Here is a 57,671-nt window from a genome sequence, read left to right on the forward strand (position 1 = left end):
ACAGCTTGTAATATTCGTCGTTGCTAATCTTTTTCATGACGCAAGATTACGAACCAAACAGAAATCAGAAAATATGGGGTTTATCGGACGGATACCAATATTCTCCTCCATCAAAAGCCAGCAGGTGATGGTAAAGGGGGAACCTACTTTGGAACAACAGGCTGTGGTAAAAGCTACACGATGTTATTTTTGGCTAGGCTGGTCATGAAGAGCTCAAGTTTCTCCTCTCCTACCATTGTCCTGATCACCGACCGTACAGATTTGGATGATCAGTTGTCTGCACAGTTTACCAATTCCAAGGGCTTTATCGGAGACAATGAAGTAGTATCTGTGGAAAGTAGAAATGATCTTAGGGTTAAATTACAAGGAAGAAACAGTGGTGGCGTATTTCTGACGACCATTCATAAGTTTACAGAAGACAGTAAGCTCCTTACTGACAGGGATAATGTGATCTGCATCTCTGACGAGGCACACCGATCCCAAGTCAACTTGGATCAGAAAATAAGAATAACAGACAAAGGTGTCAGCAAGACTTTTGGTTTTGCCAAGTACTTGCACGACTCCCTTCCCAATGCTACTTATGTAGGCTTTACAGGGACACCCATTGATGCTACCTTGGATGTGTTTGGTGATATTGTGGATTCCTACACCATGACCGAGTCTGTCAAAGACGAGATTACTGTTCGGATAGTCTATGAAGGAAGAGCTGCCAAAGTATTGCTCAACAATAGTAAGCTCAAAGATATAGAAGACTACTACAATCAATGTGCTGAAGAAGGCAGCAATGATTATCAAATAGAAAGTAGCAAAAAGGCCATGGCACAGCTGTCCACCATTATAGGCGACCCTGACCGGCTCAAAGCATTGGCTGAGGATTTTGTAAAGCATTACGAGCAGCGCTTTTCAGAAGGTGCCACCGTGGCGGGCAAAGCACTTTTTGTCAGTAGCAGTAGAGAGATTGCCTATCAACTGTATCAATACATTCTTGCACTTAGGCCAGATTGGGGAGAAGTGAGGGCTGCGGATCCTTTGGCAATACTGAGTGAAAAAGATCAAAAAGAAATCCTACCTGCTGCAAAAATCCAAATGGTGATGACGCGAGGCAAGGATGATGATAAAAGTCTATATCAGCTGTTGGGAAACAAAGCTTATAGAAAAGAATTGGACAGGCAGTTTAAGAATATCAAGTCAAACTTCAAGATAGCCATGGTTGTGGACATGTGGCTTACTGGCTTTGATGTCCCATTTTTGGACACCATCTATATAGACAAACCCATTCAGAGGCACAACCTTATACAAACCATATCGAGGGTCAATAGAAAATTTGGAGGCAAGGAAAAGGGGCTGGTGGTAGATTATATCGGAATCAAAAAACAAATGAACTTGGCACTTGCCCAATACAATAAGGTGGATAGTCAGAATTTTGAAGATATTGAACAATCTGTTGTTGTGGTCAGAGATCATTTGGATTTACTTTCTAGGGTGTTTCTAAAATTTGACAGCAGTGGCTATTTCGAAGGCAGCCCAATGCAGCAGTTGAGTACCTTGAACATGGCAGCTGAATTTGTGCAGCTGACCAAAGACTTGGAGAAGCGCTTTATGAACTTGGTCAAAAGGATGAAAGCTGCCTATGACATTTGTTCTGGCTCAGAAGTAATTACTCAGGAGGAGAAAAACCAGATTCATTTTTACATCGCAGTAAGATCCATTGTCTATAAATTACTCAAGGGAGAAGCTCCTGACACCGCTCAGATGAATGCCAAAGTAAGAGACATGATTCAAGCTGCGATAGAAAGTGAGGGCGTGGAAGAGCTATTCAAACTAGGCGATGACAAGCAAAAAGAAGTGGACATCTTTGACGAAGACTATCTCTCCAAAATCGACAAGATCAAGCTACCACATACCAAAATCAAGCTACTTCAAAAACTCCTTGCCAAAGCCATAGATGAATTCAAAAAAGTCAACCGTGCCAAAGGGGTAGATTTCAGCAAAAAGATGCAGGTCTTGGTGGACAAGTACAATGAAAGAAAAGAGGCCGATGTCTTGGTCAGCAATGTGTTGGAAGATTTTACAGATGAAATCATTGATCTTTACCATCAGCTTAGAAAGGAAAAAGACTCTTTCAAGGACCTGGGGATAGATTTTGAAGAGAAGGCCTTTTATGACATTCTCAAAGCTTTGGCGGTGAAGTATGACTTTACGTATCCTGATGACAGGCTACTCACGCTAGCCAAGGAGGTCAAGACTGTGGTCGATGACAAAGCCAAGTACACTGATTGGAGTAAGAGAGATGATATCAAGGCAGAGCTAAAAGTGGATCTGATCATTCTATTGGCGGAGAATGACTATCCGCCTGTAGATCGGGATGAAGTGTACAAGGAAATCTTTGAGCAGGCGGAGAACTTTAAGAAGTATAAAAATAGTGGATCGATGTAGTCATGCCCCTATATAGAAATCTAATCTATATTGATGATAAGGACATCACTTATCGGGTGAAGCACTTCCGGTATGAAGGGGACAAATGCATAGTGGTTTACAACAATGGAAGTAAAGAATATGCTTACAGCCGAGAGCGCGCTAGAATTGTTTCTACCGCCCTAAGTGAAGATAATGCATTTGGAATATTCAAGTATCTGAAAGAGACTGCTGAAGTGGTCGGTCGTGAATTAGACGAAAACAATAATATCCTTGCTCGAAGCTTTGAATCCATTGAACAAATACCGGAAGAGAGTGTCCTTTCTTGTTATCTCAATGGGACATTGCCATCTGAAGATACTGACACCCAAAAAATAGATCTTTTTCCTTTTGGTTTTAATACTAGCCAAAAAGCTGCAGTTAACCTTGCCTTTTCGAGAAAGCTAAGCGTCATAGAAGGCCCTCCAGGAACGGGCAAAACCCAAACGATCCTCAATATTATTGCTAATGCCGTCATGAATGGGCATTCTGTAGCTATAGTTTCAAGCAATAATGCTGCAATCCAAAATGTATATGACAAGCTAGAGAAAAATGGGCTTGAGTTTTTAGCTGCCCTTTTGGGGAAAAGCCAAAACAAAAAAGATTTTATTGAAAACCAAAAAAGCCTTCCCCATCTTTCTGAATTTTACCTCGCTCCAAAAAAATATGACAGGTTACAGGAAAAGGCGATAAAACTTTCCTCCCAACTAACTGATTATCTTGAGAAGAAAAATAAATCAGCGAGGTTGAAAATGGAGCTTGAAAACATTATAACTGAATATCAGCATTTCCAAAAAGTTTATAAAGAGCCAGCTGATTCTTCAATAATTTTCAAGAAGAACTTAAGAGCTTCTTCGATCCTTGAATTTTGGGTCTCAATCGAGAACTTAGCAAGGAGAGGCAAGCGGATTGATTTCATTAAGAGAATCTTATTCTGGTTAAAATTTGGAATCAAAAACAAAGAATTCTTTCTCAAGCCATTAGAAGAAATCATATTCATTTCACAATCAAAATACTATCAAAATAGAATTTCTGAAATTAATCATGATCTCAGGAAGCTTGAAATGGCATTGAATAAATTTTCATTTGACCAGAAAATGGAATCTTACACTGCGATGTCAATGCAATTGTTCAAGGCTGTATTATGTAATAAATATAAGACTAGTAAAAGAAAAGTCTATTCTATTGAAGAGCTCAGATCTAAATCTGCTGATTTTGTTCTTGACTATCCTGTAATCCTGAGCACTACTTATTCATTGAGACTTAGTCTATCAAATCAATTCATATATGATTATGTAATTATTGATGAAGCTTCACAAGCTGATATTGTCACTGGGGCGCTTGCACTATCTTGTGCCAAGCGAGCTGTTATTGTTGGGGATAACAAGCAATTACCTAATGTGATTACTAAAAACACTAAAACCCAAGTTGACCCTATTTTCAAATCCTACCATATAAAGGAATGTTATAGGTACTCAACGCAAAGTTTACTTTCCTCTCTTCAAGCTCTTTTTCCAGAAATCCCTAAGACACTGCTTCAAGAACATTATCGATGTCATCCCAAGATCATCGAGTTTTGTAATCAAAAGTTCTACAACAATGAACTTATCATTCTCACAGAGCATAGTCAAAATGGATCACCATTATTGATTTACAAAACTGTTGCTGGAAATCATGCGAGAGGAAATTTGAATCAAAGGCAGATTGATACGATCAAAGACGAAATCATTCCAAGGGAAAAGCTTTATAGTCTTGATATGGGGATTGTTACCCCCTACCGTGCCCAAACAAATGCATTGCAATTAGCATTTAAAGATACAAACATAAAGGCTGACACAGTTGACAAGTTTCAAGGTAGAGAAAACAAAATCATCATACTCTCAACGGTCGACAACGAGATTTCAGAATTCACAGACAACCCAAATCGGTTGAATGTTGCTGTTTCTCGTGCCATCGATCAGCTAATCATTGTAGTCAATGGAAACGTAGACGATCGAGATAGTAATATTTCAGACCTGATTCAGTATGCCGAATACCAAAACTTCACAGTGGTTCATAGTGAATTGAATTCTGTTTTTGACCTTCTTTACAAAGGCTTTGAAGCTGAACGCAATAAATTCATTTCTAAATCAGGAAGAGTTTCCGAGTTTGAAAGTGAAAACCTTATGTATGGTCTTATAAAGGAAGTATTGTCAAATGAAAAATTCTTGAAATATGATGTCCTCACCCATTTTCCGCTTCGGAATCTTATCCGTGATTTCTCTCTTTTAGAAGAGGAAGAAAGCAATTATGCGAAACATCCCTTTACACACTTAGATTTTTTGATTTACAATAAGTTAGGAAAGGTTCCTGTTTTGGGAATTGAAGTAGATGGGTTTTCTTTTCATCAGAAAGGCAGCTTACAAGCTGAGAGGGATCAGATGAAAGATACTATTTTGAAAAAATTCAAACTCCCAGTATTACGATTCAGCACCACAGGGAGCAATGAAAGGAAGAAATTGGAAAGTAGGTTATTGAGGATACACGATTCTAAGTTGAGAAGTTAAATGACGAGATTTTCTAAATCTGTAAACTTGACTTTTCCTAAAGTTGTATTTGATTCAAAACTCACTTCCATCTCTTCTAGAGCAAAGGCATACCAAAGTAGCACCAAAGCCACATCAAAGTAGTATCAAAGTAAGGGATAGTGCGAGCTTAGCTGTTTAAAAATGGTAAGGTATGATTTATTTACAACTAGAGATCTTTTTTTCCTCACTGAATGATCTTTAATTTTTGTTAAATAAAGAGTTAAGTTCTTAATAGACATTAAGGTAATAGTTTAATTTTGATGGAATTGAGTAAGTTTGGTAAGCTTATTTTGAATCATGGAAACAAAACGAGCTCAATCTGATATTTATTAAGAAAAATCATATTCTATCATTCTAAAGCTTTTTAACATGAAAATTACACTTCTATTTATACTTGGTTATTTTTTTGTTTTGGGTTCTGTTCATGCCGAGAAAAGCATTTCTGATACAGAAAAGCTTGCTGCTACTGCCAAAGTCTGGGGTTTTTTGAAATATTATCACCCGAGTGTTGCCAAGGGTAAGTTTGATTGGGACCAACAGTTGCTGGACATTCTTCCTACTTTAGACAATGCTGAGACAAAGGAGGAGTTATCGGCTATTTTCTTGACTTGGATTGAATCTTTGGGCACTATCAAGTTATGTAAGAAATGTCAGGAGGATTCTGAATCAATTTATTTTGACAAGAACTTTGATTTAGTATGGTTTGATGATGAAGCGCTATTCACCAAATCGCTCAGTGAAAAGCTTCGATTCATAGAACAAAACAGGTATCAGGGAAAACCTTATTATGTCAAAACTGAGGGTAGGAATGCTACTTTAGTAATCAGCAATGAGAAATCCTATGCCGAATTTGACTGGACAAATAAGTCAATGCGGCTCTTGTCCCTGATGAGGTATTGGAATACAATAGCCTATTACTACCCGCACAAATATCAACTGGATACCAACTGGGATACAGTACTTCTTCAAATGATCCCAAAGTTTTCTGATCCAGATTCAGAACTTGATTATCATCTGGCCATGTTGGAGCTTGTTGTGAAGATTGACGATAGTCATGGTTACTTTTCGACTGATTTGATCAATGCACATTTTGGACTTGATTTGATTCCGGCAGCTTTTAACTTTATTGATGACAAGATTGTGATAACAGGTCTTTTTGATCAAAACTTGGCAGCTGCTAATGACCTTCAGATTGGAGATGTTATCAGTAAGATTGAGGGAAAAGAGGTGTCAGAGGTCTTATCTAAGAATTTAAAATATATCCATGGATCAAATCATCCTACCAAACTTAAATATGCTTTTGGTAAAATTTATCCAAATGCTTCTGACAGTGTTGAAGTTGAGATCACTAGAGAGGGAGTTACCCGTGTTCGTAGGCTTGGAAGGTATCCAAGAGATCAATTCAGTTCCAGTTCAAGTCTAGACCATTGGAGAGTGATCCAAGACAATATTGGCTATATCAATTTAAAGCGAATTGATGGGAAAGAATTAGCCAATGCGCTCCAGAGTTTAGCTGACACAAGAGGAATCATTATAGATTTGCGGAATTATCCGAAAGAGTTTTTTGGTAATGAATTCAAGAACTTTTTGGGAGCTAGAAATGAGGTTTTTACTAAAGTAATCAAACCTGACTTTAAGTATCCAGGTAGATATCTAATTACCGATCAAAAAGGGGTAACCAAAGCGTCTAAATATAAAGGAAAAGTAATATTGCTAGTTGATGAATATACCCAAAGTCGCGCTGAGTTTACCGCCATTTACATTCAGAATGGATACAATGTTACTACTATTGGAAGTCAAACTGCAGGTGCGGGAGGTATGATGATTCCTCTTGAGTTTGTTGGAGGTTATCAATCCTATTTCACCAGTAGTGGCATTTTTTTTCCTGATATGAGTGCTGTTCAAAGAAATGGTGTTCCGGTTGATTATGTTGTAAGGTCTAGTCTAAAGGGGATTATAAGTGGGGATGATGAAGTTATTGATAAGGCTGTGGAGTTGATTTTGAAGGATGAGAGGAGGTTATAAGATTGATAATAGTTATTTCATCTTCTTTTTTGTTCCCGAATCCCGAGATGGGACTGACTCTATCCACCTTCAAGGCCACCACAGGCTTCTGAAAAAAAAGGAAGAAATATATCCCTATACGAGACAGGTCATCTCTTATTGGGAGGCAAGCCATCCCTTTTCGGGAGGCAGGCCCGGATCTCCGTCGTCCCGCCTACATTAGACGAGGCTTGGTAAGTTTTATGGTGAAAAATACCCTGTTGGAGTGGATTTTAGTTTTTAAAGTTAATGGGATTCCTAATTACAACATGAAGTCAATATATTCTTTCAACAATTTATTGTACTTTTAAATTAAAACTATCATTTATTAAAAGTACTTTTTGTTTTAATAACACAATCAACAAGCTATGAATATGAGATCATCAATTATTTCCGTGACCCTATTATTTTGTGTTTTAAGTTTTGGTTATGCTCAAAGTCCTTGCAATCCTCATCCTCTTTTTAATAGCTTACCACAACACATCCTCTCTGATTGTGAGGAAAAAGAATTTGATAAAATTCAAATTGATTATACTGATAAGGACGGCACTTGGGTTCAGTATGAAAAATCGGGATATCTATTAAAGACCTATTACACTTTTGAAGGCGATTGGGAAAAAAGACCTTCCAATGCAATGATTTTTCAAAATTACATCAAAGCCGTTACATCCAAGGGTGGGACTGTCATCAATGAATCTAAATCAGCGGTATTGCTAACTTTAAAATTAGCCGGTGATGCATGGTGGATAAAAGTCCAAAGTGACCAAAGTGGCACTTATGCTGTCACATGTGTCAAAGAAGAATCCATGCAACAATACATTGTCCTTTCAGCAGAAGATATCGCCAAAGAAATAAAAGCCAACGGCAAAGCAACCTTCTATGGAATCTATTTCGATACAGATAAATCTGAAATCAAGCCTGAATCCAAGGAAACCATTGAGCAAATGGCCAAATACCTCCAAAAAAACACACAAGTAAATGTCTATATAGTTGGCCATACGGATAACACTGGCTCTTTTGAGCACAACCAACAATTATCTCAAAAAAGAGCAGAATCTGTGGTAAATAACCTGATCAACAACTATCAAATCTCAGCTAGCAGGTTAAAAGGTTTTGGGGTTTCCTCTTTATCGCCCGTTTCAACGAATACAACAGAGGAAGGGAAAAGCAAAAATAGAAGAGTGGAGATGGTGTTGAGATAGAATCCAATAAAATACTCAGCTATCGAACTTGTAAGAATAAAATTGGTAGACTTCCATCGTTAGATATTCTAAACAAATGTCTCGTACTTTTAGAAGAAATAAGTAGTAAACATCAAGCAAATCAAAACAACCCAACAATAGAATACTTAGAAATGAAAGCAATAGTATATTCCAAATATGGGCCTCCTGACGTAGCCAAGTTGATGGAAGTTCCAAAACCAAAAGCCAAAGACAAAGAAATTTTGGTAAAAGTATATGCTTCTACCGTAAATCGGACTGACTCAGGCTTTCGCAGTGCCGAGTATTTTGTTTCAAGATTTTTTTCTGGCTTGTTTCGTCCCAAATATCAAATACTAGGTTGTGAGTTTTCGGGTATAGTTGAAGAAACTGGTAAGGACGTAACTACCTTCAAAAAAGGTGATCAGGTTTTTGGGTTTAATGACAAGACATTTGGTGGCCATGGTGAGTATTTAACGATTGCTGAAACTGATGCGGTGACCAATATGCCAGATAAGATACACTTTGACCAGGCAGCTGCACTAACTGAGGGGGGCCATTATGCATTGGTGAATATCAGAGCCGCAAAAGTTGCACCTGGACAAAATGTACTGGTTTACGGAGCAACTGGTGCTATTGGTTCTGCGGCTGTTCAGTTGTTACATTATTTTGGAGCAAAGGTAACTGCGGTGTGCAATACAAAGAATGTCAACTTAGTAAAATCGCTTGGTGCAGATACTGTTATTGATTACCAGACAGAGGATTTCACCAAAACCTCTGATAAATTTGATTTCATCTTTGATGCCGTTGGAAAAAGCTCATTTGGCCAGTGTAAGCCATTGTTGACTAAAAAAGGCATATATATCTCAACTGAATTGGGGAAAAACGGTGAGAACATATTATTGGCATTGACTACACCACTTTGGGGAGGCAAGAGACTCCTTTTTCCACTTCCGTCAATCAGTAAAGAGGATGTGATTTTTTTGAAAAAACTTTATGAAGAAGGGCATTACAGGCCTGTCATTGACAGACGATATGATATGGTGCAAATTGTAGAGGCTTATGAATATGTTGAAACTGGTCAGAAGACAGGCAATGTTGTATTAAAAATAGCAGATTGGAGGGTTGTTTGCTAAATTAAATAATCAATTCGTTTTATTTCCATCAATTAGTTTTAGTAATTTTTTTACACAAATTAGGAAAATCAAAACATTAAACTAACCTTTCACGTCTAAGTATTCATAACTAAAAATATTATCAGCATGAAACACCTTTTTAAATTTGCACTAGTAGGTTTTGTTTTGATTTTAGGCTGCAACACAGAAGATGATTCCCCAAACATGTTATCTGTATTGGGCGAATGGGAGTTGGCCGAAGTAGGCTTTCAATGGCAGGCAGACCCAGATGACTTTGAACTTCCTATTGATAGGTATCAATTTAATCAAAACAATACGTTTAGTAGGACTACAGAGTCTGATAGCGGGGTCAAAAATGCCAGTGGAACTTATGTAATAGAACCTGCAACTGAGGAGGATGTAAATGCCTTGTTTTATATTACATTGGATTATGAGCAAGGAGAAGAAATGATAGGAAATTGTGAAGGAGGTGGATATGAGGAGGGAAAAGAATATTTATTTATTAACTCGGAAAAAAGACTAAGAAATACATGGGATCAATGTGATGGACCTTCTTATATTTATGATAAAAACGAGTAAAATTGACTATTTAATAATTGATTTAAAAAAGCCCGACAATTTGGGCTTTTTCTATGCACTAATATCTGGTGCAATTTTTAAATTGAGATTTACTTTTAAAACAGTTAGGTTCCAAAAGCAAAATTAAAAGTATGAAGAAAATAGAGGCTATAGATGTAATTGCACTGATTTCTGACCTTGAAAAGATGCTAATCAGCTTGTTAGAGGGATTATCAGATACTGATTGGACTAGACAAACTATAGCCCCTAAATGGAATGTAAAAGATGTAGCTGTACATCTATTAGACGGTAATTTGAGGACACTCTCTATGCTTCGTGATAACTACTTCGGAGAGAACCCTAGCAATATAAATACTTACCAAGACTTAATAGATTACCTCAATACACTCAATGCTGATTGGGTAAAGGCTACCAAAAGGCTGAGCCCGAGAGTTATCATAGACCTACTTAAATCATCAGGGAAAGAGTATTGTGATTTTCTAGCTACCTTAAACCCTGATGATAAAGCTGAATTTTCCGTGGCTTGGGCAGGTGAAAACGAATCTAAAAACTGGTTTCATATCGCAAGGGAATACACTGAAAAATGGCATCACCAACAACAGATTAGACTTGCGGTAGGCCAGGAACAGGTATTACTAGAAGAAAAATGGTACTATCCTTATTTAGATACTTCAGTACGAGCTTTACCTTATCATTATAGAAATGTGGAAGGAAAAGCTGGAGACTTAATAAAATTCACTTTTGTAGGAGAAAGAGAAAAGAGCTGGTTTTTAATTTACAATGATGGTTGGGAATTGATCACCTCTATAGATCAAAAACCGAGTTGTGAAGTCAAGATCAGGGATGAGTATGCTTGGAAGCTATTTACCAAAGGCATCACTAAAGATGAAGCTATAAATGTTTCAGAAATTATCGGTAATATAAGACTTGGTGAAGGCATATTTGATTTGGTTGCTGTGATGGCTTAAAATAAATAATGTATATACGGAACTTTGCCTGTAATATTAAAAAAATCCGATTTATTTAACTCCGGATCCGCCTCAGCAGACTAGTTACTAATAGATATTGGATCTGCTACAGATTAAGTTATTTGAAGATATTGACCATTAGCAACCGATTAAGCCTATAAATTGATTTACTGGAAAAAAACGAATAATCTGAAATTAAATAATAAGTATATCCGTTTTCTTGCACGCGGCTTAACAATTGATTGTTGAATTTTCGATTTCATGTTCGGTTGATTAAGCCATGACGCAGGAGATGTAGACTGTCTTTTTTTGACGATTATTGGCAAAATGTAATGCATCTTCTTAACTACTATGCAACTTTGCAATTATTCTTAAAAATTAAATTTTACCTAAAAACTAAAATAGAATCATTAGGCCATCAATCAGTAAAATTTTAATTTTGAACTAAGATTTTCTTTAGACTACTAATTGCTTGAACCACTTTTACATCATTCCAGGTATCATTAAAACTATCTTCATTTTCAACCGACACATCTGGGACAAAGGCACTTTTATAAACTATACCATTGATATCCACTCCATAAGCAGTTGAAAGTAATAAATAGGCTGAATCATTGATTGAAAAACCTTCTGTGGCAGTAACATAACCAGCAGTATTTGACCCAAGTATAGTGAAAGCCTCTCTGCTTTTTAATGCAATAATAAAAAACTCCGCTGAACTGCCGGTAATCGGACTAGTCAGCAAAATTACTGGAATATTTTGGGCATCAATTGTACATGTGGGTTTGATTCTGGCCATTACTTGCTGATTTATCAAAAATTCAGTTTCTGTCAAAAACCACTTTTCATTGTGTTTTGATTGGAAAGAACCAATGTGACCTTTGGGCAAGAGTTGGTGTACTCCAAGGATCATTGGATACATAGCACCTCCACCATTTAGTCTCAAGTCAATAATCAATCCCTTTGTATTATTTTGCAGCAATTCACACAAGTGATTATTCAGATTCTGAGCCTTTGCATCCAAATCCTCCTGATTGACAAATGGCATACTAGGAATTCTAAGATATCCAATTCCTTCTGTTAGCATCATTGAAACCACCTTAGGCCCTTTTTTCCATTCATTCAAAATTGAATCGGAAACAATTATTTCACCTTTCTTCCATTGGTAGACTTGATCATTTAGATAAAAAGCCCCATGAAAATCATGTGTCTGACTTAACAAATCAATCATCATTTCACCTAAGCGTTCATCATTAAGATCCATATCGAACTGGCTCTCAATAGTTGATTTAAGAAGCTTCCAATCCACTTCATAGGAATTTAATGAGTGTTCTTCCATAATTTCCAAAGCTGCAAGAAAAATTTCACGATTATTTTTGACTTGCCCAAATAGTGGGCTACATATCATGAAAAGTGAAAATATTCCTCCAATTACCGCTAAACTTCTATTCATATTTCTTTAGTATTATTTCCAATAAGTTATTGAAGTAGTTCAGGTTTTGCCTCAGCACCTGCTAAAATCCCTCCTACTTTGAAACGACAAAATAACAGTTCATCATATCGTGAGAAAGTCTATTCTCTTGAATATTTGTAAAGCCAGTTTCTTGCAACATTGTCATTGCGGTCTCTGTCCCCCACATGGCGCCTAATCCTAATCCTCCCTGCGCAATGGACACAGGAGTACAATGCATTGTAGAAACAGCATATAATAACCTTCCAAACGGATGGTTCAAATTATTTACAACATTTTTAGAGGCATCAATATCCTGCATCAGGAAAACACCATCATCTTTAAGACACTGGTAGATGGTTTCTAAAACAATTTTCGGAAATGGTTGATCATGTATAGCATCAAATGCAAGAATTAGATCAAATTGTACGTTTGGTTTAAATTTGCTCAAGTCTGCCTTTTGAAAAAATGTATTTTTGAGCCCCTTTTCCTTGGCCGTTTCCAAAGCTTTTTGAATTGGTTCTTCACAAAGATCAATTCCCAGGAATAAAGAATTAGGGAATTTCTCTGCTAACTCCAAAATTGCCTTTCCTGAACCACACCCTACATCTAATACAGAAATACCATTTTCCAATCGTCCCACAATACCGGGAATCAAAGGCAAAATATGATTTATTAAATTTGTCACAATGGTTTGACCACTGTCTTCAGACATGACTTCATGAAATCTTTCATAGTTTGAATAAGGTACACCTCCCCCCTCTTTGAAGCATTGAATCACCTGTTTTTCCATAATCATTCATTCTAGTTGGTTTATTATTTTCATGTAGAAGAACAGTTTCGCTCTTCTTAATGATTGATGGTAAAACCCTTCAAGAAGTTGCACTATGGTAAAAAAACACATAAACATGTGATTATTAATTTTTTGAGCAACCATTCGCTATTTGTCCCCATCTAGAACATAATCTAAAACTTGTTACTATTATTTAAATTAACTACACATGAAAAAGACTAACTTTCTAATTTTCATTATCTTGATAGGTTTAAACACATCTTGCATCAGGGATTTGATGGAAAACTTTCCAAATCCTCCCGCTCCTCTTCCCATTGGTGTTCCTACAGGAGTAGGGTCTCCTATTGGGGAAATTATTGAATTAGAAATCAACTCAAGTGGGGGGCGTATAGAACTAGATCAAGGGAAACTACTGCTGATCTTCCCACAAGGTGCTTTTGCTCAATCTACACTGGTTCAAGTACAAATGCTTTCCCAGACTTTGCCTTTAAGTATAGGGACCTCTTTTGATTTACGAATCAATGGTCAAGTTCCGAAAAAACCCATAGAAATTATATTTACATATGCAGACGATGATTTGGAAGGAACTGGTCCTGATTTCATTCATTTGGCACAACAGGATGAAAAAGGTATTTGGAAATCCACCCGTAACCTTCAGGTGAACTCTAGCACGAAAACTATTAAAGGCCAGATTTCAACAGGTAAGTGGTCATTTTTTGCATCTGCTATGATAAAACCAGGTGCTAAAACTTTAGGATTGTTACAATCACAGGAATTAGAGATTGTTGGTTATGAATATGAACTTAGCCTGCGGACAGACCCGGAATATAATGATCTCTTAGCACCATTGGTTCCACCAGTAAGGGTACAGCCGGCATTAGTTCGGGAGTGGTTGATTGATGGACAAAGCAGCGGAACACAACCAGAGCGAGGCCACTTAGGATTCATCGCTAATGATTTCACTCTAGGAATTTATACTGCCCCCTCCATTTTACCCACAATACCTAAAGTGATGGTTTCGGCTGAACTTTCCTTAGGAAAAGGGAAGTTTCTCCTCCTTTCCCATATCACTCTTGAAAACAAAAATAGCTTTGAAGTAGGCCCTTATGCTTATAGCAATGCAGAAGTATTTATAGGCAAGTCCGGCGATATCTTAACCATCAATATGTTGGCAAAATCCAATGCAAATTATGTAGCTAATCTCGCTTTTTTTATCCCTGAATTTAAGGGAGAAGGAAGTTACAATTTCTCTAATTTAGTTCGGGGAGGGATAGAGATTATATCGGATTCTAAAAGCTTCTATTCGATAGCATTCAATGAAAACCTAGAGCCTTATTTTGAAGGCAATATAACTATCACTGAAAGCAGTACAAATACTGGAAAAACTATTAAAGGAACGATGGCAGGCATACTTTATGAAAGGAAAGAAATGAATAACATCCTAACCTATCATCCTTTTAATTTTCATGCAGATTTTTCAGGTACCCTAAGTAATTGATTTCAGAGTAGGTTCAAAAGAATTTAACCTACCATAAATACAATAACTATCAAGCATTCTTTTTTAGGTATTCATATTGGAAATTATGATTCGCCCGAATTTGGCAATATGCCAAATTCGGGCGAATCATGTAGTTAAAAAATAGAGTAATGAATCAGAAAATTCTCTTGTACGCTTACTAATTATTTTAGGAAATTCAAATAATAATCTAGGTCGACTTTTTCAAATCTACTAGCATTTTTTGCTTCGACCCATCCAGATTTTATAGATTCAAAAATTTGAGGTTCTTCTAAATGGAGACTGTTTAGGATTGGTTCAATTCTGAGTTTCACATCATCTTCTAATGTCTTTCTAAGTAAAACTGGTCCCAATGGAATAACACCAGACATCCAGAGGATATTTATTTTCTCTTTTGGTGAATCCAAAGCATAGTAATCGTTAGCTCCAAAAGCAGCTATATCAGCACTTCCTGATAGAATTTCTTCCAAAGCCTTTTGATGGCTTCCTGAAAAATCTATGGAAGCAAAATGCTCTTCCAAAGGTGTCATTTGATGATTTTGTAAATAAAAGAAAGGGAATAAGTATCCGGATGTAGATTGAGGATTTACAAGTGTTAAGGATAAGTCTTTTGACTTTTCAATGAGTTCATTCCAATCAGCAACTCCTGATTTCATGGAAGAAGCTATAATTGACCGATAACTGGTAGCAGATGCTGATTCATCTATTAATGCTACTGCAATTTCAAATGCATGGGCATGCTCTAAATAATGAAAATAACCTGCCGTACTGACAAATACAATATCAACCTCCTGCCTGACCATCGCATCAATCAACTGATCAACCGTAGGAAATGATATGGTGATAACACAAATCTTTCTTTCCAACTTTTTTTCAATCAATTTGGCCAAAGGTTGAAGATTTTCTAGCCTATCGGTAGTTCCATAGGTATACGTGGCTAATATGATTGATTCTTCTTTTTCTTGAGCATCGGAAGTATTTACAAGAATTGAGAAAAAGATAAAATACGTAAGTGCAATTTTTTTCATGTAGATAAGTTGAAGATAAATTCATTTTGTAAGAGGTGTAATAAAAAAGGGTATCTGGATTTAATAGTTCAGATACCCTTTGAGCGGTTTTAATTAAGCTAGTTCTCTTTCATTCAGAGCGTCTAATAATTCAAAATAAGCGGATGGCTCCATTTCTGAGCTTATAACATTCATCAATTGGTCAAAAAATACTTTTGGAGCATTTGCTTTTAGACCTGATAATGCCATAACTCTTTCACTGGGATCAAGTGCTGGTACAATGTATCGAAACCAGCGTAGAATTTTCTCAGGAGAAAAGGAAGACACAATTCTATGATGTTGCTCAAATAACTCTTCATCGCTGTAGTTTTCCCAAATTAGATTCAGAACCTTTCTTTCTTCAAAAACCATATGGGCTAGATACTTTGATTGAAATTCAGACAATGACAGGAAATATTCAAAGAAATTCCTTGGAGAATCTCCGCAAATGAGTGAATCTACCTTTTTTCCCAGTTCAATTACAAGCCCTTCCAGGTATTCGTGTTCTTGTTGATTTTCTTGGGTACTTCCAGGGCACTTGGATTCCAAATCCGGCAAGATCATATGATCTTCCACATGTGCATGCTGCTCTAAGAGGTAAAACAACTCGTTGGATAGCAATTGAAGCTTTTTGACTTCTTCCTGTTTCGTTTGGTCCAAGTTTCCTGCTAGGTTTGAAACCTTACCCATAAGATACCTCAATCCTTTATGAGGCAATAAATAGGGATTTAATCGTAGTGTTTGCATAGTACTTTTAATATTTTTATATCGATAGGATGGATAAAATCATCCTGTAGTTGCCTCACTTTTTGAAAACCACATGTAGATGTGATTCTGCATTCTCAAGTACTTCCAAAAGCAACCTTTCATTAGCTTATACCATCTTCTAATAAAAAAATCATGAACAAAATTCTTTTCGTACTGATCATCTATTGGGTTCTATCCCCAATACAGGTAAATTCTCAATCTCTATTGCCACCATTAGAGGAAATGCCTTTTTCAAAGGACGCTTACATCCTATTGAAAGATGGCACTAGGATCAATGGTGAATTAGTCAATACAAGTAGTGGTAGAGGAGTAAGCAGAGTGGTTTTAAAAGATGAATCTGGGATCAAACACTCATACAAAGCGGATAATATTTTTGAATTAGGGATTTTTTCTAACGGACTTGTAAAAGCTCAATATTTCAACGAAAGCTCCGCATCGATCAAAGCATTGTTCCGAACAGACAGGAGCGCTATACAGCAGAATGACTATGTTGTATTCAGAAATGCTCAGCTAAAAGGAGGAAAGGAATTATTACTCCAACTGTTGAATCCCCATTTTGATGAACATTTTCAGGTATTTCACGCTGTAAATGCCAGAAAAACCACATCTCTTCATAAAGGCATGGTTACCATTTCTGGAGAAATGCAACGGGTTTACCTTGTTTCCAAAGACGGTTCCGAAATATTTAAAGTCAAAAAAGGCACATACAAAAAAGCATTTAAGAAAATGTTTTCGGATTGTGATGCTTTAAAAGAAATCAAAAGGCCTAAGTTTAAAGATTTTGGACAACACATCTTTTATTACTCAAACAGCTGTTCTCATTACTTCTATAACTAATTCAAATCAAATCCAATAATTATTAACTTATGATCACAAATAAAATATTAGTAAATACTATAAAATGCTACATCCTAATTTCCTTTATTAGTTTGTTTTATGTCAGTATTATGGGGATTTTTTCCCCACAGCAAGTAATGGAGTTGGTAAGGGTAAGCTTAACCAATACTGATGCAATTAGCTCTATTCGAGGAGTCTATGGAGGAGTTGGCTTTACGATTTCTTGCTTATTGCTTTTCCTTTTTTTCAAAAAGCCCGAATGGGCCCATGGCTTCTTAATCCTGTTTTGGGGAAGTTATGCCTTAAGCAGAATTTTGACGATTTTGATGGATGGAAAACTGGGTGACTTTGGAGCAAATTGGCTTTTGATAGAAAGCTTATTGTGCGTTATTGGATTGTTTCTATTGATTATCAAAAACATACTTACCAAATCAGATGAGATGATTTACTTAATGGTAGACCAAGGTAAATAATAAAAAAACAACTGATTACAAACAGATTCTACTTACTACATTATTTTTCTACCGGATAATTTGCTCAAACAATCGCTTGATTTGACTTAAATTCATCCGGTAGTTTTTCTGTTAAAAAATGAATCCCTTATGTACTTAATCCCTACTATCTTATTAAGAACCCTACCACTTTTATTGTTGCTTTTGTTTAATACATTTTCTGTTGAAGCTCAAAGCAGACTTGAGAAAAAGCTTCAAAAGGATTTGTCAAAACACGGGAAGGATCCGACTAAATATGTGTTAGATAAAATCCATAAGCATGACCTGTTAGTATTTGATGATGGCTTTCACCATGCAGAAGAACCATTTTTATTCTATGAAGAATTGGTAAGGAATCCTGAATTTTCAAAAAATATTGACTTCATTTTTATTGAAGTTTTTCACACAGATGCACAAGAAAGTCTTGATTTATTCTTTGATGCTCCTTCGAAAGAATTTTCCATCCTTTATGAAGTTTTTCAACATGATTATAGCGGCTATGGTTGGCCATATGAAAGCTATATCAATCTTTTATCAACTATTTGGGATGTGAAACATCAAATACATGAAATATCTAGGTTAAAAGTCATAGCAGTAAGTCCACCGATCTATTGGGAGGCCATTCAATCAAAAAAAGACTATGATAGATTTTTGAAAACACTGGATACTAGAGATTATTTCATGTATCATACTATATTGATGCAGATGGAAAATTTCAAGAATGGGAAAAAAGGGATTTTTCTGACCAATACCCGACACGCATATAAAATCATTTATAACCAAAGTGGGGAGCCTTACTGGAACACCAATGCATTTTTCGATCATTTCTACCCAGAAAAAGCATTCTCCATTAGATTCCATCATTTATTTCTCTCTGTTGTCAAAAAAAAAGAAGTAATACAAGAACATAACACTTCCGAAGGACTAGAGAATTTTGAGTTTAGTTTCATCCAAGCAGCTAATGGATTATGGGAAAAGGCTTTTTGTAAAAATCAAGGATTAAAAGTTGGATTAGACTTCAAGCATACAGCATTTGGAAGAACTCCCTATTTAGGAAACCATAGCTTGAATATTCAAAAAAATACGCTCATGTCAGATGCCTATGACGGCCTGATTTTTCTAGCACCTGTTGAAAAAATAGGGAAATCGAGAAGAACTGTTTTTTTTATCACAGAATCGTTCAAGCTGGAGTTAAAAAGAAGAATTGAGATATTGCAAGGAGATAACTTACAGGAATTTTTAAATGCATCCAATGTTACGTCTTTAGGCGATTGGATAAACATATTTGCTAAAGGTCCAAAAGAAGATTTGAATTAGCTATAAGTAGTTGATACAGCAGTATTGAAGTAATCAATTGCTATCGAAAACTATAATGCAATTGCACCAAGCCGCTTTCAAAACTTTTAGAACTTAACAAGCTAAGTTTGCTTTCGGGAATTCCTTTAACAAAAAGTGGAATCCCTGCCCCTACTACAACTGGGATAATGGAAATGATCATTTCATTTAATACTCCTGCATGAAGCATCATTTTTACTACTTGCGCGCCTCCATCTATAAAAATATTTTTACCGGGTTTAGCTCGTAGCCTTTCAATCAAGGCTGCTATATCGTCAGAGTAAAATTGAACATTGCCAATACTTTCTCTGAGCTCCCTAGTGATGATATAGGTTTTCTTATCTTGATGTGGAAACTCTTCGACCTGAGACATAACCCATTCATATGTTCTCCTACCCATGATTATCGTATCAACGGATTCAGAAAATGTTGCATACCCATAATCTTCTCCTTTTTTAGCTACAGCTTCCAAAAAAGAAAGGTCATCACCAGGTTTGGCAATGTACCCATCTAAACTACAGGCGATGTATAAAATAACTTTTCTCACTTCTCTTATCTTTTGTTGATTAATAATGGATTTATCCAGAATAAAATTTTCAGAGAACCCCAAATATAAGTTGAGGTTCTCTGAAAAGTTATTTTCCTAAAGTTTAAAATAAGAAAAAGTTGAGTTGTCGGGGTTTGTAAATTTCAATTCCCAAAATGCTAATCCAGATAATGGATGAAAACTACGTTTGATCTCGTAGGGAAGCCGAATAGTTCCTGTTTCAACTTGCTCTTCGTAGTTTTGACTGGTATCGCAGCTTAAGTAGAATTTACTTCTCCAAAATGTCTGCTGAAAATTTATTGATTGCCCAATTTCTTGATAGTTACCTATAATATATTCTGTTGAGTAGGATAGACAATTGGGGTCATTTTCAAATTTTTCGGTGATCAACCATGTAAACTTCCCATCTTCCGAAAAGCGAATCCCAAAGCCTCCTGCTCGATTCGTGTGCCAAGGAGTTGCAGCTCCGCCAAACCACATCCCAGAAGAAACATTATAAAATTCAGGATCAAGGTTAAATAGTTCTTCATTAAAACTCCACCAATCCATCCAGTCACCTTGTAGGGTAGTTTGCCCTGGATTTGCCAAACTTACAGGAAATACATTTCCTAAGGTATTATTCCCAAAAACATTAGAGGTTGCTATATCCTCATTTACTGCTTGAGATTCTTTTGCATAAATACCATATCCAGCAGAATGATTGATTCTGGACATCCTTAAAATAAGTTTACCTGAAACGACAATATTGGCTTTATGGGACATTCCGGGTATTAGTGCACTTCCTGCGTAAGATACATCTGCTCTGGATAAAATATTTTCAGGATGACTACTTTGGATCCAAATTCCTTTCCAATTATGAATTCCATCTTTAATGTTTGCTGAAATATCAATTCTCTGGGATTGTGAACCTATAGCTTTTAAATACCCATTTTGCAAGACATGAATCATTTTATCCTGAAGCATTTCTATTAACGAGCCTGGTTTAATCTCTAAACCTGATTTAACAATTAAATCTGAACTGATCAGATATTTTGATTGATCGTTGAATCCATTCCAATGAACAGCATTTGACAGGAATAGATCTCCTCCTGTTTCTACTCCGTCAAAACCATTTTGACCCTTAAATCTAGAATGGAAATCCAACTTATGGATTTGAGATGCTGGGACAAAAGCAGATGGACCAGTATTATTAGAAAAACTATTATTTTCAAAAACACTTAACTGAGCATCAGAGGAAACATATAACCCGTAGGAATTGCTTTCTCTTATCGTTAGGTTCTTCAGTTCAAGATAGGTAGGTTGACTAAAACCTTTAAGTAATAAGTTTGCTCTTACTCCTGGTAATTCATTAAACTCTTTACCTCCTGCATGTGCAATGAGCACATTATTCAATTTATTCCCTGTGCTAGTAGTATTCAACAATACTCCCTTCCAATATCCACTGTTCGGCTGTTCGCCTTGCAAACTTATACGTTGGTCAGGAAGTCCAATAGCCACTATATTACCATTGATTTTTAGTCCAGCATCTTCTTTGAAATGCACCACAACACCTGGTAAAATTGTCAGTTTTGCATTGACAGTTATTTCTTTGGTAACTATGTAATCTGGAATTGCTGGATCCTCAAATTTATTTTCCCATACAGTATCTTCATTAATATCCTTTGATAGGTAATTTTCAGGCTCTTGAATTGGGACTTCATTCTCTGCAATTGCTGTAATTTTCAGCTCATCTTTGGCAGAAAAAGTATGCTGTTTGACTGTCAATTCAAGGATATATTCCCCTACTAAATCAGGGCGAAATTGAGCATTGGGCTTTTGGCTTTCATCAATTTCAACTTGGCTACCATCCGGTTTGGATTTGATTGTCCACAGATAATTGATTACTCCAGTTGCGCCTTCTACTTTACCTTCAAGAAAGACTATTGTTTCTACAGTCACTTCTTGGTCTTCACCTGCAATTGCCTTTAAGTTATTTGGAATTTCCTGTCCCATATCTTGCTGACAAGCAGTCAAAGCAAAACAAATTAAAATTGTGAAGTACAAAAGATTTGAAAATCTGTTCATAATTAGAGAATAGTTAATGTGATACTTATGATTCGGCAAAGTACCGAAGCTCCATTTTCTTGATGAATAATTCATGCGTTGAGTTGCATCCCTCGATTTCCAGAATCATTAATTCTTCCAATTTTGAAGATTCAAACGATCAAATACCAATAGAAAAAGGTCAAAATCTGCTTAAATTCAGTGATTTACAAAAATTTCAGCCCAATAATCACATAAAGATGTTATTTATCAATTCGATTGGTGAAAATGAAGCAATTGATAAGTATTTTAGCCTTTTGATGAAGTGTTTTTATACGATATTGTTACTTATTGTTACTGGAGTTGGCTGCTTTGCCAGTCCCAATAGGTTTTTCAATAAACTTACCATAGCAGATGGGTTATCCTCCAATAATGTTTATTCAGTTTGGCAAGATAAGAAAGGGTATATTTGGATTGGCACTTCCAATGGTCTGCAGCGATTTGACGGAAAATCCTTTCTTTATTTCCCTGTCCTGAAACCTGCTCAGAGATATGCGCAACCTGTCAGGCAAATTTTAGAAGATTTGGATGGTAATATGTGGATCAGATATGGTGACAGTTATGGGATCTTTAATCCATCTGATTACAGCTTTAAAGAAGTTCCATTAGAAAAAGCTGATGTAAGATTTCATGGTGAGAAACTATGGATCGATAGCAAAGGGCAAGTGTTTTTGATATTACGAAGAAATAAGATTCTCTATTACGATCAGCAGAAAAGTGTATTTTCCGAAGTGGGCAACCCGATCAGATACCCAAAAGGTCATCAGCCTATTTGCATAACTGAAGATCGAAAGACGGGATATTATTGGATAGGTTCTCAGCAAGGAATATCCGTATATGACCCTATCAGCAATCAGATCTTTGAAAAGGGACAAAATCCCAAAAATCTTCCTCATCTTGACAATGAAGAAATCAAAGTGGTATTCGATATTTCCATAGATCAGTCCAGAAATTTTTGGATTGTTTTTTGGAATCCAGATCAACGATTTTTGACCATTAATGAAAAAACAGGAGATTTTGTAAACCTAGCAAGTCAGCTTGTCAATACTTCGAAAGAATATCGGGAAATGAAGACATCATTGGAAAGTAGAAGCGGTGAGTTATGGTATTATGGTGTCAATTCCTTGTATATATTAGAACCAAATCAATTATCCTTTAGTACTCCTAGAAATGAATTTTTCAGATTTTCTGAAATTTATCAAGTATTTGAAGATCGAGAAGGAGGTATATGGTTAGCCTCTGATGAAGGGCTTTACTATTATATAGATGATTTTCCTGAGATTAACTATCAAAGTTTCCATGAATTAGAGCCGGATCATCTGCTTTTAGGAGGGATTGAACTGGAGAAATCGGGGAAAAAAGAATTATGGATCCCCAGTTGGGGAAGAGGAATTCTGGTTTTAGATCAGAATTACAAAGACATCACTCCCAAATACCTTTATCAAAATGCACCTCAAGGGAGGTCGACAACACAACCATGGTGCTTGATTCAGGAAAATAGTTCAGGTAAAATCTGGATTGGGAACCAGGAAGGTTGGTTACATATTGTAGATCCTACTACTCAAAGCTCAAAATTTTATAATTTTCCAGTTTTTAAAAACTCTACTATTCGAAGTATTTCCGAAGACAGTTCGGGCAATATCTGGTTTACCACTCAACGTGGTGATCTAATCAAATACAAAGCTGGACTACCTGTTTCTAATGATGCATTTCAAGTAATCCGATCTTTCAATGGATTTACCTTAGCTCATTTGGTTGACCAACAAAACAGGGTATGGGTATGTACGTCTAATAATGGGGTATATTGTTTGGATAGTACTACTGGTGAAACTATCAGACATCTTGACGACACTATACTATCTTCTAACAAAGTAGAGAAAATCACACAATTGAATGATAGCATATTCTTTTTTGGTTATGATCTATTGAATGCTTATAATTTCAATTCCCATACCAATAGAATTCTTTCGTATTCAGAGGGAATGATCAGTAATGACATACTACACATGCTAATTGATAACGGTGGGTATCTTTGGCTTAATACTCCAAATGGTATATGTAAATACAATTATTTCAGAAACCAATTTATACACTATGGTTCTAAAGATGGTTTTGGACTAATGGAGAGGGATGGTAATGGAGGTTTTTTAAGATCTGATGGTAAAATCATTTTTACGGGATACTATTCTTTTGTAGAATTTGATCCTATGGATTTCAATCAAGCGCTTACCCCTGAAATGCCACTACTAACCAGTTTGAAGTTATTTGATAACTTTATTTTTGTTGATTCATTAACTACAGAAAAGAAACGAACATTTAACCATCATCAGAATGCGTTTACATTTTTCTTTAGTACGTTAAACTTTATCAATCAGGACAAACTCACTTATCACTATCGTTTATCAGGAATTGATGAAGAATGGCGAACGAGCGGAAATGCTAATATGGCAATTTATTCACTATTACCACCAGGGAAATACATACTTGAATTTAGAAGTGAAAATGAAGAGGGAAGAGCTTCAGCTGTTGGATCTTTTTCATTTAGAATCACCCCTCCTTATTATGAAACTTGGTGGTTTAGACTATTGGTCATTTTATCCATCATAGGTACGCTGCTGCTTATTTATAGGCTTCACCTCAATAGGATTTTGGCTGTAGTTAAAGTAAGAAATAGAGTTGCCAGAGATTTGCATGATGATATGGGCTCAACATTGAGTACAATAAATATTTTGAGCGCCATGGCAAAAACCAAGTTAGGCAATGACCCAGTCAAGACTAGTGAGTATATCTCAAAAATATCTGATAATTCTCAGCGAATGCTTGAAGCCATGGATGACATTGTATGGAGCATAAAACCCCAAAATGACAGCATGGAAAAAGTAATATCCAGAATGCGAGAATTTGCATTTAATGGAATGGATGCAAAAGAAATAGATGTAAGATTCGAGATTGAGGAAAGTGTTTATCAAATTAAACTTCCTATGGATTACAGGAGAGATCTTTTTCTGATTTTTAAAGAAGCTGTCAATAACCTAATCAAGTATTCTGATTGCAGACGTGCTTTTATCCACTTTTATGTCCAAAAAAATGTGCTGATCATGAAAATAAGAGATTATGGAAAGGGCTTTGATTTGCAGAATGATGATTCAGGCAATGGACTTAATAATATGCAAAAAAGAGCTGAAACCATGGGGGGAAAACTTCAGATCAAATCAAAAATTGGCGAAGGAACTGAGGTGGTTTTGGAAATAAGGGTATAATGCATCTTAAATAGGAGATTATATTGCTGGTAAGGTTCACCTATTTATGTGATTGACAGCGTCAAGAAATTCCTCTTTATTTGTAACTAACCAAAAACTGAAAGTCCAATGATAAAGCTGTTAATATATGAAGATAATCCCCTATTAAGAGAAGGGCTAACAATGTTAATTGACGGAAGTGAGGGATTTCAGGTCCTTGGATCGTTTAAAAACTGTTCCAATGTGGTCCATGAAGTTGGATCATTCAAACCTGATGTCATATTAATGGATATTGATATGCCTGTAGTCAATGGCATAGAAGGTCTTAAGCTTGTGCGTCAACATAATACAGAAGTAAGCATACTAATGTTAACAGTTTTTGATGACAATAAAAATATTTTCGAAGCGCTTCAAAATGGTGCTAATGGTTATATTTTAAAAAAAACACCACCAGCAAAACTTTTGGAATATATTCAAGAAGCAGCAACAGGTGGTGCTCCAATGACTGCATCTGTAGCTTCCCAGGTTTTAAAAATGTTTGCACAAATCAATATTCCTTCTGACAATGATTACAACCTTTCAGAGAGGGAAAAACAAGTCCTTCAGCTGCTGGTGAAGGGTTACTCTTACAAATTGATCGCTGCTGAAATGTTCATTGCTATAGATACTGTCAGAAGCCATATCAAAAAAGTATATGAAAAGCTCCATGTAAACTCTAAATCTGAGGCAGTCGCTAAGGCATTTAAAGACCGAATTGTTTAAGGACTAACCATCAGACTATACAAATTTTTGGTAGTAGCATATGATTATTTTTAAAACCAGATGGGCAATTGGATGTAAAAAATTCACCCATTTATGTGATTTTTAATTGTATTGATTATCAGGAACTTTGGTGAAAATTATTACAGAATATTTTTAACCAAAAACTTTTATGAAAAATCAAATTCACTATACAGATCAAGAACTTTACTTAGGTTGCTTAGAAAAAAATTCTAGTTTTCAACAGCTAGTATATGATCAGTATTCCCCAAAAATGTATATGTTATGTTTGAGGTATATCAAGGTAACTGCCGCTGCAGAAGATGTATTGATTATTGGATTTATGAAAGTATTTGAAAGAATACAACAGTACAAAGGAACAGGGAGTTTTGGAGGGTGGATTAGAAGAATCATGGTCAATGAATGCCTTATGTACTTGGAAAAAGAAAAAAACCTTTACAATGAAATCGGGATTGATGGCATCCTCCCTGCACCTATTGAATACCAACAATCAGATTCTTTAGCAGTAGAAGATTTAATGAAAATCATCAATACTTTACCATCAGGCTACAAAGCTGTTTTCAATCTATTCGCTATAGAAGGGTACAGTCATCAAGAGATAGCACAGAGATTAAATATAAGCGAGAACACCTCCAAATCCCAATTAAGCAGAGCAAGGACATATTTGCAAAAAATGTTGAAATCAAATATTTGTTTAGCTGTTGAAGCAACAGTTTAAAGCTATTAATTTTTAGAGTTATGCGCCAGAAACCAGGTATTTAATCAATTACATTAATACTTACCTAACTGAAATAGCTTTAAATACTTAATGTGTAAATTTAATTTTTAGCTCAAAATTATAGCTCTATAATTTTGAGTATGCGCAATCTTTCACGTTATGAAAGAAGAAGCCTTACATTTTGCGGTTACTAGTCTACAGACTAGAGCCTCTAGTCACCCAAACATGAAATCTTACTTTCCCTATTAATTTTTCAGCAACGTGCAATTAAGCGGATATACACAATTTTATAGATAGAGTTTCTTGAAGCAAACACATTTCATCTAGGAGAGAATCTGTAAAATATATTTACTCCAAAATTATTGAATTTATAATTTTCACTCAAATTTTCATAGAGGTGATATTCTAGACCACGGCTTGTAGCTCTATTTGATTCTGTGCCAGTATATACTAATTCATTTAAGAAACTTAAGGTATCACCTCCTGAAAGTGTAAACAAATTATATGAAACTCCAAACCCGAAATGTGATTTAGGAATTTGAAAGTTGATCCCAAATATATACCTGGTTAGCTTTTTTTCATCACCTGGATTTGGAACACCATCATAATAATAGTTGGGTGCATACACTTCCGTTTTGTCTGGGAATAAATAATCATTTCCATAATTACCGTAAAATTGAACATATTTAAATGGAATGTTTAGCCCTACGGTATAACCCATCCCATAAGCAGTGGTGGCTACGGTGGCTACTTCGGGCATCACTAGGTTCCATCCTTGTCTATAAATAGAATAAGACTGCACAGGTAATACATGATAGCTAGCTCTCAAATCAAGGCTTATCGCCAAAAAATTCATAGCCATGACCAAATAAGTTGATGATGGAGCCGTGGAATTGATATCACCAATATTTTTGAAAGGTCCCGCATGGTAAAGACCTAGATGACTCCAGCTAGTTTTACTTTGTGGATCTAAAAGTTCGGTGATTTCATCAAGCTCTTCAGTAATAATATTTCCTAGTGAAGACAACCCTTGAGCTAGTTGAACATAGCCACCTATTTCATTCATTTTGCTCTGTACCTGCTCAGAGTAATAGATTTTCTGTGCTTCTTCATATTTTTGATAGGCTTGAAAAGCATAAAAACTCCCCATACTCCAAAGCTGGTCACCTTCTGCTTCTAAAGCTTTAGCTTGCATCATTTTCGCTCTTAAATTAATAGCTTCTGGACTATTGTAAATTTCATTCATCTTATCAAGGTGTTCTTGATGTAACCTGAGCGATTCTTGTCTTCGTTCTTCTGCAGCCTCATTTTCTAATGCTTTTTTGTTTTCAAGATCAGCTTTTCGAGCATTAAGGACTTCAGCTTCTTGCTGTTCTTGTTTTATTCTTTCCAATTTTTCTTTTTCAGCCTTTTCTAACGCTTCTTTTTCTTTGGCAAGTTTTTCTAATCGCTCTAGTTCTTTTCTATCAGCTTCTTCCTTTTTGATTCTCTCTTCCTCTTCTTTTTTGCGACGCTCCTCTTCCCTTTCCAATTCATCGATTTTTCTTTGTAAGTTACCAACACCATCAAGGAAAACTCTTGTGATTCTTATATCATCGATTCTAATGGGTTCGCCAGTGGGTTCACAGAATCTAGCATTCTTATTCCCAGGCGCTACATTCACGGCGGTAAAAGTTCTGCAACTTGCATCTTTCAAGCCAGTCACATCTATGGAATAACTTATACCTCGCACTTTCAATGCCGCAAAATATTCCTTCAGAGCACCATTAAAACTATAGTCATGATAAACTTTACCTCGGTATTGTATACCATAGATTGTATTGACTCCTCCTACAAAGGAGGCAAATTGAAGTGTGAAAGTTTGACTACCAAGAAGTGCATTTTTGCTATCTCCTACTAATTCGAAACTTCCATTAATACTGACACTTAAGCCTTGTTCATAAATAGGTGCAGGATCGCTGAGGGCGGAGGTATAAAAGTTTTGACTAAAACAAAAAGGAGAAATGAAATAGATTAAACAAGCTAATAGCTGTTTGAATGCGGAATCAATATTTATCTTCATAAATCATGAAAACGGGGAAAGGTAATCGATATTTACTTATTAAATCCAGTAAATATAACTTATTACAAGTATTAACAAATTATATCAAAAAATAAATTTATTGTGATTGGCTCAAATTCATACTATATTGTTTGTAACATTAGAATTTTAAGATTTAATCTATTATCAATAGGAGTAATTTTGCACGTTTTGTAAGGGATGCCATTACATTTACGAATACCAATCAATAGAAGAAATGCTATAGAATATGAAGTCTTATTTTCAACTCTTGTTTACCTTGCTTGTGTAAGTAAGCACATATAGATATAATCTATTAAAACTTAATTGAAGCTAATTTCAAATTTTGCTAAAACAATGACTCTTTAACAATTGAAATAGAATAAACATTATCAGCGCTATGAATAACAAAAATATAATTGGAATGATTTTCGGAGCTGCGGCCTTTTTAATTGTATACCTAGCGGTTCAACAAGTATTTTTTAAGCCTATTTCTTTTGAAAATCAAATACGGGAAATGGCCAATGATTTAAATAAGTCATGCCCAATTATGGTAGACTCTGAAACTCAGCTTAACAATGCCATGGTACTAAATGACAATACATTTGAATACAATTATACTTTAGTGAATATGGGGAGGGCTGAGCTTGATATTGAAGCACTTGAAAGCTATCTACAACCCATCATTTTGAATAACATTAAAACTAGCCCAGACTTAAAAATTTTCAGAGACAACGAAATCACAATGGTATATAATTACAAAGACAAAAATGGTGAACAATTATTTAGAATTGTCTTTGAAGCAGAAAATTATAAATAGAAAATATTACTATATGTATATACGGAACTTCACCAGTAACATTAAAAAATTCTGATTTATCTAACTCCGGATCCGCCTCTGCAGACTAGTTACTAATTGATATTGGATTTGCTGCAGAATAAGTTACTTGTAGATACTGACCATAAGCAACCGAGTGAGCCAATAAATTGATTTATTGGCAAAAAAGCGTATAATCAGATACTATTAAATCAAAGTACTAATTTCGCTACCCTAGGAGGATTTAGTGAATAACCAATTGGATCATACTTCTATCTTGAGAATATGATTTAATGAAAAAATCAATTGAAAAGCTTTATTTACGTTAAATAAAACCTTTAGTTATAAAACTAAAAAATCGGAATTAAATTAAAAAATTATTTAATAAATCATGTCAATAACAAAAGAGTCAGAATTAATAGGAATGCAGCAAGTAAGCGAAGTTGTTGCGTATACTTTAAAAGAAATGAAGAATTATGCAAAGCCTGGAATGTCTACCAAACAACTAGATGACTTTGGAGGAAAAATATTAAATGATTTCGGAGCAAACTCAGCACCTAACAAAACATATCAATTTCCTGGTTGGACTTGCATCAGTATTGATCAGGAGTTTTGTCATGGAATACCATCTCCAAACAAAATTTTAAAAGAAGGACAGTTGATAAATATTGATGTTTCGGCAGAGCTCCATGGTTTTTGGTCTGACAATGGGTGTTCTTTTGTGCTTGGTGAGGACAAATTTGGATATCAAACACTTGTGGATGCTTCAAAAGAAGTTTTAAAAAAAGCAATTTTAAACATCAAAGGTGGGGTCAGGATTGCAGACATTGGACAACTTATAGAGACTGAGGCAAAAAAGCGTGGATTTAAGGTAGTCAAGAATTTAACTGGGCATGGAATCGGAAGAAGTTTACACGAAGAGCCTTCAGAAATTGCCAACTTCGCAGATAAAAACAATAAGACCCGTTTCAAGAAAAATTCAGTAGTAGCTATAGAAACATTTATATCTACACATTCCAATTATGCGATAACCTTAGATGACGATTGGACTATGGTTGGGAATAAAGGTGGTTATATGGCACAACACGAACATACTATCATAATAACGGACTCAAAGCCAATCATTCTGACGGAAAAAAATGAAATTTGGGGTTAGGGTTTAGTGATTGTTTGATTCAGCATCGAATATTTTGGGTGTGGATAGTTACAGGCACTTAAAACTTTTAAAGGATTAGGAATTAGGAATTAGAAAATAAAATTTGAATGATCATCAACTAAATTCCTTACATTTACTTTGATCAGTGTTTTGTCATTGAATTAGAAAGGAAATATAAATACGTTTTTAAAAACATTCTTTTCTAAAAATGGAATAATCAATTATTCAATTAAATAAGTTTTTATATGAAATTTTTCTTTAAATCATTTCTCTTTTTTCTCCTACTAAATGTATACAGCTGTTCTCCCATTGATGATTCCCAGAATATTACTGATGCATTGGAGTCTAACAAAATTGACTTAAGGATCAATGGTCAAAAACCCATTCATAGCATACGTGATTTGAGCGCTTCCTATTGTTGCAACAATGAATTAACTATATCTTTTCTTCATTGGGTTACCAGACCAAATGAATTGGATTATGGTGGTTCCGCTTTTGAATTGAAATTAGATAAAAACGGAAACATCCTGAGTCTATGGTATAAGGACTATACTGATCCAAACAATGAATTTTACAGTGCTTTCTTTACACCTATTTCAACTTTATGGATAGAAAGCTTTGAATACGTAGAGGATCAGAGGTTAAAGATGAAGATCTTCGGGAAACTATTTAAAAGAACAAGTAATTTTTTTGAAGAGCCAGAAGTTGTAGTGATTGATACTGAAATTGAGATAAAGGAGTTTATTCCATGTAATTGTCTGTCCTTTATCAGCGAACTGACTACTGGAGTTCGGGATTTTGTATTTAATAGAATTACGAGAATAGAGCAGGATCAATCAATAAGTTATGAAGCATTTTCTACCAATGGTTATCAAATAGAATTCAGAAATTTTAAAGAAACCATCAATGAAATGCCTTTAGGGCTTTATATTTTTGATGAATTATCTACCACAGAGCGGATTGATTTCAAAAAATTCACTGGAGTACCAAGGGCATTCTATGCTGGGGTGATTCCAGAAGAATGGTATATTTATGACACCTCAGGCAGCTTTGAAATCATAAGTAAAATGCAGGTCAATGGTGAGCTTAATAGTACAGTCAGGATAAACTTTGTGGCTACACTCAACGGTGAAACGGTTATTGAATTTAAGGATGCCATATTAGAGACACAGCTTTAGGGCACTTAAAAACAGTATGATTTGAGAAAGGATATTAATTTTAAAAGATTGAATGTAAACTGATTCAGTTTGATAATGATTAGAAAAAGAGTTAGTTGGATTTTGATTGCATCGCTCCTGATTGCTATCTCCTACTTTGCGATGTTATCTGATCCAATGATTGATGAATCAATCAGTTTAGTCAATATTGATAGCTATATTTCAAAAATAGAAATGTCAAATGATATTGACAGCTTAACTTTTACTTTTGAAAAGGTTCACCCTAATCCTTACAGATTTTTTGAAAGGATGCATTTTCTTTCAAGAAGAGATGCTATTAAAAAAGAGCTTCCTGATAGCTTAAGTATTATAAACTTTTGGAGAATTATTGATCAGTTAATAATAGAGTATAATGATGCTCACTCCAATACTCATGATTCCTACATTCTCACTGATTATGTCAAAAAAGGGGGAAAGTTTTTCCCCTTTCCGGCTAAAATTTCAAATAAGCAAATCACCATTACTGGTGGCCACAGCATGTCGAGTACATTACCTCCTGGCACTGAAATAATCAAAATAAATGGGAGGACTTCTGAGGAATTGATTTCAGACCTACTAAAGCATGCATCAAAAGAAACACAACCTTTAAAAGTTCTTGAAATCTCAGATGACTTCGGGTTTTACTTATGGAAATCTTACGAATGGGAGGCTGATTATCAAGTTCAATTTAAAAAGAATGAAGACTCAAGTATAGATTCAATAGAAGTAGAAGGAATTCTATGGAAAGACAGAATAAATTACAAAATCACAAATACTGAATCATACTCTTTCAAAGTATTGGAAGATAATGTAGGGTATATGAAAATTTCGGATTTTAATGGACATGAAAAAGATTATCAAGCTTTCTATAAGCACTCCTTTCAAACATTAAAAGACCTAAAGGCACGAGAATTAATTTTAGATTTTAGAGGCCATGATGGTGGGGCTGATAGCTATGGGGAACATTTAGCAAAGTATATTGCACACAGGCCTTTCAGGAAGCTATCGAAAGCTCTTTGGAAAATCACACCAGAATTCAAGGATGCATTTGATAAAAAGTTTATCCCCAAGAGTATCCGATGGTTCAAGCCAATATATTTGATAAATGAATATTCCCGCAATTTTTATGGAGCTAAGCCTTACGAATTAAAAAAAATAACTTATGACTTGAAAAATCCACTTCCAATCAATGAAAGGTTCGAGGGAAATGTATACCTAATTATTGACCACAATACTTTTTCTGCGGGATCAATTTTTGCAGAAATGTTTAAACATTATAACATGGGTAAGATCATAGGACAACCAACTGGAAATTTATATTCCTTCAATGGTTTTGCAATAGCAAATTTCACATTACCTAACTCAAAACTTACTTATCAAGTATCTTCAGTATATAATATTGCAAATAATGGTGAAGAGGGTCTAAAATCTGTTGAACCAGATGATCTTATTAATCAAGGAGTAGATCCTATAGCTTATATTTTTAGAGAATATATATTAAAATAAAAAAATAAAATGTTCTAGATAATCAAATTTGGAATGTAGATCTATCAAGAATGTTCAACTTGAGATTATAATGTAAACAAAAAATCAAACTTAGCATTTAGATAATATACTATTGAATAAGGTATGTGAAATACACTATATTTAAAATAGAAGTGGATTTATAATTGAAGGGTAAAAAAGATGAAATCATTACGGATTGAAGGGGATTAAGATTAAATTAAATATGGACATAAAGCTTACCTGTTTACTCCTTGCATTGATGTTATCCATTAGCTTGGCTATCGGCCAAACAGGCAAGCAGGGATACAATTATACTGAAGGCACTGTTACCTTGAAGAATGGGAAAGTTATCTCTGGAGAGGTCGCAAATGTAAAACATGGGTTTAGAGATCAATTCCTTGAAAGTGTAAGGGTAAAACCAAGTGGGAAAGGTCCAGTCAAAAAATATAAACCTCATAAAATCTCTGGTTATACCATGGGGGAGCGTCAATTTGTAAGTTGGCGTGTAAAAAGGAACAATGCTTTATTGAAAGAAATGTATGCAATTGATGCTGGTAGGAATTACAAAATTTTTGAGGTACAGTTAGCGGGACAGTTAAGCATTTACCTTGATTACTTTGTTGATGATGATTTACAGATTCATACCGCTCCATTTTTCTTGAAGGAGAATGATCTTGTGATGGTACGTGCTACTCAAGGAATGTTTGGTTTGAAGCGGCAATTATTGTCAACGTATTTTTTTGATTGTCCCCCATTAGTAAAGTTGATACAAGAAAAGCGTATCAATACAGTAGAAGAGGTTGCAAGATATTACAATCATTATCACGAGCAATGGGCAGGCGGTCTTGAAAATTATTCTTTTTGGGAAAATAATGGTGTTACGACAGTTATAGTGGAGTTGTACACTGTAGAGGAATACATGGACTATTTTACCACAACCTATCCGACAGCATTGGAAAAGTTAAAGGAAATTTCAGAGGGCTAAATATTTGTAAAAAAAGCAACCATTAACTTAGATTCCATAATCAAAAGATAGCCAATCCCAATTATGAAAATTGCTATTCTTACCTTAGGCACTCGTGGAGACGTTCAACCTTATGCGGTCTTGGGACAAGCACTCAAACAACGTGGACACCAAGTAACATTATCAACTGCCAAAAACTTTGAGCAACTTGTAAAATCTTACGACATTGACTTCGCACCAGTAGAAGCAGACTTTCAAGAACTCTTGAATTCGGACGAAGGGAAAAAGATGATGAAAGGAAACCCAATTGCAGTTAAGAGAAATCTAAACACTTGGGTTTATCCTTTAATTACAAACTCATTGACAGCGTTTTACAAATTAGCAAAGGAAAGTGACATTGTTCTTTATCACGTAAAAACTTTGGCAGACAGTTTTGCCGACCAATTTCCTCACAAAATGATAAAAGCGAATGTTTTGCCCATTATTGAGCCAACAAGTGAATTTGCCAATCCTGCATTTAGTGGCTTACCAATACCAAATTTTCTCAACAAACTGACATACAAATTTTCCAACCTGAGTATTAAACTTTTATCAAAGCCAATCGGACAATTTAGAGCAAAGTTTTATTTACCTAAAAAGTTTTCTATTCCGACAGTGAAGAATATTTACGGAATAAGTTCTCATTTTTTATCAGTTCCGCAAGACTTTCCTGTTCAATCAAAATTTACAGGATTTTGGTTTGGGACTTCATCCACTGAACTCACAACAGACCTTAAAGACTTCATCAATGCAGGAGAACCGCCATTGCTAATGACATTTGGGAGTATGCCGTTTAAGAGCAAATTTGACTTACAGACAGCCATTGTTAAACTAATCGAACAATTTGAAACAAGAATAATTATAGTCAAAGGTTGGGGACTTGACCAAACCGAAAGACTTGAAAACAATCCAAGTATTAAAGTTATTTCGTCTGCACCCTACGAAAAACTATTCCCATTGACAAAAGCAATCATTCATCACGGTGGCATAGGAACAACAGCAGAATGTTTGAGAGCAGGAAAACCCTTTCTAATTTGCCCAATACTTTACCCTATTGGCGACCAAAAGTTTTGGGGACAACACGCTTACAAAAAAGGACTAGCATTGAAACCGATACCCATCAGTAAAATGACAGAAAAAATATTTTTGCAAAGCATAAAAGAACTCTTGACAAACGAACAACTTTATGTCAATGCAAAACAGATACAAACATTAATTAACAACGAAAACGGACTTGAAAAAACGATTGACGAAATAGAAAAAACCACAGCAAACATTTAGCCTACTAGCCCTCAAAAAAATCCCTGATTGATGCATTCTTCTATCAGGGATTTTATAGATAATGTGTTTGTTTATTTATTGGCATCTATGAATGCATAGCATTTGGCTAGTGGCTGTTGTGTGCGCCTATAGCGTATTGACTGAGTTCCACAGGGTGAAGGGTTTGCTAGGTGGAGATGCTTTTTACTTTTTTCTTGATCAAAAAAGTAATCAACCCCGAGGCATCGGGGCAAGTCGGAGATATTCCCGATAGCGATCGGGACAGGCCCCGATAGTGATCGGGACAGGCCCCGATAGTGATCGGGACAGGCTCTATCAGCGCTCAAGGCCATCGCTGGCTCGGATCTCCGTCGTCCCGCCCGCATTAGACGGTGTTTGGTAAGTTTTATGGTGAAAAATACCTTATTGGAGTGGATTTTAGGAAGCGGTTGTTTTGGTTTTTGGTTGAATTTGGGAGTATTTGGTTTGGTTTGGTGATGGTATCCCCTACTCTATCTATTGGAGTGGATTTTATGGCATATCTTGGATCCAATGATTGATTTCTTAAATCATGGATCATGATCGAGAAGGGGCTGGATTTGTTTTGAGAGGTTTTGTGAAAGAAAGTTGGGCTTAGTTAAGAGAATAAAAAACAAATCGATAAATTAGGGAGGACTAATAAGGGTTGGAAATCAGCTCAAATTGAGGGGTACTCCTAGCTCTACAAGGTTTTAAATAGCCCTTACATTGGTTGGAAATCAGCTCAAATTGAGGGGTACTCCTAGCATTAGTCAATATAAACAAAAACTAAAGACAAATGAAAAAGGCAAAAGTGTTCCTCATAATTTTTGTATCGCTATTTTTGATGGTATCGCTATTCTTGTATATCAACAGAGATAAATTTGCTTACGTTGGCTCCGTAGACTATGTTGAAGTTGACTGTAATATGATGAGCGAAATACTTAGCGAAGTCTATATAAGTGATCAAAAAATACGACGAGAGAATAATTTAATTAAATATGCAAAAGAAGATCATAGGAATCAAGAATTGATCATAAGTATCATTGAAAAATGTGGAATGCCAACCTTAAATGAAGTAAATCAACAACAAATGAATGCTATCTGGCTGGGATTGCAACATACAGAAAATAAATTTAGAGTGAAGTATTTTCCTCTAATCGAAAAAGCTGTAAAAAATGGCGACTTAAGCAAAGAACAATACGCTTTAATGAAAGATAGAATTCTAATGGATGAGGGTAAACCTCAAATGTATGGAAGCCAACTTAAAAATGGCAAACTATATAAATTAGATGCGCCAGAAACTGTCAATGCAAGAAGACAGGAAATGGGATTAGAACCATTAGAAGATTATCTAAAAAGATTTGACATTTCATTTGATGCTAACTAGAAATACAACATTTAGACCACCATCGAAAAGCCCATCGAATAAAGCCCTTAAAAATGGAGGAATCTATGATAGTACCGGTAGCTCGTAGTTTCAAAACAGAAGCACTAAATCCAATGCTTTATGAAAAAATTACACTTGTTAATACTTTTTCTTTCTATTTCTGGATTTGCAAATTCACAGGACAAACAAATCATTGAAACCATTGACATTGAAAATTTTTGGAGGGCATTTGATAAATTATCAAATGCTTCAAGCAAAAAAGACAGCATAAGCATCATTCAAACCGAGTATATAGATAATTCAACTGAATTCTTTAAAGAGTTCATAAAAGTAAGAAACTTCAATGCCGAAGAGTATAATACTTTAATAGCTAAATATCCAAGATTTTGGAATTCAATTAGACCAGAAACTGAAAATGTACAAAATCGGAAATACGATGTCGAACAACTATTGGATAAATACGAAAAAGAAATTCCAAACTTTAAAAGACCCAATGTTTGTTTTGCAATTGGTTGTTTGAGAACAGGTGGGACAGTCAGTAAAAACCTGATATTAATCGGTACAGAAATAGCAGCTTCAACACCAGATACAGAAAAATCTGAGCTATCTGGTTGGTTAAAAAGTGTCATTGGAACTTTTGGCGATATTGAATCAATGGTATCCCATGAAACAGTCCATACTCAACAGAAAAAAGGCAGGTTAAGCGATTTGGTTGACCATACTTTGAATGAAGGAGTTGCAGATTTTTTAAGTGAAAAAATCTCAGGCTTAACTATTAATAAGGTGGCATATAAATATGGTTCAGAAAATGACTGCTTTTTGAGAAAAGAGTTTTTAGCAGACTATTCAAAAAACAAAACTGATATATCAAATTGGCTTTATAATGGAAGCAGATCAAAAGATAGACCTGCCGATTTAGGTTACTATATTGGATATAGAATTGCAGAAGAGTATTATTACAAATCTACAAACAAAAAGAAAGCAGTTGGGGACTTATTAAACAGAAAGAACTACAAAAAAATATTCAAAAAAAGTGAGTACCTGAGGAAAAGCTGCAGCTAGGATTATGGTCTAAATTGATACTTACATTTTGATATGGAGGCTGTTAGGTTTGATCTCAAGAACTTATAACTTCGAAGAATTTAAAAAAACAGTTGAACTTAGGAAAGCTAGCCACTTTATTCAAGATTGCACTCTTAGGTAGCGTAAGCTAAATAATCAATGACTTGATAAATATAGAAAATGATGACTCAAAGTTTAGACTACTTTCATTTTTTACATTCGACTGACCCAGAGAAAGCTGAAGTCATTCAGTCTTTGTTTCAGTCGAAGAAGGTAAAGAAAAACACATACCTGCTTTCAAAGGGACAAATTTGTAAGGATAATTTTATAATCGTTAAAGGTGTTGCCAAGAAGTATTTTAATTTTGCTGACAAAGAAGTTACGACTGATATATACCTATCAGGAGATATTGCCTTTTCTTTCGATAGCTTTACTTACCAAACCAAAAGTACAGAAAGCATTGTTGCAGTAACAGACCTTGAATTGCTTTATATTACCTATGAAGACTATTTCGGAGCAAAATCAAAATATCCCTGGTTTGGAGAGTATGATTCCATTTTTATGGAGCAATACATTATCCAATTAGAAAATAAGATGAAGGATTTAGCTACCTTGAATGCTGCCCAACGGTATGAAAAAATTGTCAACCATCATCCACAACTGCTTCAAGAAGTCCCTCTAAAGATTATTGCTTCTTTCCTTAATGTATCAGTTGAAAGGTTAAGCAGAATAAGAGCCAAAATTCAATTGTAAATCTCTTTTATTGATCTGAGGTCAAGTGTTTCTTAAATACTATTGTACAACTTTGTAAAAAAAACAATAGCATGAATTGGATAGCATTAATCATTGCAGGAATTTTTGAAATCGGTTGGCCTTTAGGTTTAAAAATGTCCCAACAAGCAACAAATAATAAGCTGTTATGGATACTTGTTGCCATTGTATCAATGTCTATAAGCGGTTTTTTACTTTGGTATGCACAAAGAACAATTCCAATTGGAACAGCTTACGCTGTCTGGACTGGTATTGGAGCAATTGGAACATTGATGGTTGGTATTATCTTTTTCGATGATTCAGCTAGTATTATAAGACTACTGGCTGCATTGCTAATTGTACTAGGAATTATAGGGTTAAAATATGCCAATTAATCAGTCATGAAAAGTCAAAATCCTATCATATCAGTATATGCAACATCTGTAACAAAGAGGAAAGCATCAGAACTAATAATAAATGAAATAGGATTAATTGATGGTGTTCTTTCCTGCAATTTTGATCTCGAAGATTGTGATAAAATTTTAAGAGTTGTAAGTAAAATAGATATTTCAGAGGTAATTAGGGAGTTATTAATTTCAAAAGGTTTTAAATGTGTAGAACTTATGGATTGACTACACAATTAGGTTTTTGCTATTAGAGGGATAATCCAATAGCTATAGTGCAAAAGTTAAACAGTCTTGCTATTCCCACCCACAAGGATCTCCTGATCCTGATTTTCGGAAAAGATAGAAAAACACTCCATGATTCAAAATACCATACAAATATGAGGTAAATACAGGATAGCCTCAGGCATACCAATCCTGCCTGGCGAATTGACAGGTTCATCATTGGGATCATTCAAAATATTTGTTACATTTTTTTTCTCCTGCTTTGAACTTGCCTACCTATAGAAAGGACTGTCTTACCCAAGTCTTTTTCAGAAAGCCTTCAATAACATAAATACGTGATTTATTGCTAGTAATTATAAACAGATAAATGCTACAATTGTATAATATTTTATCTAATAGTAGTAAATTTCAAACTCATAATGAAGACTATGTTCTGAATTTAAGTTAAATAAGGTAAGCACATAATTTTAAAATAATGAAAATAGGTTTAGGATTAATTTTGTTGATGTTTGCTTTTTCATGCAATACAAAAGAGGAAAATTTGAGTGAGCCCAAACTAATCATCAAGCTCGTTCTTGATGAAAATCAAGAAAGATTAGGTAATAATGGACTTCCAAGTCAACTCCCAGCTGGTCATGCCGGTCAAAATCCAAAGTTTAATGGTCTTTCTGCCCATTATTTAGAACTAGCACAGGGGTCTTTCACTCCATTGGGGAATGGTGAGATCATCTATCATGCCCCAGAAACTAATGTAGGCGGTTCAAGTGCTATAGATTTTGAGAAATCAATTATTACAAAATCAGGAGAGACCTTTCTTGAGATTCCTTTGAAGGGATTAACACCAGGTCAATATGAATGGGTAAGACTATCCCTTTCTTATCAAAATTATGATGTGGATTTTTATTTTAATGATCAACCTTTTCGAGGCACAGTAGCTAGTTTTGTTGGATTTAATAATTATATCAAGGCATTTCAGGTTAAAAACCAAGCAGTAACAGTAAATAGTAATAAAAGACAAGGCTTTTGGGCATTTGAAACGATCAATGGTGTTCTCACAGGTGAAAGTCCAGAAGGAGCTACCACTGTGCCCAATCCATTATTTCAAACCTCTCCAATTCCTCCAGGATCTTGTGTAGTAACTGGTAAGTTTGATCAAAAACTCATTATCAATGGAAATGAAAAGAAAGACATAGAAATGACGATGAGTTTATCTATCAACAAAAGTTTTGAGTGGGTAGATCAAAATGGTAATGGGAAGTGGGATGTTGACCCAGGTGCAATGGAGTCAATAGTAGATATGGGGCTTCGTGGTCTAGTTCCAAAATGGAAAATTCTAGATTAAAATTCATAAAAAATGAATGAAGTAACGCTGTATATTCTTCAATTCCCTAGAGAGGTACAGGTCATCCTGAATAAGATTAGAGAAATCATACTTTCTCAAGCTCCAGAGATTGAGGAGCATATAGCTTATGGAATGCCTGCATATAAGCTTAACAAGAAGCCATTGATTTATTATGCTGCATTCAAAAACCACATTGGGCTATATGCAAGCCCATCTGGACATGAGGCATTCAGAGAAAAGCTCAGTAAATACAAGCAAGGGAAAGGATCTGTTCAATTTCCATTCAATCAACCAATCCCATTTGATCTGATTTTAGAATTAGTTAGATTTAAGGTGAAAGAAAATAAAAAACTGCTTTAGGTTAGCAGATCTCAAGGATCAAGTTTTAAAATTTGTTATTCGTCATACAATCCATTTCAAATATAATTTACTAAAAACACTTAATCAAAAAGACTATGCAAGTCAAAAGATTTACTCCTCATACAGAAGTTGAACAAGATTTAGAGATTCAAGCATCCGCAGAGAGATTAAATCTTATGATTGAATCAATCAATGAAAAAGTGTTGCCTAATGATTTAATCGTAATCATCAATCAAAGCATAGACGAACTTAATTCTTTAAGGGTTGAAAAGTCAAAGTACTTGAAAAAGATAAATCATATTAAGAAATGGATTATCAATAAGTTAGAAAAAGAACTTAAAATTGTACCTATCAATTATTACAGGAACCAATGGATGGCATTGGGCATGGCAGTTTTTGGACTTCCTTTCGGTGTGATGTTTGGTGTTGTTTTCAAGAATATGGCATTTATTGGAATTGGAATTCCCTTCGGGATTTCCATTGGTATTGCTATGGGTACTGGCATGGATACCAAAGCAAAGGAAGAGGGAAGGCAATTGAATATTGAGGTAAAGTAGGAACACTTCAAAAGAAAAAAAGGCGCTTCAAGAGCGCCTTTTGTCTGTTTCAAAATTAACCAATAGTGTCTGAATCGGTGCTTAGTACCTCTTCTTGGATTTGAACCTCTTCTGTAGTTGGAGTTTCTTCCAATTGTTCAGTTTGTTCAGGTTCTACTACTGCATCTTCAGTAGCTTTGTTGCCACAAGATGTTGCTACAGCCATACCAGCCACCAACATCAAAGCAAAGATTTGTTTCATTTTTTTGTTGTTTTAAGTCCTCGCCGGACAAGGATTCATTAATCAAATTTTAGGCCAGAAAATATATGTATTAATCATTTTTTCCTTGCTTTAAAAAGAACATACCCAATTGACTTTTAGGACCAAATCTCAATTCATAAGGCTTATTTTATATATACAGGTATGCTTATATTCCATATCTGGTGACAATTTGGTAGATGGAAAATCAGGTCTATTTGGAGAGTCGGGAAAATGCTGAGTTTCCAAACAAAAAGCCCCTCTATATTGATACCTTTTCTCTTCTTTACCTGTTATGCTATTATCTAGAAAATTTCCAGAATAAAACTGAATCCCTGGTTCATTGGTAAAAACTTCCATCACAATTCCTGATTTTGGCGCATAAATGCGAGCTGCTAATTCAATAACCTTATCACTCACACGATCAATTATCCAGTTATGATCATATCCACCGCCAAATTGTAATTGTTCATTTGGCATATTAATGTCACGCCCTATTTCCTTAGGATTAGAAAAATCAAAAGGTGTTTCAAATACTGATTGAGGCTCCCCCATTGGGATTAAACCTTGGTCTACAGGAACATATTTAGCTGCATTCAACATTAAAGTATGATCTAAAATATCCCCTTCACCAGCACCATTTAAATTAAAAAATGAATGATGAGTTAAGTTGACCACAGTAGTTCGATCTGTGAGAGCTTGGTAATTTATTTTAAATTCATTGTCTTCTGTGAGTTCATACTTCATGATGACTTCAAGATTCCCTGGAAATCCCTCTTCTCCATCCATAGAAATATACTTGAAAGTAATCGTAGATTGATCAAAAGTTAAGACCTCCCATTGCACATTATGAAAACCATTAGGTCCGCCGTGAAGAGAATTTTCACCATTATTCTTTTCTAAATGATAGTACTTCCCTTCGATTTGAAACCTTCCATTTGCAATTCTGTTTCCGTATCTTCCAATTGCGGCTCCAAAGTATGGCTCTGGACTCGTCTCGTAAGTATCGGGTGATTCAAATCCCAGTACGATATCGCGAAACTCACCATTCTTATCTTCCACCCAAAACTCCATAACCCTAGCACCAAAGTCTGTTACTTTTATTCTGGAACCTTGGTGATTTACTAACCAAAATATTTGATATTTTGAATCTGAGTAATCAGAGTTCGATTGGCTATTACAGTTCATTAGGGTGCTTATCATGATGAACTGAAAAATAATCATCAGTAGTTTTTTCATTGATTTATTTGAATTTCAAGATCATAAAGCTTCTGATGTAAACTTCTCAACCAATCCCTGTCAAGCTTAATGACTTTCCGGTCATAAGTCATCAACCCATTTACTTCGATTTCAACATCAGTCGTTTGAGTATAAACAGCGGCGGATAAACCCTTTTGAATCAGTTCTTCTAATTTATCTATCAATTGTTTATATCTATTAGCCAAATCTTCCTTATCAGTGAAACTTTGATAGCCCCAATTGTCTTCATTTTGCCAAGTATGACCCGCAATTGGTAATCCCAGTCCCCCGAATTCTCCAAGAACTAAGATATTATCTTTTCCAAAAATATTAGGGTCAGGCATTACTGCTTCAGGATAGCTGTGCAGATCAATCATATGCCCTGTAATTTTAGAACCATCCATGATAAAATTTCCTCCACTCGCAGAATTGACAAGTCTGGTTTTGTCATAGTCTATGGTCCACTCGGTAACTTCCTTTGTATTGAACTGCCCCCATGCTTCATTGAATGGTACCCATACTACTATGGAAGGGAAATTGTAATTAGCATCTATGATCGCCTTCCATTCATTTAGATAAATTTGCTCTGATTCCTGACTTCTTTGTTTGTCCGTGGCTTTTCCTACAATCCCAAGTCTATGCTCCCAAACATTTCCGTGATCACCATTGGGCATATCTTGCCATACTAGCATCCCTAACCGATCACAATGATAATACCACTGCGCAGGTTCGACCTTGACATGTTTTCTGATCATATTAAAACCCATTTCCTTGGTTTTCAAAATATCAAAAAGCATTGCTTCCTCATTGGGTGCAGTGTACAAACCATCTGGCCACCATCCCTGATCTAAAGGACCATATTGAAATAAGAATTCCCCATTAAGCATCATTCTTTGAATGCCGTTTTCATCTACTTCCTGACTGATTTTTCTCAATGCAGCATAACTGTAAACCTTATCCAATTCTTGATCTCCCTGCATCAAAGAGATTTCAATGTCATAAAGGAAGGGGTCTTTGGGAGACCATTGCTTTGGATTTTGGATTTTTAACTCTGCCTTTTCTCCCGGGGTTACGGCTGTTTCAGCTACAAGCATTCCTTCATCCAGTGCTTTTACAACCACCTTATCTGCTACACTTTCACTAGAAATTATCGCCAAAACTTCAATTGTTTTCTTATCAAAGTCAGGAGTATTTTTCAAGGAACTTATATAAAACTCTGGTACTTCTTCGAGCCATACTGTCTGCCAAATTCCCGTAACAGGTGTATACCAAATTGAATTCGGTATGTTGACTTGCTTACCTCTAGGTTGAGGCCCTTGGTCTGATGGATCCCATACTCTAATACATAATTCTTGATCTTCGTCGGATATTATAAAGGGTGTAATATCAAAAGAGAAAGGATCATAACCTCCTCTATGAACACCTATACTTTTCCCATTGACAAAAACTTCTGATTCCCAATCAACACCTCCAAAATGTAACAAAAAGCGCTTTCCATCTTGCAATGAATTCAAGCTCAAACTTCGTCTATACCAAAGTTCTTGATTTTCCCCAACTTTTCTCAATACGCCGGATAAATCAGATTCCACTGCAAATGGCACTCTAATCTGTCCATCAAATAAAGTGGGTAATTTTTCTCCCTTTGGTAAAATTGCATAGTCCCAAAATCCATTGAGGTTTTCCCAGTTTGCTCTCTTCATTTGAGGTCTAGGATAAAAATCATGTCCAATTTCATCAGGATTTTCTACCCAGGGACTTTGAATGATAGGTTTTTGGAGTTCTTGATCATTTGTGAGCTCCTTGTTCAGGCAAGCACCAATTAAGAAAACTTGCAATAAAACTATTAGTCTTTTCATTGATTTCTTATTTAAAGTACCCCGAAGTTCTTCCCATGGTCAATAATTCCCAAATTGATGCAACTGTCCAGCCTGGAGCAAAAATATCGTTGTAAAATCCTTTACCATTTTTACCATAATCCCAAGCCGTATGTTGTACTACTTCAGGATAATAGCCAGTCTTAGCTACTCCCATGAGGTTATCCTTGTGAGGGAGCAGTTGCTCTCTCATTGAAGATCTAATAACAGATGCATATTCACCAAAAACAGGTTCATTGGTCTCTTTAGCTAACCAATCTAAAACTTCATCAAATTCAAAGATGAATACATCAATGTGGTTGTTTTCTACTGATACATTTCCCCATCCTCTACTTTTAAGGCCAATATCACCAAGCATTTGGCCTTGAGCAAAAGGCACATCCCATGTGTAATACCAAGACAATGTAAAATAGGCGGCTTTCTTTGCGAGATTGATATAATGGAATCTCTCTTTTCCTTTTGTCACCATGGATAGATAATACATGGCCGTAGCTGCATACAATGAAGCTTCCTTATCCTCACAATCAGCATCTAAAGTTGAAGAGAAATAATCTGATGGACCGATGATAGCTTCTTCTTGGTATATTGCCACTTTTCTAGCCACTTCCAAGTAACTTTTGTCCTTAAAATATTGAAAAGCCATAGTCAAGGGCAAGACTATAGACGGTGTACTACCTCCTGTTTCATCAATAACATTAAGATTTTTATCAAATTTTCTTGGAAAACTTCCATCTTGAAATTGAAGGCTTATAAGTCTTGAAAATAAGGTTTGAACTTTTTTTTCTAATACCTGATGATTTCGACCTTTAGATTTTTCATAATTCAAAAAAAGTAAAAAGGCATAAAGTCCCTCAGATTGCCTTCTAATGGAAAAAACATCAGTTTCTGATTTTTTATCAAAATCCACTACTTCACGGATCAAGCCTTCTTGATTAAATCCATTTTGGGTATAGCTTTGAAAAACAGCATAGGCCATTTGAAGGAGCTCATCGTCTTTATGACTTTCAGCGTATTCCAAAGCATTGAAAGCATTGAGCAGCACCCTACCAATAAATCCAACCTCCAATATTCCTGTGGATTCACATGTAGCAGTCTCTAAGTGAACTCCTGAAAACCCCTTCAATTCTCCAAAATCCACAAAAGAAGACTTAAAGTAATGCGTAAGCGTTTCCTTAATTTGATTGTCATTAAATTTTTGCTCTGCTATGGGTTGAGGGCTCAATAAATCCATGGAATAATGCCAAATGTCAGCTACAAAATCTGAAAAGTCCGTAGCTTGATGTTTTTTCACGCTGTAGTTTAACCACTTTTCTTGCCCTTCCTTCAAAAAAGCAAAAGCGGTTACTGGATCAGCTAAAGTGAGCTTTCTAATGTAAGTAAAAGGTCTTTCTGCGTAGGGGAAAGCATATTCGAGGAAAGTAAAGTCTTCAGTTTTACCAAAGCCCAAAGCCCCAAGGTCTGAATCACCAGAAAGTATTACTTCACCGGCTTCATGAGTAGTTAAGGCGATTTTTTCAATTTGGTCTTTTCTTATCAAACTGTAGCCTATGTTTTTATCGGGACAATATACGCTAACCAAAGGTGTGCTTAGCCTATCTTCCCTTACAAGCCAGTCTGAAGCTTCTCTAATGGAAGGGGCATTGTCAGGAGATCTTAGATTCTTTCTATACCAATATCCAGGCATTAAAATTTGAGAAGGCTCAAAGTCAACATCTTCAAATAAAATCTTGGATGAGAAGTTAAAATAAACATTTTCACGTGCAACCAATTTGATTTTTACATCAATATATTCTTTTGATTCTACAGTCTCAACAGCTATATCTATAGGTATTGAAGAAGTTGCAATAAACTTACCATGTTGATCCAATAAAACCTGATGTTGAGTAGAATGGTTACCTGGATTTTTAATGTTGATGCTAAATTTACTGTTTTTAAGAAAGTCAAAAACTGCTTCTGCTTTTGTGAATGAATTGGATACCAATAATATTAGTAGCGATAATAATAGCTGCTTCATAGAATCAATTATTTAAATTTTGGAGCGGGCTGACTAGTGATACTTGGAGTCCCTGATTGAATACTTGGCCATCCATCGACCCAGATAATTTTATCCAACAATAGTGGCCTTCTGCTAGCCCCATTCTGTAAGAGCGGGTTATTTTTGGGGATTGCATGATAAAGAAGCCAATCTTGTCCTTCTTCATCAGTCATAATATGACCATTGTGACCAGGACCTACAAAGCCGAATGACTCCGCATTTCTGGATAAAATGATTTCACCATAAGGTCCATCTTTGATATCATTTCCAGACTTATCTAAATAGGGCCCTAATAAATTTTCAGAAACTGCGACCCTTAATCGGTATGTACTATTTCCACCATCACAGCAAGATCCTTCTGAACCAAAATAATAGTACTTACCATTTTTTTTGAATATATAAGATGCTTCAAGATGATTGTGGCCTATATGTATTTTTTCACCTATGACTTGTCTACCATTCTCACTTAGCTCTACAGCATATATTCCGTGAAAGCTCCCCCAGAAAAGGTATTTTTTGTCATTATCTTCAATGTAGAAAGCATCAATTGAATTGGTAACTCCAATTTCATCAGAAAGGAAGAGTTTTCCTTGGTCTATAAACGGTCCTTCTGCCCTACTTGCTATTGCTAATCCAATCCCTGGGTTGGGATCTCCCCAAGTTGAATAAGAATAATACATGAAATATTCTTCACCAACTTTGGCAACATCGGGTGCCCAAAGACCTCCTTGATCTTTCCATGTTGGTTTGGTAATAAAAGCATTTCTAACAAATTCCCAAGAGACCAAATCTTTGGATCTTATAATAGGGACTAATTTGTGACCTCCTTCACTTCCCCAATTGTCTTCCGTACCATATGCATAGTAAAATTCACCATCTTTCAAGACCGATGGATCTGCAAGTACAGGTTCAAAAACAGGGTTTACATAGTTTTTTTGAACTGGTGTCGTATCGTTTTCTTCAATATCAGGGATTTGCGGATCTGGATCACTACAACTAAATCCTACTAAAAGGAATAGTATTAGAAAACTAAAAACCAAAGATAAATACTTCATTGTATGTAAAATTTAAGAGAGGGAGGGAATGGAAATTGCATTTCCATTCCCATAGATAAGTTGAATAGGTTATTAATTTTTACCAGCCAGGATTTTGACTCATGTTAGTATTAATATCTAAATCTCGCTGTGGTATTGGGAGAAACTCATGTCTTCCAATGACAAAATTGTTGAAATTCGGTTCCCTTGAAGCTAAGCCTGAACCTAGGTCACCCCATCTTGCTAGATCTGACCATCGGTGACCTTCCCCAGAAAGTTCTAATAACCTCTCATGCTTAATTTGTTCTAAGAATTCATTTTGACCCATTCCAGGCTTAATTGTTGACAGAGCAGGTAGACCAACTCTTGCTCTTACGCGATCTACATGAGCATATGCTTGGCTTGTCCTACCCGTAGCATTTAATACTTCGGCATACATCAATAGCACATCTGCATACCTGATTACTCTATAATTATTCGGAGATCTAAACCCTTCATCATTCTTCCAATGATCATTCAAAAACTTCCTAAAGAATACCCTTGAATTATTAAGTCCATATCTTTGGGCAAATGTCTGACCATAAATTTGAGTAAACTCAGGACCTCTTTCATCGGTGTTGGAGAATAAAAATGATGCAGCAAGTCTTGGATCCCTTGCATCATTTGTAGTTCTTTCTTTTAAAAATTCTGCAATCATCCACGTTCTAGCTTCTGCATCCGTAAAGCCAATTCCTGGAGGAGCAAAGAACTGAGCAATAGAAGTACCATAATTGTGATTTGGGGTACTCACATCATTATCTGTCACCTCTGTAGGATTGACTGTAAATTGCCACTCAAATATAGACTCTTGATTATTCTCACTTGTGATGAGGAAATTATCTCGATAATTAGGCATCAAATTATAGACTGATGCTCCTTCACCGTTCACAAGCCAATTTAAAGGTGTTTCCGCCTCGTTCATTTTACCCTGCTGCATTAAGGTTTTGGCAAGCAAAGCTTGGGCTGCGCCTTTGGTGACTCTTCCTAAATCTCTACTATTGGGATAAACGGTAGGAAGCCCATCCACAGCTCTACTTAAATCTAACTCTACCTGATCCCAAACTTCAGCTTGATTGCTTGTTGAAGGAAGATCTGTTGGTTTAGAAGTTTCTAACATCAAAGGGACATTACCCCATAATAATGCAAGGTTATAGTAAAAATACCCTCTTAGAAAGTAAGCTTCTCCCAATAGCCGAGCTTTCAGGGTATTATCCATTTCAATATTTGGAACATTATCTAGGACTTGATTGGCTCTGAAAATTCCCACATAACAATCCACCCAAACATCAATCACAGGTCCGAAATTATAATCTGGCTGAATGAATCCACCCATTGCATTGGCGAGGTCAGACCATGGGCTACCTGAAAAACCTTCGTCAGATCGAGTGATGTGAAGCATAGGCATCCATCTAGACATTCCTGGTCTTGCAAAAGTCGAGTAGATTGCATTGACTCCCTGTTCGGCATCTGTGGCATTTTGCCAGAAAACCTCCATAGTAGGTTGATTTGGATTGATAATATCTAATTCTGGATTACAGCTTAATACACCGACTGAAGCTGCTATCAATATATATTTAGAAATATTTTTCATGATTGATTTGCTAATAATTAAAACTCAAACTGTAAGCCTAAAGAATAAATCCTACTTGCTGGCCAATTGCCATTGTCAAATCCTCTTTCTAAGATTCCATTTCCTGTCACATCAGGGTCTAGTCCAGAGTATTTTGTGAACGTGAGCAAATTCTGTCCACTTATAAAAAGTCTTGCATTGCTTACCTTCCATTTCTCAAAACTGGCCAAATTTAGATTATAACCAATTTCTAGGTTTCTTAACCTAACGTAAGAACCATCTTCTAGCCATCGATCACTTTCTAATCTTGCATTATCAATTAATCCTGGATCACCTACTGCAACACCGATTCTAGGATCTGAAGTGTTTGTATTTTGTGGAGACCAAGGGCTTATATCAGCTCTGAAATTTGTATTTTGATAACTATCTATTTCCCTTCTAACCCCATTCATAATGGTATGACCGAAAACTCCCACCCATTGCATGTTTAATGTGAAATTCCTATATGAAGCATTGAACTGGGCACCGGTTTGGAGTGTTGGCCATGGAGATCCTACAAAAGTTCTATCTTCTTGATTGATCTCACCATCTCCATTGATATCTACAAATTTGATGTCACCTGGTCTGGCAAAAGGTTGGATAACCTGTCCATTAGCATTAGTATAGTTATTGATCTCTTCCTGACTTTGGAAAAGACCATCAGTTTTCAGAACGTACCATTCTCCTAGTGGCCTCCCAATTTGGGATCTTGTCAGGCCAGTTTGAATGTAATTAATACCCTCTCCAAGGTTTCCTACATCCATTACTCTATTTCTGATGGTGGTCATATTCGCAGAGACTTCCCACTTCAACTCTCTTTTCATATTTCTGTAAGTTGCAGCGATTTCTACACCTCTGTTTCTAATTGAAGCGGCATTTACAGCAGGCTCCCCTCCAAGATTTCCCAAGTACCATGCGATAGGGAGATTTACCAAAACGTCTTGTGAAAGAGAATTATAGTATTCAGCAGATAGAATCAATTGATCCTCGAAAAACCCTGCATCGAAACCGAAATTTTGACTAATTCTCCTCTCCCACCCAAGATTTGGGTTTGCAAGTCTAGCTTGTGTAGCCCCAACATTAGGCTGTTCGTCAGGCCCAAAAATTGCTCTTGGATTTGAATTGAGGAAACCTATATAATCCCAAGCTCCAACAGTAACGATCCCTAATTCACCATATGATGCTCTAAGTTTCAAATCAGAAATTAAGGATGAATTGAAAAATGATTCTTCCGAAATTCTCCAACCTCCAGCAATAGACGGGAAGAATTTAGATCTATTGGCAGATCCAAATCTAGAGTCTGCATCATATCTTCCTGTCAAGGTTAGTAAATACCTGTCATCATAGGTGTAATTTGCTCTTCCCAAAAAGCCAGATATAGTATACTGAAAGGGGATAAAACCATCAGCAATAGCTTCTCCTGTAGCTGAGCTTACAGTATTCAAATACCTGCCATCAAAGGACTGGAGATCTGTTCTTCCAGCAGAAAGCACATCCCTTTTAGTGATTTGTTGAGAATGACCTACAACTGCAGATATACTATGTTTATTTATAACTTTATTATAGTTTATGGTATGTTCGAGCAAAAAGCTAGAAAACAAAGATCTATCCTCGATAATACTTGTAGGGGCAGCTGGTTGATTAAAGTACCACTCCCCAGCTCTTCTCATTCTTTTATTATGATCGAAGCTCAGCTCAGCACCAGCATTGAACCTATACACCAAGCCTTCAAGGATATCCACATCCAAATATGCATTACCAACTAATTTGGCAAAGTTACTTCTAAAGCTATTGATAGCATTTACTGCCAATGGGTTCCAAGCGTAAGTGACTGCGTCTGTAGTTCCGATTCCCCAGCCATCTGGATTAGCAGCTGTGATATAACGACTATCTTGAACAGGAATAACAGGGAGGTGTAGTGGCATATCGTAAAAAGGATTTCCAGTACCTGGGGCATTTGTTATTGAGTTGGTAAAAACTAAATTTTCACCAAAGGTCACCCTACCTTTTGTATTCTTTGTATTGATTCTTAGTGCTGCCCTTTGAAAGTCATTTCCAATTAGAACACCCTTATTCACAAAATACGATCCAGAAATCAAGTAACTAGATGATTTTGATCCACCTGAAAGTGTAATGTTATAATCTTGAGCATTTCCAAGTCTTGTACCTTCATTATACCAATTCGTATTAATAGCAGGGTCAAATGCAGTGGCAACACTTGAAGGAGGTGTTAAACCAGAGTTTAAAAACTGAGTTCTTTGCAATTCAGCAAATTCAACATTGTTCATCATATTGTACCCTTGCGGCAATTGTTGAATCCCATATTTTGCTGAAATACTTACTCTAGGAGTACCTTCTGCTCCTTGCTTCGTTGTGATGATAATCACTCCGTTTGCAGCTCTAGAGCCATAAATAGCCGCTGCTGATGCATCTTTTAAGATTTGAATCGATTCAATATCATTGGTATTGATAGTTGGGTTGGCGTCAGCAATCATTCCATCTATTACATACAGCGGACTTGAATTGATAAAACTAGCAACCCCCCTAATTTCTACTTGAGCATTTTGGCCAGGAGCACCACCATTTCTTACAGAAACACCTGGAGCTAGCCCTTGCAAAGATTCACCTAATGAAGCTGCGGTAACTCTACTTTGCTTGTCAGTACCAACAACTGCTGTTGCACCAGTCAAATCCTTTTTTTTGACTGTTTGATACCCGATTACAACGACCTCCTCTAAGTCGCTTAAGTCTTCTTCAAGTTCAACACTTACTGATGATCTTCCCAGTAGTGGTATTTCTCTTTGAAGAAAGCCTATAAATGAAAAAACTAAAGTGCTTTGATCATTGGATACATTCAATTGAAAATTCCCATCTATGTCAGTGACGGTACCGTTGGAAGTGCCCTTCTCAATTACTGTTACACCTGGAAATACTTCACCAGTTGATTTTTCAAGGACAGTTCCTCTAATAATTTGTTGATTTTGCGCCCTAAGAGGCGGGTAATTACAACCTAGAAAGAACAGCAGCAGTAATGCTGATAATTGTAACTTTTTTTTCATGGGACATTTTGGGTTAATTTTTAATAATTGAGATTATAAATTCAAATTCCTCCTTTGTTAAAATTCAAAAGACTGAGTGAATGTAGTATTTAGGCATTTTCCTTTTTGAAAGAAATCCTTCAATTATGAGTAATTTTCCTGCTAGAGGTATCAAATGAAGGTTTTGTTATAGAATCTGAATATTTTATTTCCTTAATTGGAATTGAAATCAAAATTGCTGTTTATCCAAAAAATAAAGAAAGTAAAGTACCCATGCGAAAGCACATAATTGCCACAATTTTAATAATATGCTTCAGTATAGTTTCGATGAGAACTAATGCTCAGCGTTCATATTTTCGGCACTTAAATATGGAGAATGGGTTAAGTCACAATACAATCTTCACAATTCATCAAGATCAGCTTGGCTTCATGTGGTTTGGAACCAAAGATGGGCTAAACAGATATGATGGACATCAGTTTAAAATCTTCAAAAACATCCCAGGAGATCCATCCAGTTTAAAAAACAACCACATTCTATCACTTTTTGAAGGAAAAGATAATAATCTCTGGGTAGGGACAAATGATGGAGTATCTATTTACTACCCAGGGTTGGAGCAATTCAAAAACTTTGAAGCAGTTGATCAGAATGGTGATAAAGTATGGGGTCAAATTTTAAAAATCAAGGAAGATCAGCATGGTCAAATATGGATTGCTTCTAGCTCAGCAGGACTTTATAAATATCATATTGAGAAAGAAACCCTAACCAGATATTATCATGATCCGAATAACTCTAAGACATTGGGTTCTGGATCTGTTTCATCTTTAACTATTGATAAAGATGGTAATATTTGGGTTGGAATTCTTGGGGGAGGTGTGGAGAAATACCTACCAAATAATGACTCTTTTTTAAATTACCCAAATGCTACTTTAACCTTAAAAAAAGACTTAATTCTTGACCTATATGATCATGGTGAAGACCTACTTATAGGAACAAAAAATAATGGGGTAAAAATTTTCAATAAGAATGATGGCTCTATTCAGAATCTTTTAAATAAAGATGCTGAAGGGAATCCACTATTTGTAAGAAACATTATTCAAACGGATTTGGAGGAAATTTATATTGGGACAGAGTTGGGAGTCTTTATTTATGATTTTAAAACAAAAAATTTCAATCACCTTACCCAAAATCCAAACGACCCATATAGCTTATCTGATAATGCTACTTATTCAATATACAAGGATAACGAAGGAGGAATATGGATAGGCACATACTTTGGCGGTTTAAACTATTTATCAAGCACATCAGCTAATTTTGAAAAATACTACCCCATCATCAATAAGGATTCGCCAAAAGGAAAACGAGTTCGAGAGATTGTTGAAGATCAGTACGGTATTATTTGGGTAGGAACAGAAGATGCAGGATTGAGCAAGTTTGACCCCAAAACACAAAAATTTAAAAATTACTTACCAGAAAAGGGGAAAAATTCGCTGAGCTACCATAATGTACATGGGCTGATGATTGATGGCAGAAATCTTTGGATTTCAAGTCATAGCCAAGGGTTAAGAGTGGATATTCTTAACCTTTCTGACAATTCATTCAAAAAACTTGATCAATCTGCCCTACAAAATCCACTTTTTGATACGGATATATTCTCAATTTTTAAAGATTCAAAAGGAAATAAGTGGTTTGGAACCATTTCTGGAGTTTACAGGATGGCCTCTGGAGAAAATGAAATGAAATTTTTCAAGGATTTAAGTATTAGTTTTTATTATGACATCATTGAAGATCATGCTGGAAATATCTGGTTTGCCACTATCAATAATGGGTTATTCCGTCTAAGTCCAATCGATGGTAAAATTGATCATTTTTTACCAGACACAATTTCTGGGGATGGATTACCTGGTATATCTATCATTTCACTTTTTGAAGATAGTAATCAAAGAATTTGGGTAGGTACAGAAGGCTATGGTCTAGGATTATTTGATCCAAAAAAAAATCAATGGAGTGTATTCAAGCAGTCTGATGGTTTACCAAGCAATACAATATATAAAATATTGGAAGATGATGCTGAATATCTTTGGATAAGTACAGGTAATGGTTTGGTAAGATTCAACCCAAACAACAAAAGTATAGAAAGGTATAGCAAATCTGATGGATTGCTATCAGATCAATTTAATTATAAGTCTGGTTTAAAAGCTAGTGACGGCACTTTGTATTTTGGAACATTGAATGGTTTTGTCTCATTTAATCCAACCACGTTGACCAAGCAACCAAATTCTCCAAAGCTTATTCTTACTGGAATAAAGCTATTTAATGAAGAATTATTTGTTGGTTCGGGTGATGGAATTTTAAAATCCTCCATCACCTCTACCAAATCAATTTATCTTTCCCATGATCAATCTTCATTGAGTTTTTCATTTGCAGCACTCAGTTATTCTTCTCCAGAATCTTGGAAGTACCTCTACAAATTGGAAGGATTAGAAAAGGATTGGAATGTATTAGAAAAAAATAATGATGTTTCATACTTGAACATCCCTCCTGGTACTTACAAGTTCGTTGTCAAAACGATCACTGACAATGGAGAAATCAATCAAGAAGAAGCTTCACTGAATATTAAAATAACACCTCCTTTTTACTTTTCTAAAATTGCCTACACCCTTTATTCATTAATTTCAGCCTCCATCTTATTTGGAAGTATACTTTTATATAGAAAAAGAATTCAAAAAAGACATCAAAAAAATATTGAAAGTTTAGAGTCTCAGAAGGAGAAAGAAATATTTAATGCTAAGATTGAATTTTTTACCAATATCACCCATGAAATCAGAACTCCATTAACTTTAATTAAAGGGCCTTTGGAAGTCATGCTAAAGAAAGAAAATTTCCAGGAGCAGGAGACGAAAGAGAATCTCAAAATCATGGAAAAGAATGCCGATCGTTTAATTCATTTGAGCAATCAGCTTTTGGATTTTCGCAAAGCAGAAAAGCAAAGCTTTCGACTTAATTTCGTGAAAATAGATATTTCTAGGCTACTACAAGATATTCAATATAGATTCAAGCCACTAGCTGAAAAAGATCAAATTTTCTTCAAGCTTACCGGAGTTGAGAATTCCTTTTTTGCTGATGTAGATCAAGAAGAGCTAATAAAAATCATCAGTAACTTGGTAACTAATGCTTTCAAATATGCTACACATCAAGTAATTATAGACTTGATTATAGAGAGCGGAGAATATTTTCTAATCGTTGTCAGCAATGATGGGCCATTGATCAATAAAGCTTATAGAGATAAAATATTTGAACCTTTTTACCAAATTGACCCAGAGGAAACTCAAAAACCTCGTCAAGGGACTGGATTGGGATTACCCTTGGCTAGATCATTAGCAGAGATGCACAAAGGTTTTCTTTATTATGAAGATAAACATCTTGTAGGCTTAAACTCATTCATTCTAAAGCTTCCAGTTAGACAAAGTCATACTTTTTTTATTGACGAGAATCAAGCAAACTTAGACGATAATAAAATAGATTCTGAAGCAATTGAAAGGATAAAAATAACTACCGATGTCAGACAAACTATTTTAATTGTAGAAGATAATAAAGAGCTTCAGTCCTTTATTGAATCAAACCTTAAGTATGACTATCATATGCTAAAAGCAAGTCATGGCTTAGATGCTATTGCGCTTTTGGAACACCATCAAGTAGACTTGATCATTTCTGACATAATGATGCCAATGATGGATGGAATTGAATTGTGTCAACATATTAAATCAAATTTAATTTATTCGCATATTCCATTGATTTTACTTACAGCTAAAAATAGTATTCAGTCAAAAATTGAAGGGCTTGAAGTAGGAGCAGATGTATACATTGAAAAGCCATTTTCATTAGAGTATTTGGTTTTACAAGTGAAAAACCTCCTTAAATATAGGGATCAGGTTAGAGATAGTTTTGCAAATTCTCCAGGAGTTTTATCTGTAAGCATAGCTCACACAAAGGCTGATGAGGTGTTTTTGGAGGAAGTCAACAGGCTAATTTCAAATCATATTTCCAATGAGCAGTTTGGCGTAAATGAATTAGCTGAAATTCTAAATATGAGTCAATCCAGTCTCTTGAGAAAAATCAAAGGAATTTCAAAATTAACTCCGAATGAATATATCAGACTTGTCAGGTTAAAAAAGTCTGCGGAGTTGCTTAGCACAGGTAAATATAGTGTTGCAGAAGTATGTGATTTGGTTGGCTTTAATTCACCAAGTTATTTTTCAAAATGCTTTCAAAAACAATTTGGCGAGCTTCCAAAAGATTACCAGAAATCGGAAAGAAGTTGAGATAAACCTCTCCAATGTTCAGAACCATTTTAAAACCAATGTACTGACTAATTGTTATTCCTTAAGATATTAGAATATAGCAAAAGTCCAATCCCATGATTCAAACAGATGATTTTGAAAAAGTAGAAGTCACATCACAAGAGAACTTACGAAGGTGGTTGGAACAAAACCATCAACAAAAGAAAAGTGTATGGCTTGTAACATTTAAAAAATCAATCCCAGAAAAATACCTTTCCACCTCTCAGGTTTTAGATGAACTCTTATGTTTTGGTTGGATAGACGGGATCAGAAGAAAGTTGGATGAACATAGAACCATGCAGCTGATTTCACCAAGAAAAGTCGAACATTGGGCAAGAACTTATAAAGACAGAGCTGCCAAGTTGATTGAGGAGGGCAAAATGCAAAAAGCCGGTTTTCAGTCCATTGAGCTGTCTAAGCAAAATGGTCTTTGGGATTTTATGGAAGATGTGGACAAGTTAATTGTCCCAAATGACTTACAGGAAGCTTTGGACCAGAAGCCTGGAGCTACGGAATTTTTCTATACCATCAATGATTCAAGTAAGCGATTCGTACTCCGATGGATCAAATTAGC

Annotated in this window: 44 protein-coding genes and 1 pseudogene (1 of these 45 running past the window's edge); 31 read left to right on the plus strand and 14 right to left on the minus strand. The window is 35.6% G+C overall.

Annotated elements, in window-relative coordinates:
* From BW935_RS18885 to BW935_RS13050, 8 genes and pseudogenes are all read left to right on the plus strand, one after another.
* On the plus strand, nucleotides 1–208 hold a 208-nt coding region (locus BW935_RS18885; RefSeq protein WP_449374839.1), incomplete at its 5' end, for a hypothetical protein.
* Nucleotides 115–2,436 (plus strand): annotated as a pseudogene (locus tag BW935_RS13020) (type I restriction endonuclease subunit R); the annotation flags it as partial. The gene BW935_RS18885 and the pseudogene BW935_RS13020, both read left to right, overlap by 94 nt.
* A 2-nt stretch (nucleotides 2,437–2,438) precedes the next feature.
* Nucleotides 2,439–5,000, plus strand: coding sequence for an AAA domain-containing protein (locus BW935_RS13025; RefSeq protein ID WP_076502121.1), 2,562 nt, complete (start codon nucleotides 2,439–2,441; stop codon nucleotides 4,998–5,000).
* A gap of 390 nt (nucleotides 5,001–5,390) precedes the next feature.
* A complete protein-coding gene (locus tag BW935_RS13030; protein WP_076502123.1) occupies nucleotides 5,391–7,046 on the plus strand; it encodes a S41 family peptidase in 1,656 nt (551 codons plus the stop codon).
* A gap of 392 nt (nucleotides 7,047–7,438) precedes the next feature.
* Nucleotides 7,439–8,266, plus strand: a complete 828-nt coding sequence (locus BW935_RS13035) for an OmpA family protein (protein ID WP_076502125.1) — start codon at nucleotides 7,439–7,441, stop codon at nucleotides 8,264–8,266.
* A 152-nt stretch (nucleotides 8,267–8,418) separates the two neighbouring features.
* Nucleotides 8,419–9,399, plus strand: coding sequence for an NAD(P)-dependent alcohol dehydrogenase (locus tag BW935_RS13040; RefSeq protein ID WP_076502127.1), 981 nt, complete (start codon nucleotides 8,419–8,421; stop codon nucleotides 9,397–9,399).
* Nucleotides 9,400–9,525: 126 nt separating this feature from the next.
* The gene (locus tag BW935_RS13045; protein WP_076502129.1) at nucleotides 9,526–9,978 is read left to right on the plus strand and encodes a hypothetical protein; all 453 of its coding nucleotides are present in this window, start codon (nucleotides 9,526–9,528) and stop codon (nucleotides 9,976–9,978) included.
* Nucleotides 9,979–10,109: 131 nt separating this feature from the next.
* Entirely contained in the window at nucleotides 10,110–10,946 is an 837-nt protein-coding gene (locus tag BW935_RS13050; protein ID WP_076502131.1) for a maleylpyruvate isomerase N-terminal domain-containing protein, read from the plus strand.
* 433 nt (nucleotides 10,947–11,379) lie between these two features.
* Here BW935_RS13050 and BW935_RS13055 read toward each other — a convergent pair whose 3' ends face one another.
* Nucleotides 11,380–12,285, minus strand: coding sequence for a S41 family peptidase (locus BW935_RS13055; RefSeq protein WP_245802705.1), 906 nt, complete (start codon nucleotides 12,283–12,285; stop codon nucleotides 11,380–11,382).
* A gap of 187 nt (nucleotides 12,286–12,472) precedes the next feature.
* Nucleotides 12,473–13,195: a class I SAM-dependent methyltransferase gene (locus tag BW935_RS13060; RefSeq protein WP_076502134.1), complete on the minus strand. Its 723-nt coding sequence runs from the start codon at nucleotides 13,193–13,195 to the stop codon at nucleotides 12,473–12,475.
* A 202-nt stretch (nucleotides 13,196–13,397) separates the two neighbouring features.
* On the opposite strand from BW935_RS13060, the gene BW935_RS13065 reads away from it, so the two are divergent.
* Nucleotides 13,398–14,687 (plus strand): hypothetical protein, encoded by a 1,290-nt coding sequence (locus BW935_RS13065; RefSeq protein ID WP_076502136.1) that lies wholly within the window; start codon nucleotides 13,398–13,400, stop codon nucleotides 14,685–14,687.
* 182 nt (nucleotides 14,688–14,869) lie between these two features.
* Here BW935_RS13065 and BW935_RS13070 read toward each other — a convergent pair whose 3' ends face one another.
* Both BW935_RS13070 and BW935_RS13075 read right to left on the minus strand, forming a co-directional pair.
* Nucleotides 14,870–15,733 carry a phosphate/phosphite/phosphonate ABC transporter substrate-binding protein gene (locus BW935_RS13070; RefSeq protein ID WP_076502139.1) on the minus strand — a complete coding sequence of 288 codons (864 nt, stop codon included), beginning with the start codon at nucleotides 15,731–15,733 and terminating at the stop codon, nucleotides 14,870–14,872.
* Between the two features lie 93 nt (nucleotides 15,734–15,826).
* Nucleotides 15,827–16,498 carry a hemerythrin domain-containing protein gene (locus tag BW935_RS13075; protein WP_084565952.1) on the minus strand — a complete coding sequence of 224 codons (672 nt, stop codon included), beginning with the start codon at nucleotides 16,496–16,498 and terminating at the stop codon, nucleotides 15,827–15,829.
* Nucleotides 16,499–16,651: 153 nt separating this feature from the next.
* Here BW935_RS13075 and BW935_RS13080 point away from each other — a divergent pair, with 153 nt between their 5' ends.
* The 3 genes from BW935_RS13080 to BW935_RS13090 all read left to right on the plus strand — a co-directional run bounded on the left by BW935_RS13080 (nucleotide 16,652) and on the right by BW935_RS13090 (nucleotide 19,164).
* Entirely contained in the window at nucleotides 16,652–17,356 is a 705-nt protein-coding gene (locus BW935_RS13080; RefSeq protein ID WP_076502144.1) for a hypothetical protein, read from the plus strand.
* A gap of 29 nt (nucleotides 17,357–17,385) precedes the next feature.
* Entirely contained in the window at nucleotides 17,386–17,829 is a 444-nt protein-coding gene (locus tag BW935_RS13085; RefSeq protein ID WP_076502147.1) for a DUF4345 domain-containing protein, read from the plus strand.
* 129 nt (nucleotides 17,830–17,958) lie between these two features.
* Complete coding sequence (locus BW935_RS13090) at nucleotides 17,959–19,164, plus strand: hypothetical protein (protein ID WP_076502149.1); 1,206 nt, start codon at nucleotides 17,959–17,961, stop codon at nucleotides 19,162–19,164.
* A 40-nt stretch (nucleotides 19,165–19,204) separates the two neighbouring features.
* On the opposite strand, the gene BW935_RS13095 is transcribed toward BW935_RS13090, so the two are convergent.
* Together BW935_RS13095 and BW935_RS13100 are read right to left on the minus strand one after the other, a co-directional pair.
* Nucleotides 19,205–19,729, minus strand: coding sequence for a dihydrofolate reductase family protein (locus BW935_RS13095; protein ID WP_076502312.1), 525 nt, complete (start codon nucleotides 19,727–19,729; stop codon nucleotides 19,205–19,207).
* A gap of 96 nt (nucleotides 19,730–19,825) precedes the next feature.
* Nucleotides 19,826–21,793 carry a PKD domain-containing protein gene (locus tag BW935_RS13100; protein ID WP_076502152.1) on the minus strand — a complete coding sequence of 656 codons (1,968 nt, stop codon included), beginning with the start codon at nucleotides 21,791–21,793 and terminating at the stop codon, nucleotides 19,826–19,828.
* A gap of 218 nt (nucleotides 21,794–22,011) precedes the next feature.
* Between BW935_RS13100 and BW935_RS13105 the strand changes: the two genes are divergently transcribed.
* The 3 genes from BW935_RS13105 to BW935_RS13115 all read left to right on the plus strand — a co-directional run bounded on the left by BW935_RS13105 (nucleotide 22,012) and on the right by BW935_RS13115 (nucleotide 26,548).
* The gene (locus tag BW935_RS13105; protein ID WP_175606671.1) at nucleotides 22,012–25,071 is read left to right on the plus strand and encodes a ligand-binding sensor domain-containing protein; all 3,060 of its coding nucleotides are present in this window, start codon (nucleotides 22,012–22,014) and stop codon (nucleotides 25,069–25,071) included.
* A gap of 108 nt (nucleotides 25,072–25,179) precedes the next feature.
* Complete coding sequence (locus tag BW935_RS13110; protein WP_076502158.1) at nucleotides 25,180–25,812, plus strand: response regulator; 633 nt, start codon at nucleotides 25,180–25,182, stop codon at nucleotides 25,810–25,812.
* Between the two features lie 169 nt (nucleotides 25,813–25,981).
* Nucleotides 25,982–26,548 (plus strand): RNA polymerase sigma factor, encoded by a 567-nt coding sequence (locus BW935_RS13115; protein ID WP_076502159.1) that lies wholly within the window; start codon nucleotides 25,982–25,984, stop codon nucleotides 26,546–26,548.
* A gap of 319 nt (nucleotides 26,549–26,867) precedes the next feature.
* Here the strand turns inward: BW935_RS13115 and BW935_RS13120 are convergent, their stop codons facing one another.
* Complete coding sequence (locus BW935_RS13120; RefSeq protein WP_076502161.1) at nucleotides 26,868–28,610, minus strand: coiled-coil domain-containing protein; 1,743 nt, start codon at nucleotides 28,608–28,610, stop codon at nucleotides 26,868–26,870.
* A gap of 397 nt (nucleotides 28,611–29,007) precedes the next feature.
* On the opposite strand from BW935_RS13120, the gene BW935_RS13125 reads away from it, so the two are divergent.
* The 14 genes from BW935_RS13125 to BW935_RS13190 all read left to right on the plus strand — a co-directional run bounded on the left by BW935_RS13125 (nucleotide 29,008) and on the right by BW935_RS13190 (nucleotide 41,653).
* A complete protein-coding gene (locus BW935_RS13125; RefSeq protein WP_076502162.1) occupies nucleotides 29,008–29,427 on the plus strand; it encodes a hypothetical protein in 420 nt (139 codons plus the stop codon).
* 388 nt (nucleotides 29,428–29,815) lie between these two features.
* On the plus strand, nucleotides 29,816–30,580 hold the full coding sequence (gene map, locus BW935_RS13130; protein WP_076502164.1) for a type I methionyl aminopeptidase: 765 nt from the start codon (nucleotides 29,816–29,818) through the stop codon (nucleotides 30,578–30,580).
* Nucleotides 30,581–30,825: 245 nt separating this feature from the next.
* Complete coding sequence (locus tag BW935_RS13135; protein ID WP_076502166.1) at nucleotides 30,826–31,758, plus strand: hypothetical protein; 933 nt, start codon at nucleotides 30,826–30,828, stop codon at nucleotides 31,756–31,758.
* A 75-nt stretch (nucleotides 31,759–31,833) separates the two neighbouring features.
* Nucleotides 31,834–33,282, plus strand: a complete 1,449-nt coding sequence (locus BW935_RS13140) for a S41 family peptidase (RefSeq protein WP_076502168.1) — start codon at nucleotides 31,834–31,836, stop codon at nucleotides 33,280–33,282.
* A 223-nt stretch (nucleotides 33,283–33,505) separates the two neighbouring features.
* Complete coding sequence (locus BW935_RS13145; protein ID WP_076502169.1) at nucleotides 33,506–34,267, plus strand: hypothetical protein; 762 nt, start codon at nucleotides 33,506–33,508, stop codon at nucleotides 34,265–34,267.
* Between the two features lie 63 nt (nucleotides 34,268–34,330).
* The gene (locus BW935_RS13150; RefSeq protein ID WP_076502171.1) at nucleotides 34,331–35,566 is read left to right on the plus strand and encodes a glycosyltransferase; all 1,236 of its coding nucleotides are present in this window, start codon (nucleotides 34,331–34,333) and stop codon (nucleotides 35,564–35,566) included.
* Between the two features lie 796 nt (nucleotides 35,567–36,362).
* Complete coding sequence (locus tag BW935_RS13155) at nucleotides 36,363–36,953, plus strand: DUF6624 domain-containing protein (RefSeq protein ID WP_139325549.1); 591 nt, start codon at nucleotides 36,363–36,365, stop codon at nucleotides 36,951–36,953.
* Nucleotides 36,954–37,073: 120 nt separating this feature from the next.
* Nucleotides 37,074–38,015 (plus strand): gliding motility protein GldB-related protein, encoded by a 942-nt coding sequence (locus BW935_RS13160; RefSeq protein WP_076502174.1) that lies wholly within the window; start codon nucleotides 37,074–37,076, stop codon nucleotides 38,013–38,015.
* A gap of 180 nt (nucleotides 38,016–38,195) precedes the next feature.
* The gene (locus BW935_RS13165; protein WP_076502176.1) at nucleotides 38,196–38,768 is read left to right on the plus strand and encodes a Crp/Fnr family transcriptional regulator; all 573 of its coding nucleotides are present in this window, start codon (nucleotides 38,196–38,198) and stop codon (nucleotides 38,766–38,768) included.
* 71 nt (nucleotides 38,769–38,839) lie between these two features.
* Entirely contained in the window at nucleotides 38,840–39,160 is a 321-nt protein-coding gene (locus BW935_RS13170; protein ID WP_076502177.1) for a DMT family transporter, read from the plus strand.
* 6 nt (nucleotides 39,161–39,166) lie between these two features.
* On the plus strand, nucleotides 39,167–39,397 hold the full coding sequence (locus BW935_RS13175; RefSeq protein ID WP_084565953.1) for a hypothetical protein: 231 nt from the start codon (nucleotides 39,167–39,169) through the stop codon (nucleotides 39,395–39,397).
* A gap of 472 nt (nucleotides 39,398–39,869) precedes the next feature.
* Nucleotides 39,870–40,736 (plus strand): hypothetical protein, encoded by an 867-nt coding sequence (locus tag BW935_RS13180; RefSeq protein WP_076502179.1) that lies wholly within the window; start codon nucleotides 39,870–39,872, stop codon nucleotides 40,734–40,736.
* Between the two features lie 12 nt (nucleotides 40,737–40,748).
* Nucleotides 40,749–41,096 (plus strand): iron chaperone, encoded by a 348-nt coding sequence (locus tag BW935_RS13185; RefSeq protein ID WP_076502181.1) that lies wholly within the window; start codon nucleotides 40,749–40,751, stop codon nucleotides 41,094–41,096.
* A 95-nt stretch (nucleotides 41,097–41,191) separates the two neighbouring features.
* The gene (locus tag BW935_RS13190; RefSeq protein ID WP_076502182.1) at nucleotides 41,192–41,653 is read left to right on the plus strand and encodes a hypothetical protein; all 462 of its coding nucleotides are present in this window, start codon (nucleotides 41,192–41,194) and stop codon (nucleotides 41,651–41,653) included.
* Nucleotides 41,654–41,708: 55 nt separating this feature from the next.
* Here the strand turns inward: BW935_RS13190 and BW935_RS13195 are convergent, their stop codons facing one another.
* The 7 genes from BW935_RS13195 to BW935_RS13225 form a co-directional block, all read right to left on the minus strand.
* Complete coding sequence (locus BW935_RS13195; protein WP_076502184.1) at nucleotides 41,709–41,894, minus strand: hypothetical protein; 186 nt, start codon at nucleotides 41,892–41,894, stop codon at nucleotides 41,709–41,711.
* A 129-nt stretch (nucleotides 41,895–42,023) separates the two neighbouring features.
* The gene (locus BW935_RS13200; RefSeq protein ID WP_076502185.1) at nucleotides 42,024–43,130 is read right to left on the minus strand and encodes an aldose epimerase family protein; all 1,107 of its coding nucleotides are present in this window, start codon (nucleotides 43,128–43,130) and stop codon (nucleotides 42,024–42,026) included.
* On the minus strand, nucleotides 43,127–44,986 hold the full coding sequence (locus BW935_RS13205) for a glycoside hydrolase family 2 protein (RefSeq protein WP_076502187.1): 1,860 nt from the start codon (nucleotides 44,984–44,986) through the stop codon (nucleotides 43,127–43,129). The genes BW935_RS13200 and BW935_RS13205 overlap by 4 nt, the downstream gene beginning before the upstream one ends.
* A gap of 7 nt (nucleotides 44,987–44,993) precedes the next feature.
* Nucleotides 44,994–47,018 (minus strand): glycoside hydrolase family protein, encoded by a 2,025-nt coding sequence (locus tag BW935_RS13210; RefSeq protein WP_076502188.1) that lies wholly within the window; start codon nucleotides 47,016–47,018, stop codon nucleotides 44,994–44,996.
* Nucleotides 47,019–47,026: 8 nt separating this feature from the next.
* A complete protein-coding gene (locus BW935_RS13215; protein ID WP_076502190.1) occupies nucleotides 47,027–48,094 on the minus strand; it encodes a family 43 glycosylhydrolase in 1,068 nt (355 codons plus the stop codon).
* A 79-nt stretch (nucleotides 48,095–48,173) separates the two neighbouring features.
* Entirely contained in the window at nucleotides 48,174–49,703 is a 1,530-nt protein-coding gene (locus BW935_RS13220) for a RagB/SusD family nutrient uptake outer membrane protein (protein WP_076502192.1), read from the minus strand.
* A 17-nt stretch (nucleotides 49,704–49,720) separates the two neighbouring features.
* Entirely contained in the window at nucleotides 49,721–52,780 is a 3,060-nt protein-coding gene (locus BW935_RS13225; protein WP_076502194.1) for a SusC/RagA family TonB-linked outer membrane protein, read from the minus strand.
* 348 nt (nucleotides 52,781–53,128) lie between these two features.
* Between BW935_RS13225 and BW935_RS18570 the strand changes: the two genes are divergently transcribed.
* Complete coding sequence (locus BW935_RS18570) at nucleotides 53,129–57,079, plus strand: two-component regulator propeller domain-containing protein (protein WP_217695367.1); 3,951 nt, start codon at nucleotides 53,129–53,131, stop codon at nucleotides 57,077–57,079.
* A 95-nt stretch (nucleotides 57,080–57,174) separates the two neighbouring features.
* Nucleotides 57,175–57,671: the 5' portion of a YdeI/OmpD-associated family protein gene (locus BW935_RS13235; protein WP_076502198.1), read on the plus strand. Its footprint extends 82 nt past the window's final position; 497 of the gene's 579 nt are visible here — the first part of the coding sequence; it begins with the start codon at nucleotides 57,175–57,177; its stop codon lies off the right edge, out of view.

The organism is Belliella pelovolcani, from assembly GCF_900156785.1.
In the GTDB taxonomy this organism is placed as follows: Bacteria; Bacteroidota; Bacteroidia; order Cytophagales; family Cyclobacteriaceae; genus Belliella; species Belliella pelovolcani.

Excerpts from the sequence above, each read along its gene's own strand:
- BW935_RS18570 (WP_217695367.1), top strand. The coding sequence starts at position 53,129 with ATGGAGAATGGGTTAAGTCACAATACAATCTTCACAATTCATCAAGAT.
- BW935_RS13055 (WP_245802705.1), bottom strand. The coding sequence starts at position 12,285 with ATGGAAGAACACTCATTAAATTCCTATGAAGTGGATTGGAAGCTTCTT.
- BW935_RS13170 (WP_076502177.1), top strand. The coding sequence starts at position 38,840 with ATGAATTGGATAGCATTAATCATTGCAGGAATTTTTGAAATCGGTTGG.
- BW935_RS13180 (WP_076502179.1), top strand. The coding sequence starts at position 39,870 with ATGAAAATAGGTTTAGGATTAATTTTGTTGATGTTTGCTTTTTCATGC.
- BW935_RS13100 (WP_076502152.1), bottom strand. The coding sequence starts at position 21,793 with ATGAACAGATTTTCAAATCTTTTGTACTTCACAATTTTAATTTGTTTT.
- BW935_RS13210 (WP_076502188.1), bottom strand. The coding sequence starts at position 47,018 with ATGAAGCAGCTATTATTATCGCTACTAATATTATTGGTATCCAATTCA.
- BW935_RS13160 (WP_076502174.1), top strand. The coding sequence starts at position 37,074 with ATGAAAAAATTACACTTGTTAATACTTTTTCTTTCTATTTCTGGATTT.
- BW935_RS13155 (WP_139325549.1), top strand. The coding sequence starts at position 36,363 with ATGAAAAAGGCAAAAGTGTTCCTCATAATTTTTGTATCGCTATTTTTG.
- BW935_RS13215 (WP_076502190.1), bottom strand. The coding sequence starts at position 48,094 with ATGAAGTATTTATCTTTGGTTTTTAGTTTTCTAATACTATTCCTTTTA.
- BW935_RS13195 (WP_076502184.1), bottom strand. The coding sequence starts at position 41,894 with ATGAAACAAATCTTTGCTTTGATGTTGGTGGCTGGTATGGCTGTAGCA.
- BW935_RS13070 (WP_076502139.1), bottom strand. The coding sequence starts at position 15,733 with ATGAAAAAAATTGCACTTACGTATTTTATCTTTTTCTCAATTCTTGTA.
- BW935_RS13140 (WP_076502168.1), top strand. The coding sequence starts at position 31,834 with ATGATTAGAAAAAGAGTTAGTTGGATTTTGATTGCATCGCTCCTGATT.
- BW935_RS13220 (WP_076502192.1), bottom strand. The coding sequence starts at position 49,703 with ATGAAAAATATTTCTAAATATATATTGATAGCAGCTTCAGTCGGTGTA.
- BW935_RS13060 (WP_076502134.1), bottom strand. The coding sequence starts at position 13,195 with ATGATTATGGAAAAACAGGTGATTCAATGCTTCAAAGAGGGGGGAGGT.
- BW935_RS13135 (WP_076502166.1), top strand. The coding sequence starts at position 30,826 with ATGAAATTTTTCTTTAAATCATTTCTCTTTTTTCTCCTACTAAATGTA.
- BW935_RS13035 (WP_076502125.1), top strand. The coding sequence starts at position 7,439 with ATGAGATCATCAATTATTTCCGTGACCCTATTATTTTGTGTTTTAAGT.
- BW935_RS13205 (WP_076502187.1), bottom strand. The coding sequence starts at position 44,986 with ATGAAAAGACTAATAGTTTTATTGCAAGTTTTCTTAATTGGTGCTTGC.
- BW935_RS13115 (WP_076502159.1), top strand. The coding sequence starts at position 25,982 with ATGAAAAATCAAATTCACTATACAGATCAAGAACTTTACTTAGGTTGC.
- BW935_RS13075 (WP_084565952.1), bottom strand. The coding sequence starts at position 16,498 with ATGCAAACACTACGATTAAATCCCTATTTATTGCCTCATAAAGGATTG.
- BW935_RS13080 (WP_076502144.1), top strand. The coding sequence starts at position 16,652 with ATGAACAAAATTCTTTTCGTACTGATCATCTATTGGGTTCTATCCCCA.
- BW935_RS13145 (WP_076502169.1), top strand. The coding sequence starts at position 33,506 with ATGGACATAAAGCTTACCTGTTTACTCCTTGCATTGATGTTATCCATT.
- BW935_RS13150 (WP_076502171.1), top strand. The coding sequence starts at position 34,331 with ATGAAAATTGCTATTCTTACCTTAGGCACTCGTGGAGACGTTCAACCT.
- BW935_RS13185 (WP_076502181.1), top strand. The coding sequence starts at position 40,749 with ATGAATGAAGTAACGCTGTATATTCTTCAATTCCCTAGAGAGGTACAG.
- BW935_RS13085 (WP_076502147.1), top strand. The coding sequence starts at position 17,386 with ATGATCACAAATAAAATATTAGTAAATACTATAAAATGCTACATCCTA.
- BW935_RS13175 (WP_084565953.1), top strand. The coding sequence starts at position 39,167 with ATGAAAAGTCAAAATCCTATCATATCAGTATATGCAACATCTGTAACA.
- BW935_RS13030 (WP_076502123.1), top strand. The coding sequence starts at position 5,391 with ATGAAAATTACACTTCTATTTATACTTGGTTATTTTTTTGTTTTGGGT.
- BW935_RS13025 (WP_076502121.1), top strand. The coding sequence starts at position 2,439 with ATGCCCCTATATAGAAATCTAATCTATATTGATGATAAGGACATCACT.
- BW935_RS13200 (WP_076502185.1), bottom strand. The coding sequence starts at position 43,130 with ATGAAAAAACTACTGATGATTATTTTTCAGTTCATCATGATAAGCACC.
- BW935_RS13125 (WP_076502162.1), top strand. The coding sequence starts at position 29,008 with ATGAATAACAAAAATATAATTGGAATGATTTTCGGAGCTGCGGCCTTT.
- BW935_RS13190 (WP_076502182.1), top strand. The coding sequence starts at position 41,192 with ATGCAAGTCAAAAGATTTACTCCTCATACAGAAGTTGAACAAGATTTA.
- BW935_RS13165 (WP_076502176.1), top strand. The coding sequence starts at position 38,196 with ATGATGACTCAAAGTTTAGACTACTTTCATTTTTTACATTCGACTGAC.
- BW935_RS13105 (WP_175606671.1), top strand. The coding sequence starts at position 22,012 with ATGTTATTTATCAATTCGATTGGTGAAAATGAAGCAATTGATAAGTAT.
- BW935_RS13120 (WP_076502161.1), bottom strand. The coding sequence starts at position 28,610 with ATGAAGATAAATATTGATTCCGCATTCAAACAGCTATTAGCTTGTTTA.
- map (WP_076502164.1), top strand. The coding sequence starts at position 29,816 with ATGTCAATAACAAAAGAGTCAGAATTAATAGGAATGCAGCAAGTAAGC.
- BW935_RS13110 (WP_076502158.1), top strand. The coding sequence starts at position 25,180 with ATGATAAAGCTGTTAATATATGAAGATAATCCCCTATTAAGAGAAGGG.
- BW935_RS13225 (WP_076502194.1), bottom strand. The coding sequence starts at position 52,780 with ATGAAAAAAAAGTTACAATTATCAGCATTACTGCTGCTGTTCTTTCTA.
- BW935_RS13050 (WP_076502131.1), top strand. The coding sequence starts at position 10,110 with ATGAAGAAAATAGAGGCTATAGATGTAATTGCACTGATTTCTGACCTT.
- BW935_RS13040 (WP_076502127.1), top strand. The coding sequence starts at position 8,419 with ATGAAAGCAATAGTATATTCCAAATATGGGCCTCCTGACGTAGCCAAG.
- BW935_RS13045 (WP_076502129.1), top strand. The coding sequence starts at position 9,526 with ATGAAACACCTTTTTAAATTTGCACTAGTAGGTTTTGTTTTGATTTTA.
- BW935_RS13090 (WP_076502149.1), top strand. The coding sequence starts at position 17,959 with ATGTACTTAATCCCTACTATCTTATTAAGAACCCTACCACTTTTATTG.
- BW935_RS13065 (WP_076502136.1), top strand. The coding sequence starts at position 13,398 with ATGAAAAAGACTAACTTTCTAATTTTCATTATCTTGATAGGTTTAAAC.